This is a genomic window from Pseudoroseomonas sp. WGS1072 (assembly GCF_049340465.1).
Classification (GTDB): domain Bacteria; phylum Pseudomonadota; class Alphaproteobacteria; order Acetobacterales; family Acetobacteraceae; genus Pseudoroseomonas.
The window spans coordinates 1,821,296-1,876,204 of record NZ_JBMPSU010000001.1 but is presented as its reverse complement, the minus strand read 5'-3'; the positions used below and the strand labels follow the sequence as shown (position 1 = coordinate 1,876,204).

At 74.0% G+C, this 54,909-nt stretch carries 55 protein-coding genes (2 of these 55 only partly in view); 34 read left to right on the top strand and 21 right to left on the bottom strand.

What is annotated here, in order from left to right; translation table 11 throughout:
- Positions 1-259 carry the 3' portion of a DNA mismatch repair endonuclease MutL gene (mutL, locus tag ACF3NH_RS09020; protein ID WP_422922576.1) on the top strand. The gene continues 1,568 nt to the left of window position 1, outside the view, so 259 of the gene's 1,827 nt are visible here — the last part of the coding sequence; its start codon lies beyond the left edge, outside the window; its stop codon occupies positions 257-259.
- 30 nt (positions 260-289) lie between these two features.
- Here mutL and pheT read toward each other — a convergent pair whose 3' ends face one another.
- The 4 genes from pheT to rpmI form a co-directional block, all read right to left on the bottom strand.
- Complete coding sequence (gene pheT / locus ACF3NH_RS09015) at positions 290-2,767, bottom strand: phenylalanine--tRNA ligase subunit beta (protein WP_422922575.1); 2,478 nt, start codon at positions 2,765-2,767, stop codon at positions 290-292.
- A gap of 4 nt (positions 2,768-2,771) precedes the next feature.
- Positions 2,772-3,866 carry a phenylalanine--tRNA ligase subunit alpha gene (pheS, locus tag ACF3NH_RS09010; protein ID WP_198365305.1) on the bottom strand — a complete coding sequence of 365 codons (1,095 nt, stop codon included), beginning with the start codon at positions 3,864-3,866 and terminating at the stop codon, positions 2,772-2,774.
- Between the two features lie 125 nt (positions 3,867-3,991).
- On the bottom strand, positions 3,992-4,363 hold the full coding sequence (gene rplT / locus ACF3NH_RS09005; protein WP_198365304.1) for a 50S ribosomal protein L20: 372 nt from the start codon (positions 4,361-4,363) through the stop codon (positions 3,992-3,994).
- A gap of 16 nt (positions 4,364-4,379) precedes the next feature.
- Positions 4,380-4,586, bottom strand: coding sequence for a 50S ribosomal protein L35 (gene rpmI, locus ACF3NH_RS09000; protein WP_198365303.1), 207 nt, complete (start codon positions 4,584-4,586; stop codon positions 4,380-4,382).
- A 338-nt stretch (positions 4,587-4,924) separates the two neighbouring features.
- Between rpmI and ACF3NH_RS08995 the strand changes: the two genes are divergently transcribed.
- The 7 genes from ACF3NH_RS08995 (at position 4,925) to ACF3NH_RS08965 (ending at position 13,595) form a co-directional block, all read left to right on the top strand.
- Positions 4,925-6,265 (top strand): serine hydrolase domain-containing protein, encoded by a 1,341-nt coding sequence (locus ACF3NH_RS08995; RefSeq protein ID WP_422922574.1) that lies wholly within the window; start codon positions 4,925-4,927, stop codon positions 6,263-6,265.
- 59 nt (positions 6,266-6,324) lie between these two features.
- Entirely contained in the window at positions 6,325-7,155 is an 831-nt protein-coding gene (gene dapF / locus ACF3NH_RS08990) for a diaminopimelate epimerase (RefSeq protein WP_198365301.1), read from the top strand.
- A gap of 10 nt (positions 7,156-7,165) precedes the next feature.
- Entirely contained in the window at positions 7,166-8,440 is a 1,275-nt protein-coding gene (gene mtaB / locus ACF3NH_RS08985) for a tRNA (N(6)-L-threonylcarbamoyladenosine(37)-C(2))-methylthiotransferase MtaB (protein WP_422922573.1), read from the top strand.
- 839 nt (positions 8,441-9,279) lie between these two features.
- Positions 9,280-10,179 (top strand): signal recognition particle-docking protein FtsY, encoded by a 900-nt coding sequence (gene ftsY, locus ACF3NH_RS08980; protein ID WP_422924751.1) that lies wholly within the window; start codon positions 9,280-9,282, stop codon positions 10,177-10,179.
- Between the two features lie 130 nt (positions 10,180-10,309).
- The gene (locus tag ACF3NH_RS08975) at positions 10,310-11,212 is read left to right on the top strand and encodes an endonuclease/exonuclease/phosphatase family protein (RefSeq protein WP_198365299.1); all 903 of its coding nucleotides are present in this window, start codon (positions 10,310-10,312) and stop codon (positions 11,210-11,212) included.
- A 6-nt stretch (positions 11,213-11,218) separates the two neighbouring features.
- A complete protein-coding gene (locus ACF3NH_RS08970) occupies positions 11,219-12,718 on the top strand; it encodes a phospholipase D family protein (RefSeq protein ID WP_198365298.1) in 1,500 nt (499 codons plus the stop codon).
- A 64-nt stretch (positions 12,719-12,782) separates the two neighbouring features.
- Positions 12,783-13,595 carry a creatininase family protein gene (locus tag ACF3NH_RS08965; RefSeq protein ID WP_422922572.1) on the top strand — a complete coding sequence of 271 codons (813 nt, stop codon included), beginning with the start codon at positions 12,783-12,785 and terminating at the stop codon, positions 13,593-13,595.
- A gap of 4 nt (positions 13,596-13,599) precedes the next feature.
- On the opposite strand, the gene ACF3NH_RS08960 is transcribed toward ACF3NH_RS08965, so the two are convergent.
- From ACF3NH_RS08960 to ACF3NH_RS08950, 3 genes are all read right to left on the bottom strand, one after another.
- Complete coding sequence (locus ACF3NH_RS08960) at positions 13,600-14,046, bottom strand: DNA polymerase III subunit chi (RefSeq protein ID WP_198365296.1); 447 nt, start codon at positions 14,044-14,046, stop codon at positions 13,600-13,602.
- A gap of 224 nt (positions 14,047-14,270) precedes the next feature.
- A complete protein-coding gene (locus tag ACF3NH_RS08955) occupies positions 14,271-15,752 on the bottom strand; it encodes a leucyl aminopeptidase family protein (protein WP_422922571.1) in 1,482 nt (493 codons plus the stop codon).
- A gap of 2 nt (positions 15,753-15,754) precedes the next feature.
- The gene (locus tag ACF3NH_RS08950; RefSeq protein ID WP_422922570.1) at positions 15,755-17,242 is read right to left on the bottom strand and encodes a leucyl aminopeptidase; all 1,488 of its coding nucleotides are present in this window, start codon (positions 17,240-17,242) and stop codon (positions 15,755-15,757) included.
- A 249-nt stretch (positions 17,243-17,491) separates the two neighbouring features.
- On the opposite strand from ACF3NH_RS08950, the gene alaE reads away from it, so the two are divergent.
- The 5 genes from alaE (at position 17,492) to ACF3NH_RS08925 (ending at position 22,197) form a co-directional block, all read left to right on the top strand.
- Positions 17,492-17,953, top strand: coding sequence for an L-alanine exporter AlaE (gene alaE / locus ACF3NH_RS08945; RefSeq protein ID WP_422922569.1), 462 nt, complete (start codon positions 17,492-17,494; stop codon positions 17,951-17,953).
- Positions 17,954-18,020: 67 nt separating this feature from the next.
- Positions 18,021-18,782: a 3'(2'),5'-bisphosphate nucleotidase CysQ gene (gene cysQ, locus ACF3NH_RS08940; RefSeq protein ID WP_422922568.1), complete on the top strand. Its 762-nt coding sequence runs from the start codon at positions 18,021-18,023 to the stop codon at positions 18,780-18,782.
- On the top strand, positions 18,779-19,762 hold the full coding sequence (locus tag ACF3NH_RS08935; RefSeq protein WP_422922567.1) for an L-threonylcarbamoyladenylate synthase: 984 nt from the start codon (positions 18,779-18,781) through the stop codon (positions 19,760-19,762). Before cysQ ends, ACF3NH_RS08935 begins: the two co-directional genes overlap by 4 nt.
- A 74-nt stretch (positions 19,763-19,836) precedes the next feature.
- On the top strand, positions 19,837-20,976 hold the full coding sequence (locus tag ACF3NH_RS08930) for a hypothetical protein (protein ID WP_422922566.1): 1,140 nt from the start codon (positions 19,837-19,839) through the stop codon (positions 20,974-20,976).
- Between the two features lie 102 nt (positions 20,977-21,078).
- Positions 21,079-22,197: a glycosyltransferase family 2 protein gene (locus ACF3NH_RS08925; protein WP_422922565.1), complete on the top strand. Its 1,119-nt coding sequence runs from the start codon at positions 21,079-21,081 to the stop codon at positions 22,195-22,197.
- Positions 22,198-22,225: 28 nt separating this feature from the next.
- Here ACF3NH_RS08925 and hemW read toward each other — a convergent pair whose 3' ends face one another.
- A complete protein-coding gene (gene hemW, locus ACF3NH_RS08920) occupies positions 22,226-23,380 on the bottom strand; it encodes a radical SAM family heme chaperone HemW (RefSeq protein WP_422924749.1) in 1,155 nt (384 codons plus the stop codon).
- A 170-nt stretch (positions 23,381-23,550) separates the two neighbouring features.
- On the opposite strand from hemW, the gene ACF3NH_RS08915 reads away from it, so the two are divergent.
- On the top strand, positions 23,551-24,027 hold the full coding sequence (locus ACF3NH_RS08915; RefSeq protein WP_422922564.1) for a GNAT family N-acetyltransferase: 477 nt from the start codon (positions 23,551-23,553) through the stop codon (positions 24,025-24,027).
- A 34-nt stretch (positions 24,028-24,061) separates the two neighbouring features.
- Here ACF3NH_RS08915 and ACF3NH_RS08910 read toward each other — a convergent pair whose 3' ends face one another.
- Positions 24,062-24,682: a LysE family translocator gene (locus tag ACF3NH_RS08910; RefSeq protein ID WP_422922563.1), complete on the bottom strand. Its 621-nt coding sequence runs from the start codon at positions 24,680-24,682 to the stop codon at positions 24,062-24,064.
- Positions 24,683-25,066: 384 nt separating this feature from the next.
- Here ACF3NH_RS08910 and miaB point away from each other — a divergent pair, with 384 nt between their 5' ends.
- The 6 genes from miaB to ACF3NH_RS08880 all read left to right on the top strand — a co-directional run bounded on the left by miaB (position 25,067) and on the right by ACF3NH_RS08880 (position 31,260).
- Positions 25,067-26,443 (top strand): tRNA (N6-isopentenyl adenosine(37)-C2)-methylthiotransferase MiaB, encoded by a 1,377-nt coding sequence (miaB, locus tag ACF3NH_RS08905; protein WP_422922562.1) that lies wholly within the window; start codon positions 25,067-25,069, stop codon positions 26,441-26,443.
- Between the two features lie 56 nt (positions 26,444-26,499).
- Complete coding sequence (locus tag ACF3NH_RS08900) at positions 26,500-27,579, top strand: PhoH family protein (RefSeq protein WP_422924747.1); 1,080 nt, start codon at positions 26,500-26,502, stop codon at positions 27,577-27,579.
- 19 nt (positions 27,580-27,598) lie between these two features.
- The gene (gene ybeY, locus ACF3NH_RS08895; protein WP_422922561.1) at positions 27,599-28,102 is read left to right on the top strand and encodes an rRNA maturation RNase YbeY; all 504 of its coding nucleotides are present in this window, start codon (positions 27,599-27,601) and stop codon (positions 28,100-28,102) included.
- Positions 28,099-29,007, top strand: coding sequence for a hemolysin family protein (locus ACF3NH_RS08890; protein WP_198365285.1), 909 nt, complete (start codon positions 28,099-28,101; stop codon positions 29,005-29,007). The genes ybeY and ACF3NH_RS08890 overlap by 4 nt, the downstream gene beginning before the upstream one ends.
- A 126-nt stretch (positions 29,008-29,133) precedes the next feature.
- Complete coding sequence (gene lnt / locus ACF3NH_RS08885; protein WP_422922560.1) at positions 29,134-30,678, top strand: apolipoprotein N-acyltransferase; 1,545 nt, start codon at positions 29,134-29,136, stop codon at positions 30,676-30,678.
- Between the two features lie 129 nt (positions 30,679-30,807).
- Positions 30,808-31,260, top strand: a complete 453-nt coding sequence (locus ACF3NH_RS08880) for a helix-turn-helix domain-containing protein (protein WP_198365283.1) — start codon at positions 30,808-30,810, stop codon at positions 31,258-31,260.
- 42 nt (positions 31,261-31,302) lie between these two features.
- Here the strand turns inward: ACF3NH_RS08880 and ACF3NH_RS08875 are convergent, their stop codons facing one another.
- The 4 genes from ACF3NH_RS08875 to ACF3NH_RS08860 form a co-directional block, all read right to left on the bottom strand.
- Positions 31,303-32,199, bottom strand: coding sequence for a lysophospholipid acyltransferase family protein (locus ACF3NH_RS08875; protein WP_422922559.1), 897 nt, complete (start codon positions 32,197-32,199; stop codon positions 31,303-31,305).
- Positions 32,200-32,233: 34 nt separating this feature from the next.
- Entirely contained in the window at positions 32,234-33,040 is an 807-nt protein-coding gene (locus ACF3NH_RS08870) for a GNAT family N-acetyltransferase (RefSeq protein ID WP_422922558.1), read from the bottom strand.
- Positions 33,037-33,561, bottom strand: coding sequence for a Fur family transcriptional regulator (locus ACF3NH_RS08865; protein ID WP_198365280.1), 525 nt, complete (start codon positions 33,559-33,561; stop codon positions 33,037-33,039). Before ACF3NH_RS08865 ends, ACF3NH_RS08870 begins: the two co-directional genes overlap by 4 nt.
- Positions 33,562-33,824: 263 nt before the next feature.
- Positions 33,825-34,268 carry a Ros/MucR family transcriptional regulator gene (locus ACF3NH_RS08860; protein WP_198365279.1) on the bottom strand — a complete coding sequence of 148 codons (444 nt, stop codon included), beginning with the start codon at positions 34,266-34,268 and terminating at the stop codon, positions 33,825-33,827.
- Between the two features lie 128 nt (positions 34,269-34,396).
- Here ACF3NH_RS08860 and ACF3NH_RS08855 point away from each other — a divergent pair, with 128 nt between their 5' ends.
- A complete protein-coding gene (locus tag ACF3NH_RS08855) occupies positions 34,397-34,660 on the top strand; it encodes a sulfurtransferase TusA family protein (RefSeq protein ID WP_198365278.1) in 264 nt (87 codons plus the stop codon).
- Here the strand turns inward: ACF3NH_RS08855 and ACF3NH_RS08850 are convergent.
- On the bottom strand, positions 34,635-35,090 hold the full coding sequence (locus tag ACF3NH_RS08850) for a GNAT family N-acetyltransferase (protein ID WP_422922557.1): 456 nt from the start codon (positions 35,088-35,090) through the stop codon (positions 34,635-34,637). The two genes, ACF3NH_RS08855 and ACF3NH_RS08850, sit on opposite strands and share 26 nt — an antisense overlap.
- A complete protein-coding gene (tsaB, locus tag ACF3NH_RS08845; protein WP_422922556.1) occupies positions 35,083-35,748 on the bottom strand; it encodes a tRNA (adenosine(37)-N6)-threonylcarbamoyltransferase complex dimerization subunit type 1 TsaB in 666 nt (221 codons plus the stop codon). The genes ACF3NH_RS08850 and tsaB overlap by 8 nt, the downstream gene beginning before the upstream one ends.
- 61 nt (positions 35,749-35,809) lie before the next feature.
- On the opposite strand from tsaB, the gene ddpX reads away from it, so the two are divergent.
- From ddpX to ACF3NH_RS08780, 13 genes are all read left to right on the top strand, one after another.
- On the top strand, positions 35,810-36,358 hold the full coding sequence (gene ddpX / locus ACF3NH_RS08840; RefSeq protein ID WP_198365275.1) for a D-alanyl-D-alanine dipeptidase: 549 nt from the start codon (positions 35,810-35,812) through the stop codon (positions 36,356-36,358).
- Between the two features lie 40 nt (positions 36,359-36,398).
- Complete coding sequence (locus ACF3NH_RS08835; RefSeq protein WP_422922555.1) at positions 36,399-37,040, top strand: LolA family protein; 642 nt, start codon at positions 36,399-36,401, stop codon at positions 37,038-37,040.
- A gap of 72 nt (positions 37,041-37,112) precedes the next feature.
- Entirely contained in the window at positions 37,113-37,913 is an 801-nt protein-coding gene (locus ACF3NH_RS08830) for a gamma-glutamyl-gamma-aminobutyrate hydrolase family protein (RefSeq protein ID WP_422922554.1), read from the top strand.
- Positions 37,914-38,163: 250 nt separating this feature from the next.
- Positions 38,164-38,847, top strand: coding sequence for a fumarylacetoacetate hydrolase family protein (locus ACF3NH_RS08825; protein ID WP_422922553.1), 684 nt, complete (start codon positions 38,164-38,166; stop codon positions 38,845-38,847).
- Between the two features lie 92 nt (positions 38,848-38,939).
- Positions 38,940-39,761, top strand: a complete 822-nt coding sequence (locus tag ACF3NH_RS08820; protein ID WP_422922552.1) for an exodeoxyribonuclease III — start codon at positions 38,940-38,942, stop codon at positions 39,759-39,761.
- Positions 39,762-39,911: 150 nt separating this feature from the next.
- The gene (gene galE / locus ACF3NH_RS08815; protein ID WP_422922551.1) at positions 39,912-40,919 is read left to right on the top strand and encodes a UDP-glucose 4-epimerase GalE; all 1,008 of its coding nucleotides are present in this window, start codon (positions 39,912-39,914) and stop codon (positions 40,917-40,919) included.
- Positions 40,920-41,038: 119 nt separating this feature from the next.
- The gene (gene crtI, locus ACF3NH_RS08810; RefSeq protein ID WP_422922550.1) at positions 41,039-42,628 is read left to right on the top strand and encodes a phytoene desaturase family protein; all 1,590 of its coding nucleotides are present in this window, start codon (positions 41,039-41,041) and stop codon (positions 42,626-42,628) included.
- Entirely contained in the window at positions 42,625-43,212 is a 588-nt protein-coding gene (locus ACF3NH_RS08805) for a phytoene desaturase family protein (RefSeq protein ID WP_422922549.1), read from the top strand. Before crtI ends, ACF3NH_RS08805 begins: the two co-directional genes overlap by 4 nt.
- Positions 43,209-44,297, top strand: coding sequence for a phytoene desaturase family protein (locus ACF3NH_RS08800; RefSeq protein WP_422922548.1), 1,089 nt, complete (start codon positions 43,209-43,211; stop codon positions 44,295-44,297). The genes ACF3NH_RS08805 and ACF3NH_RS08800 overlap by 4 nt, the downstream gene beginning before the upstream one ends.
- Positions 44,294-45,151, top strand: coding sequence for a lysophospholipid acyltransferase family protein (locus tag ACF3NH_RS08795; RefSeq protein WP_422922547.1), 858 nt, complete (start codon positions 44,294-44,296; stop codon positions 45,149-45,151). The genes ACF3NH_RS08800 and ACF3NH_RS08795 overlap by 4 nt, the downstream gene beginning before the upstream one ends.
- Positions 45,148-46,293 carry a glycosyltransferase family A protein gene (locus ACF3NH_RS08790; protein WP_232476907.1) on the top strand — a complete coding sequence of 382 codons (1,146 nt, stop codon included), beginning with the start codon at positions 45,148-45,150 and terminating at the stop codon, positions 46,291-46,293. Before ACF3NH_RS08795 ends, ACF3NH_RS08790 begins: the two co-directional genes overlap by 4 nt.
- Positions 46,290-47,525, top strand: a complete 1,236-nt coding sequence (locus tag ACF3NH_RS08785) for an FAD-dependent oxidoreductase (RefSeq protein WP_422922546.1) — start codon at positions 46,290-46,292, stop codon at positions 47,523-47,525. The genes ACF3NH_RS08790 and ACF3NH_RS08785 overlap by 4 nt, the downstream gene beginning before the upstream one ends.
- A gap of 40 nt (positions 47,526-47,565) precedes the next feature.
- Positions 47,566-48,858, top strand: a complete 1,293-nt coding sequence (locus tag ACF3NH_RS08780) for an aldehyde dehydrogenase family protein (RefSeq protein ID WP_422922545.1) — start codon at positions 47,566-47,568, stop codon at positions 48,856-48,858.
- 1,023 nt (positions 48,859-49,881) lie between these two features.
- Here ACF3NH_RS08780 and ACF3NH_RS08775 read toward each other — a convergent pair.
- From ACF3NH_RS08775 to ACF3NH_RS08750, 6 genes are all read right to left on the bottom strand, one after another.
- Positions 49,882-51,045, bottom strand: a complete 1,164-nt coding sequence (locus tag ACF3NH_RS08775; protein ID WP_422922544.1) for a GNAT family N-acetyltransferase — start codon at positions 51,043-51,045, stop codon at positions 49,882-49,884.
- Positions 51,046-51,111: 66 nt separating this feature from the next.
- Positions 51,112-52,152: a DUF697 domain-containing protein gene (locus tag ACF3NH_RS08770; RefSeq protein WP_422922543.1), complete on the bottom strand. Its 1,041-nt coding sequence runs from the start codon at positions 52,150-52,152 to the stop codon at positions 51,112-51,114.
- Complete coding sequence (locus ACF3NH_RS08765; RefSeq protein ID WP_422922542.1) at positions 52,149-53,588, bottom strand: YcjX family protein; 1,440 nt, start codon at positions 53,586-53,588, stop codon at positions 52,149-52,151. Before ACF3NH_RS08765 ends, ACF3NH_RS08770 begins: the two co-directional genes overlap by 4 nt.
- A 35-nt stretch (positions 53,589-53,623) precedes the next feature.
- Positions 53,624-54,058 (bottom strand): GNAT family N-acetyltransferase, encoded by a 435-nt coding sequence (locus ACF3NH_RS08760; protein WP_422922541.1) that lies wholly within the window; start codon positions 54,056-54,058, stop codon positions 53,624-53,626.
- Positions 54,055-54,528, bottom strand: a complete 474-nt coding sequence (locus tag ACF3NH_RS08755) for a RidA family protein (protein WP_198365262.1) — start codon at positions 54,526-54,528, stop codon at positions 54,055-54,057. Before ACF3NH_RS08755 ends, ACF3NH_RS08760 begins: the two co-directional genes overlap by 4 nt.
- A gap of 54 nt (positions 54,529-54,582) precedes the next feature.
- Positions 54,583-54,909, bottom strand: partial view of a hypothetical protein gene (locus tag ACF3NH_RS08750; protein ID WP_422922540.1) — the end only. Its footprint extends 1,284 nt past the window's final position; the window shows 327 of its 1,611 coding nt (coding positions 1,285-1,611); the start codon falls outside the window, past its right edge; the stop codon is at positions 54,583-54,585.

Sequence of the window (54,909 nt, the reverse complement as noted above, 5' to 3'; positions counted from 1 at the left end):
GCCGCTGCTGCGCGACCTCTGCGCCGAGCTGGCGGAATGGGAGGACAGCACGGCGCTGGAACGGCGGCTCGACATGGCCGTGGCGCGGCTGGCCTGTCATGGCTCGATCCGCGCCGGGCGGCGCCTCAAGCCGGAGGAGATGGACGCGCTGCTGCGCCAGATGGAGGCGACGCCGCGCGCCGGCACCTGCAGCCATGGCCGGCCGACCTGGCTGCGCCTCGGCCGCGCCGAATTCGAGAGGATGTTCGGCCGCCGCTGACGGCGGGGAGCGCGCGGCCCCCCGCCGGCCTCAGCCGCGCAGCGTCGCGCCGGTCGCCTTGCCCACGGCGGCGACGATCCTCGCCCCCACCGCCTCGATCTCGGCATCGGTCAGGCTGGCGGCGCGCGGCTGCAGCACCACCTCCAGCGCCAGCGAGACCTTGCCCTCGGGCAGCTTCTCCCCGGCATAGCGGTCGAACAGCGACACCTCGGCGATCAGCTCGCGCTCGGCGCCGCGCGCGGCGCGCAGCAGCGACTCGGCCGGCACGGCGGCATCGACCAGGAAGGCGAAGTCGCGCCGCAGCGGCTGGAAGGCGGGCAGGTCGGGCAGGCCCTTCTTCCGGCGCTTCGGCTCCGGGATGGCGTCGAGGAAGACCTCGAAGCCGACCACCGCGCCCGCGAGGCCGAGCGCGGCGCAGAGCCTGGGATGCAGCGCGCCGAAGCGGGCCAGCACCATCCTCGGCCCCTGCCGCACCACGCCGGAACGGCCGGGATGATAATGCGCCGGCGCATCGGCGGTGACGCTGAGCGCCGCCATCGGCACGCCGAGCGCCGTCAGCACCGCCAGCGCATCGCCCTTGGCGTCCATCGCGTCCACCGGCCGCGAGGGCTCGGCCCAGTGACGCGGCGTGGCGCCGGCGCGCAGACCGGCGGCGAGCAGCGCCTGGCCCTCGGGCGCGGCATCGGCATAGGCGCCGCCCAGCTCGCAGAGCGCGAGGTCCGGCCAGCCGCGCGCCTGGTTGCGCGCGGCGGCCAGGGCCAGGCTGGCCAGGGGGGTGGGGCGCATCTGGTCGAGATCGGCGGCGATCGGGTTCTCCAGCCGCAACCGCTCCGGCACGTCGCCGAAGCGCGCCGCCGTGGCGCGGTCGAGGAAGCCGAAGGAGACGCAGTCCAGCATCCCGCGCGCCGCCAGCACCCGCCGCGCCAGCCCGGCCCGCGCCTGGCGTGGCGTCAGGGAGGGCAGCGGCACCGGCGAGGCGACCGGCAGCGAGGCGGGCGGGATGCGGTCCAGCCCGTGGATGCGCAGCACCTCCTCCAGCAGGTCGCATTCCGGCTCGATGGCGGCGCGGCCCTCGGCGGCGGCGCGCGCCTTGGCCTCCGGCAGGCCTGGCGCCTGGACCAGGGCCTCCGCGCCCATCGCCGCGATGTCGTTGCGCCAGGGGGGGACGGAGACCGTCACCCGCTCCGCGTCGCGCGACAGCACGCCGAAGCCCAGCCGCTCCAGCGTCGCCACCGCCGCCTCGGGCGCGATCTCGGCGCCGCCCAGGCCGGCGATGCGCTCGAAGCGCAGGCTGGCCTCGCGCCGCCAGGACGGCTCGGCCCCCGCCTCGGCGATCTCCGAGGCCTCGCCGCCGCAGAGCGCGATGACCATCGCCGTCGCCGCCTCCAGCGCGTCGGGCAGCAGCGCGGGGTCGATGCCGCGCTCGAAGCGCTGCCGCGCGTCGGAGCGCAGCCCGTGCCGCCGGCCGGAGAGGGCGATGCGCACCGGATCGAAGAGGGCGCATTCGATGAAGACCTCGGTGGTGCCCTCGTCCGAGCCGGAATGCTCGCCGCCCATGATGCCGGCCAGGGATTCCACCGCCGCGGCATCGGCGATGACGCAGTCCTCCGGCGTGACCGAGACCTCCTTGCCGTTCAGCGCCAGGAAGCTCTCGCCCTCCCGGCCGCGCCGCAGGACCAGGGTGTCGCCCTTCACCTTGGCGACATCGAAGACATGCAGCGGCCGGCCGAGGTCGAAGGTGAAGAAGTTGGTGATGTCGACCAGGGCGTTGATCGGACGCAGGCCGATGGCGGTCAGCCGGTCGCGCAGCCATTGCGGCGAGGCGCCGTTGCGCAGGCCCCGCACGGCGCGGCCCAGCACCCAGGGGCAGGCCTCGCGGTCCTCGATCACCCAGCGCAACGGCGCGGGATAGACGCCCGGCACCGTCTCCGGCGCGAAGGGCAGCAGCCGGCCGAGCCCGGCGGCGGCGAGGTCGCGGGCGATGCCGCGCACCGAGAGCGCATCGCCCCGGTTCGGCGTGACCGAGATCTCCACCACCGGATCGTCGAGCCCGGCCCAGGCGGCGTAGGCGGCGCCCACCGGCGCGTCGGCCGGCAGGTCGAGGATGCCGTCGTGATCCTCGCCGAGGCCGAGCTCGCGGGCGGAGCACATCATGCCCTCGCTCTTCACCCCGCGGATCTCGCCCACCTTCAGCGTGATGCCGGAGCCGGGGATGACGGCGCCGGGCAGGCCCAGCACGCCCTTCATGCCGGCGCGGGCATTGGGCGCGCCGCAGACCACGGAGAGCAGCGTGCCGGAGCCGTCATCGACCTTCAGCGCGCGCAGGCGGTCGGCATTCGGGTGCTGCGTGGCCTCGACGACATGGGCGATGCGGAAGGGCGCCAGCAACGCGCCCCGGTCCTCGACGCCCTCCACCTCCAGGCCGATGCTGTTGAGGGTGGCGGTGATCCGCTCCAGCGTCGCCTCGGTCTCGAGGTGCCGCTTCAGCCAGGACAGGGAGAACTTCATCGTCTCACACCCCTTCCGCCAGGGAGGCCGGGGAGAGCGGGCTGTGCCCGTAGTGCCGGAGCCAGCGGATGTCGCTTTCGTAGAACGGCCGGAGGTCGGGGATGCCGTGCTTGAGCATGGTGATGCGCTCGATCCCCATGCCGAAGGCGAAGCCCTGCCACTCGCGCGGGTCGATGCCGCAATTGGCCAGGACGCGGGGATGCACCATGCCGGAGCCCAGGATCTCCAGCCAGTCGTTGCCTCCCCCCTGGGCCTTGCCCAGCTCGCCGGTCCTGCGGTTCCAGCCGATATCCACCTCCATCGAGGGCTCGGTGAAGGGAAAGTAGGAGGAGCGGAAACGCACCGGCAGGTCGCGGATGCCGAAGAAGGCGCGCAGGAAGTCGATCAGGCAGCCCTTCAGATGCGCCAGGGTGATGCCGCGGTCGATCACCAGCCCCTCGACCTGATGGAACATCGGGGAATGGGTCGCGTCGTGATCGGCGCGCCAGGTGCGGCCGGGGACGATGACGCGGATCGGCGGCTCCTGGGAGAGCATGGTGCGGATCTGCACCGGCGAGGTGTGGGTGCGCAGCACCGGCCGCGAGCCGCCGGCCGTGGCCGGCAGGTAGAAGGTGTCGTGGTCCTGCCGGGCGGGATGGTGGTCGGGGATGTTCAGCGCCCCGAAGTTGAACCAGTCGCCCTCGATGTCCGGCCCCTCCGCCACGCCGAAGCCCATGGCGCCGAAGATCGCCGTCAGCTCCTCCACCGTGCGGGCGATGGGATGGATGGCCCCGGCCTCGGCGCCCGCCGGCGGGTGGGGGCGGGGCGGCAGGGTCACGTCCATCCGCTCGGCGGCGAGGCGGGCCTCCAGCGCGGCCTCCTCCAGCACCAGGCGGCGGGCCTCGAAGGCCTGCTCCAGCTCGCCCTTGAGGCGGTTCACGGCGCCGCCGCGCTCCTTGCGCGCCTCGGGCGCCACCGCGCCCAGCCCCTTCAGCAGCGCGGTCAGGCTGCCGCTCTTGCCCAGGGTCGCGACACGCACGGCATCGAGCGCGCGCAGGTCGCCCGCCGCCGCCAGCGCCGCCTCGGTCTCCGCCCGCAGGGCGGCCAGGTCATCGGTCATGTCACTCGGTCCCATCCGTCGCCGGGTCTCGGAAGCCCGATACGAAAAAAGCCGCCGGACGCCCGGGCTCTCACCCGGGCGGCGGCGGCTCTGTCCTCACTCCCCCGCCCAGGCGGGGGCGGAGATCACGCTTCGGCGGAAGCCGGCAGCGCCGCCTTGGCCTTCTCGACCAGGGCGCCGAAGGAGGCGGCGTCATCGAAGGCGATGGCGGCCAGCACCTTGCGGTCCAGCTCGATGTTCGCCGCCTTCAGGCCGGCGATGAACTTCGAGTAGGTCAGGCCATGCTCGCGCACGGCCGCGTTGATGCGCTGGATCCACAGGCCACGGAACTCGCGCTTCTTCACCCGGCGGTCGCGATAGGCGTACTGCAGCGCCTTCTCGACCCGCTCGAGCGCGGGGCGGTAGCCGGTGGAGGACCGGCCCACATAGCCCTTGGCGAGCTTCAGGACCTTCTTGTGACGGGCATGGGCGGTGACGCCGCGCTTGACACGAGCCATGGTTCAGATCCTTACCTTACCGGGCCGAGCCGTAGGGCATCCACTGCTTCACCGTGTCGCCGTCCTGCTTGTTCAGCACGAAGGTCCCACGGTTCTGCCGCTTCATCTTGTTGGTCTTGGCGGTGAGCATGTGGCGCTTGTTGCCGACGCCGGCCTTCACCAGGCCCGTGGCGGTCAGCTTGAAGCGCTTCTTCACGCTCGACTTGGTCTTCATCTTGGGCATTTCGGTCTCCTTGAGATCGGAGTCCCAATTGCAACCGTTAAGTCACAATCAGGACACGAAGCCGCGGCCGGGCATGCCCTACAGGCCCGGACGCGCGGATAGCGGAGGCGGGCCTATACAGTCACCCGCCCCGCGAGACAAGCCTCCGGAGCGGGCCTTCCCGGCCGGCGGGGGCTGCCCCGCGCGCCCGGCATGGGCGCTCCCCCGTACCCGTCCCCTCCCGCCGGCGTGGCGCGGGCCTTGCCGTAATCCCGACCTTGCGCCAGCCTGCACGATGGCGAAACGAAACGCGCCCCGAGAAGGCCGCGCCCCGATAAAGATCTCGCCTGGAGGACACGATGTCACCGCCATTCCCCATCCGCCGCCGCCTCGTCACGGCGCTGCTGCCGCTGGCCGCCCTCGCGCTCTCCTCCTGCGCCAGCCCGACCGCCCCCCCTGCCTCCCGCCAGGCCGTGCTCGACGCGGCGCTGCGCGAGCAGGTGCAATCCGGCAAGGTCGGGGCCATCGCGGCGCTGGTGCTGCGCGAGGACGGCACGGTGCTCTACAGCGGCAGCGCCGGCGAGACCGCGCCCGGCAACGGCACGCCGCCGGCGCCGGACAGCCTGTTCCGTCTGGCCAGCATGACCAAGCCCTTCACCTCGGTCGCGGTGATGCAGCTGGTCGAGCAGGGCCGGATCGGGCTGGACGATCCGGTCGGCCGCTGGCTGCCGGAGTTCCGCAACCTCCGCGTCCGCGCGCCCCAGGCAGGCGGCCAGACGGGCGGCCGGGCCGGGGCCGCCGCGCGGGACCGCACCGTGCCCGCCGCGCGCCAGCCCACCGTGCGCGACCTGCTGCGCCACACCTCGGGCCTGTCCTACACCTTCCTCAACGTGCCCGGCGTGGTCGAGGCCTATCGCCGCCTCGGCGTGGATGACGGGCTGGCGGCCCCCGGGCGCGCGCTCGACGACAACATGCGCCGCCTCGCGCGGGCGCCGCTCGCCATGCAGCCCGGCAGCGGCTGGCACTATTCTCTGGCCACCGACGTGCTCGGCGCCATCGTCACCCGCGCCAGCGGCGAGCCGCTCGACGCCTATGTCGCCCGGCACATCGCCACGCCGCTCGGCCTCGGGAGCTTCGCCTTCCACGTGCCGGAGAGCGCCCGGCCGCGCATGGTCACGGCGCTCTATCCGGATGCGGCGGGGACGCTGCGGCCGATGGCCAGCCCGCAGGTGGTGCCCTACCCGCTCTCGGGCGGCACCTGGACGGCCGATCCGAACCGCGCCTTCAGCGCCGCCGCCTATCCTTCCGGCGGCGCCGGCGCCACCGCGACCATCGGCGACTACGGCCGCTTCGCGCGCATGCTGCTGCGCGGCGGCGAGCTGGACGGCGCGCGCATCCTGAAGCCGGAGACGGTGGCGGAGATGACCCGGCCGCAGACCGGCGCCTATCCGATCGACCTGCGCGGCCCGGGCTATGCCTTCGGCTACGGCTTCTCCGTGCTGACCGATCCGGTGGCGGGGAAGACCAGGCAGGGCCCGGGCACCTATGGCTGGGGCGGCATCTACGGCACCGGCTTCTTCGTCGATCCGGCCCACCGCATCGTCACGGTGGTGATGACGCAGACCGGGGTGAATGGCGGCCCGGCGGCCAATGCGGTGCGCGAGGCGGTGTACGGCACGCTGGAGGCGGCTGGCGAGTGAGGCGGGCGCGGCGGGCGCGGGGTTTCCCCCGCCGCCGCGCCGCGCCTATATAGGCAGCCGTGTCCACACCGTTCCGCAAGATGCACGGGCTGGGGAACGACTTCGTCGTGCTCGACGCCCGTCCCGCCGCCCTGCCCCTCACCCCGGCCCGCGTCGCCGCCCTGGCCGACCGGCACCGGGGCATCGGCTGCGACCAGCTCATCGTCATGGAGCCGCCCGGCACGGGCGCCGACGTCTTCATGCGCATCTGGAACCCCGACGGCTCCGAGGCCGGCGCCTGCGGCAATGCCACGCGCTGCATCGCCAGCCTGCTGATGGCCGAGACCGGGCGGGACCAGGTGGTGGTACGCACCGTGCGCGGCGACCTGCCGGCGGAGCGCGCGCCGGATGGCGGCATCCGCGTCGACATGGGCGCGCCGCTGCTCGGCTGGCAGGACGTGCCGCTGGCCGAGGCGATGGACACGGCGCATCTGCCCCTCGAATCCGCCGGCCTGGCCGATCCCGCCGCCTGCTCGATGGGCAATCCGCACGTCACCTTCTTCGTCGAGGATCTGGACGCGCTGGACTGGCGCGCGCTGGGCCCGGCGCTGGAGCACCACCCGCTCTTCCCCGAGCGCGCCAATATCGGCTTCGCGCAGATCCTCTCGCCCGAGCATATCCGCCTCGGGATCTGGGAACGCGGCGCCGGCGCGACGCTGGCCTGCGGCTCGGGCGCCTGCGCCACGCTGGTCAACGCGCATCGCCGCGGCCTGGCCGGGCGGCGCGCCCGGATCGACCTGCCAGGGGGCAGCCTGATGCTCGAATGGCGGCTGGAGGGCGGGGTGCTGATGGGCGGCCCGGTCGCCACCGCCTTCCTCGGCACCCTCGACCTCGACGCCTGGCCGGCATGAGCGGGGCCCCTTGAGCGCGGCGCCGGCGCGCCCGGCGGGCGACGAGCCGGTCCAGCTGCTCAGCTTCGGCTGCCGGCTCAACACCTATGAGAGCGTCGCCATGCGCGAGCTGGCGCTGCGGGCCGGGCACAGCGGCGTCATCCTGGTCAACACCTGCGCCGTGACGGCGGAGGCCGAGCGGCAGGCCGCCAAGGCCATCCGCCGCGCCGCCCGGGAGCATCCGGACCGCCGCATCCTCGTCACCGGCTGCGCCGCGGAGATCGCCCCGGCGCGCTGGGCCGCCCTGCCCGGTGTCGCCCGCGTCATCGGCAATGGCGGGAAGCTCGCGCCCGCCACCTGGGCGCTGGAGGCCACGCCCGGCGCGGCGGCGGAGGCCCCCGCGCCTCGGCCGGTGACCGATTTCGCCGGCCGTGCCCGCGCCTTCGTGCAGGTGCAGCAGGGGTGCGACCACCGTTGCACCTTCTGCGTCATTCCCCAGGGGCGGGGCGCCTCGCGCTCCGTGCCGCTCGGCGCCATCGTCGGCGAGGTGCGCGGCCTGGCCCGCGCCGGCTGCGGCGAGGTGGTGCTGACCGGAGTGGACATGGCCAGCTATGGCAGCGACCTGCCGGGCCGGCCGCGCCTGGGCCAGATGGTGCGCCGCCTGCTGGCCCTGGTGCCGGAACTGCCCCGGCTGCGCCTCTCCTCGCTCGATCCGGCCGCGATCGACGACGATCTCTGGCGGCTGCTCGCCGACGAGCCGCGCCTGATGCCGCACCTGCACCTTTCGCTGCAGCATGGCGACGGGCTGATCCTGAAGCGGATGAAGCGCCGCCACACGCCGGAACAGGCGCTCGCCCTCGCCGCCCGGGCGCGGGCGCTGCGGCCCGGCCTCGCGCTGGGGGCCGACCTGATCGCCGGCTTCCCGACCGAGACCGAGGCGCAGTTCGCCGCCAGCCTCGCGCTGGTGGAGAGGATGGGGCTGCACTTCCTGCACGTCTTCCCGTATTCCGAACGGCCCGGCACGCCGGCCGCCCGCATGCCGCAACTGCCGACCGCCCTGCGCCGCGAGCGGGCCGCGCGGCTGCGCCAGGCCGGCCAGGCGGCCGCGCTCCGCTTCTACCAAGCCCGATTGGGACAGGAGGAAACCGTGCTGATGGAAGGTCCCGATCGCGGCCACACCGAACACTTCGCCCCGCTGCGCCTGTGCGGCGGGCCGGCGGTGCGGCATGGCCAGCTGCTGCGCCTGCGCGTGACGGGCGCCGATGCCGAGGGGCTGCTCGCCGCCGCCCCCGCCGGAGAGGGCTGAGCCATGGCCCTGCGCGATCTCTGGGCCCGGCTGACCGGGCGCGAGAAGGACAAGGAGGCGGAGAGCGCGCCGCCGCCCGAGGCCGAGGGGCAGTCTCCGCCGGCGGCCGAGGCGCACCCCGCCACCACCGCCCCGGCCCCCGCCGAGACCCGCAGCGCGCCCGAGCCGGACGACCAGCGTCCGGCGGCGGCGCCGCGCCCGAGCCCGGTGGCGCCGGCCGAGACGCGGTCCGGCTTCCCGGACCTGGCCACATCTCCGGGCCCGGCCCGACCGGTGCCGCCGGGCGACCTGCCGGCCTCCCCCCCCGAGGTCCCGCCTCTGGCGCCCGACCGGACGGCACCCGCCGCCCCGCCCGCCGAGGTGCCGCCACCCGCCCCCGCCGATCTGCCGCCACCGGCCCCGCCGGAGCATCCGGCGCCGCCGCCGGCGCCGCGCCCGGCCGGCGTGCCGCCGGGCTGGGACCGCCCGCCGCAGGAGATTCCGCCCCCGACCGCCCGGTGGGACCGAGGCCGGCCCCGCCGGAGGTGCCGCCCGCCGCCCCGCCGGCCGCGCCAGCGGCGCCGCCGGAAGTGCCCGCGCCGGAGCCGGCGCCCGCCGCGCCTGCCCCCGCCCCTGCCCCTGGGCCCGTCCCTGGACCGGGGAGACCGGCCCCGCCGCCGGCGCCGCCCACGCCCGAGCCGCCCACGCCCGAGCCGCCCACGCCCGAGCCCGCGCGCCCCGAACCCTCGCCGCCCGCGACGCCGCCCGGCTCCGCCACCGCCTATCGGGCGCCGGAGCCGCCGCCCGGGACCACCCCGGCCGAGACCGGGGAGCCGCAGCGGGGCGGCTGGTTCTCACGCCTGAAGGCCGGGCTCTCACGCTCCACCAGCAAGCTGACCGACGGGCTGACCGGCCTCTTCACCAAGCGCAAGCTGGACGAGGCGGCGCTGGAGGAGCTGGAGGAGGCGCTGATCACCGCCGATCTCGGCGTCGCCGCCTCGGCGCGCATCGTCGAGGGCTTCCGCCGCACCCGCTTCGGCAAGGAGGTGACGGATGAGGAGGTGCGCGAGGCGCTCGCCGCCGAGATCGCCACCATCCTGGAGCCGGTCACGAAGCCGCTGGTGCTGGACCCGCAGAAGCGGCCGCATGTCGTGCTGGTGGTCGGCGTCAACGGCACCGGCAAGACCACCACCATCGCCAAGCTCGGCCAGCAGTTCCGCGAGCAGGGTCGCAGTGTCACCTTCGTCGCCGGCGACACCTTCCGCGCCGCCGCCGTCGAGCAGCTGCAGATCTGGGGCGGCCGCACCGGCTGCGACGTGGTGGCGCCCGCCCGGGAAGGCGCGGATGCCGCCGGCCTCGCCTTCGATGCGCTGCGGCAGGCACAGGAGAGGGGCACCGAGGTGCTGCTGGTCGACACCGCCGGCCGGCTGCACAACAAGACGGCGCTGATGGAGGAGCTGCGCAAGGTGGTGCGCGTCCTGCAGCGCCTCGATCCCACCGCGCCGCATTCCGTCCTGCTGGTGCTGGATGCCACCACCGGGCAGAACGCCACCCAGCAGTGCAAGGTCTTCTCCGAGATGGTGAACGTCACCGGGCTGGTGGTGACCAAGCTGGACGGCTCGGCCAAGGGCGGCGTGGTGGTGGCCCTGGCGCAGGAATTCGCCCTGCCGGTGCATGCGGTGGGCGTCGGCGAGAAGGCCGCCGACCTGCGGCCCTTCTCGGCGCGGGACTTCGCCCGTTCCCTGCTCGGCCTGAACTGACGCGCCGGGGCCGTCGCGCCGGCCAAGCTTGGAATTTCCGCGCCGCTTTCCTAGCTTTATCCGGGCAAGGCGGCCCGTCCTGCCGCCCTCCATCCCTGGCGGAGACCCGCGTGCAGTTCCGGAGCCCAGAATGACCCCGCCCCCGGGCGAACCGGCGGAGGGCCGCCCCCTCGTCGGCGCCCCCTTGGCCGATGCCCCCCTGGCCGGTGGCAAGCGGCCACCCGCACTCCGCAGGGCGCATGGCATCCCGGACCTCCCCTCCCAGCCGGTGCCGCCCGCGCCCGAGCAGGCGGCGGCCGAGATCCGCGTCGCCTCCTACAACGTGCACAAATGCGTCGGCCTCGACCGGCGCTTCGATCCGGCGCGGATCGCCGGCGTCATCGCCGAGCTCGAAGCCGACATCGTCGCGGTGCAGGAGGCGGACCGCCGCTTCGGGCGCCGGACCGGCCTGCTGGACACCGCGGCGCTGCGCGATTGCGGCCTCTCCCTGCTGCCGGTGTCCCGCCTGCCGGACGGGCATGGCTGGCACGGCAATGCCCTGCTGGTGCGGCGGGGCACGCCGGTGCGGCTGCAGCGCCTGGCCCTGCCCGGAGCCGAGCCGCGCGGCGCGGTGATCGCCGAGCTGGAGCTTGCCGCAGGACCGCTGCGCGTCGTCGCGGCGCATTTCGGCCTGCTCAAGCGCTGCCGGATGCGGCAGGCGGCCGCCATCCTGGAGAGCATCGGCCAGGGCGAGAGCATGCCGACGGTGATGATGGGCGACCTCAATGAATGGCGCCCGGGGCGGCGCTCCTCGCTGCGGCCACTGGAGTCGCTGTTCGGCAGCCTGGGCTTCGGGCCGGCCAGCTTTCCCTCCCGCCTGCCGGTCTTCGCGCTGGACCGCATCCTGGGCTGGCCGCGCGGCGTTGTGCGGGACGTGCAGGTCCATGACACTCCGCTGGCGCGCGTCGCCTCCGACCATCTGCCGCTGAAGGCCCGGCTGATCCTCACGCCGGACCAGGCGGCGCTGGCCGGCGATGTGGCCGCCGCAGCCTGATTAACCATGCTCCACGCCCCCCTCCGCGGCACGGTGCCCGCCATGGCCCCCATCGTGGCCGGTGAGCCGCCGCGCCCGAGCGAGGCGGTGCGCGCGGTCGGGCGGATGACGCGCAGCCTCGGCACGGCCAGCGGCGCGGCGCTGGTCCCCGGCGGGCTGGAGGCCTTCATGCTGCGGGCCGTCATGGCGCGCGCCGCCGGCCATGGCCTGGATCTGCAGTACTACCGGTGGTCGGACGACGTGACCGGCGGCCTGCTGGCGCGCGAGGTGCTGCGCGCGGCGGATCGTGGCGTCCGGGTCCGCATCCTTCTCGATGACAGCTACGTCCTCGGGCCGGAGCGCCGCATCGCCCTGCTCGACGTGCATCCGCGCATCGAGCTGCGGCTGTTCAACACCGCGCGCTTCCGTTTCCTCGGCCAGTTCGGCCTGGGGCTCGAATTCGCCCTCGGCGGCTGGCATCTCAACCACCGCATGCACAACAAGAACTGGGTGGTGGATGGCGCCATGGCCCTGGTCGGCGGGCGCAATATCGCGGATGCCTATTTCGACGGCGCGGGCGACTTCAACTTCCGCGACCTCGACATGCTGATCGCGGGTCAGGCCGCCCAGCAGGCGCAGCGGGTCTTCGACAGCTACTGGGCCAGCAGCCTGGCCCGGCCGGTCGAGCGCTTCCGCCGCGTCGCCCGCCGCGCCAGCCAGGAGGCGCTGGCCGCCTTCCGGGCGGAGCTGGACGCCATCCCCGAGACCGCCAAGGTACACCCCTACCTGCAGGCGCTCCGCGCCGAGCACGGCCGCTGGCTGGAGCGCGACCATGCCCTGCTGCCGGTGCCCGAGGACGGGCCGGAAGGCCTGCGCGTGCTCTCCGACCCGCCGGCCAAGGCCCAGGGGCGTGGCGTGCCGGGCGGCGTGGCGCCGGCGGTGGAGGCGATGCTGCTCGGCGCCCGGCGGGAGGCCCTGCTGATCTCGCCCTATTTCGTGCCCGGCGAAGCCGGCATGGCGGTGATCGAGGCCCTGGCCCGGCGCGGCGTGGCCATCACCGTCATCACCAATTCCCTGGCCGCGACCGATGTGGTGGCGGTGCACAGCGGCTATGCCCGCTACCGGCCGCGCCTGGTGGAACTCGGCGTCGCGCTCCACGAGCTGAAGCGCAGCGGGCGGCATGACAGCGGCGTCTTCGGCTCCAAGGGCGCGAGCCTGCACACCAAGGCACTGATGGTGGATGGCGACCAGGTCTTCGTCGGTTCCTTCAACCTCGACCCGCGCTCGGCCAACCTCAACACCGAGATGGGCGCCTTCGCCCGCCATCCCGGCCTGGCGGAGAAGCTGGCGGTGGAGCGCGACCGGCTCTGCGGCCCGGAGCGCAGCTACCGCGTCACCCGCGACCCGCGCGGGCACCTTCTCTGGACCGATGACGAGGGCAGCACGGCGCACGAGCCCGAGGCGCCGCTCGCCCGCCGGGCCCTGGCCCGCCTGGTGCGCTGGCTGCCGATCGAGGCGCAGCTCTAGCGGGCTTCACGCCGCACCCGCGCCGTGGTTCCGTCGCCGCATCCCGCAGCGAAGGACACCGCCCATGACCGAAACGCCCGAGGATCTCTGCCGCTGGGAGCGCCGCACGGCGCCGGAGCTGCGCGAACTGGCGGCACGGGAGGCGCTGGTGGTGCTGCCCGTCGCCTCGCTGGAGCAGCACGGGCCGCATCTGCCGGTCTGGACCGACAGCATGATCGGCCATGCCTGCTGCCTGCGCGCCGCCGCCAAGGCCGCCGGCGCGGGCGCCCCCGTGGTGGTGCTGCCGCCACTCTGGACCGGCATGTCCGAGCACCATCTCCCCTTCGGCGGTACCATCACCCTGGATTACGCCGCCTTCCGCGCCGTGCTCGCCTGCGTCTGCCGCTCGCTGAAGGCGCAGGGCTTCCGGCGGCTGTTCATGGTGAACAGCCATGGCGGCAATATCGATCCGCTGGCGGTCGCGGCGCGCGAGCTCTGCCTGGAATTCGCCATGCCCGTGGTGGCGACCACCGTCTTCCATGTCGCCGGCCCCGCGCTCGGCGCGCTGCTCGACACCCAGCCCGGCGTGCAGCACGCCTGCGAGGCGGAGACCAGCTTCTGGCTGGCGATCGACCCTAGCCAGGTGCGGCGGGAGCGCATCGCCGAGGCGCTGGCCGATGACAGCACGGCGCATCCCGGCCCCTTCCAGCGCTTCTGGTCCTTCGCCGAGCGGGCGCCCCGCACCGGCGTGCGCGGCGATCCGCGGGCCGCCACGGCGGAGAAGGGCGAGAAGCTGCTGGACCTCGTCTCGGACGCGCTGGCGGCGGCGATGCGCGACCCCCTGCTCTGGCGCGCGCCGGACATGGTCTGGGAACCGGCCCGGGGTCAGGCCGGGTAGGCCTTCAGGCCTTCTTCTCCCAGCCGCGCGCCCCCTGCTGCCAGTAGGTCAGCGCATGGCCGGCGCCGCGGGCGGCCGCCCAGCGGCCGCGCGCGGCGGCGACCGCGGCCTCGTCCTGCCCGTCGAACAGGTCGAAGACGCGGTCGTACTCGCCCAGCCGGGCGCTGGCGGCGCCATCGACCAGGAAGAGGAAGCGGGCGCCGTTCGGGGCCTCGTCCGCCTCGGTCAGCCAGATGGGCTGCAGCTCCGCATGTCCCGTCTGCGGCGTGCCATGCGGCAGCCAGTCGGGATCGGCGCTGAGCCAGAGGGAGGTGTCGAGGCTCGCCAGCCGCAGCGGATCGCCCACCCGCACCACGGCGCGCCCGCCGCCGGCCAGCACCCGGCCGAGCAGCTTCGGCAGCGCCGCCTCCAGCGGCGTGCGGGTCAGGTGGTAGAAGCCGATCTCGCTCATGCCCCGGCTTGTACCATGCCCGCCGCCGGCCATCACGCGGGGCGCGGCGGGTCGGCCCGTACCGTGCGCCTCGATGGTGAGGACGCAGAGCGAATGCGGAGCTGGCCCCGCAGAGCCGGTTGTTCTCCTGCCCGGCCCGCTGCCGGCGGACGGGCGGAGCCCGTGCCACACCGGCGGCCCCGCGGAGCGCGACGGCGCCTTCCCGGTCGCTTCTCGGGACCCCCTCAGATCCGGTGCGGGTCCTCGAAGCGCGCCGCGACGAGCCCGGCCAGCAGCCGCACGCCGAAGCCGCCGGGAAGCGAGAGCGGGGCATCCTCGCCGCGCGCCGCCTCGCCCACCATGCCGGCCATGTCGAGATGCGCCCAGGCCGGCGGGTCGTCGCCCAGGAATTCGTGGAGGAAGGCGGCGGCGTGGCCGGCATCGGGCTGCGCCCGCCCGGAGGGATCCCGCGGCGCGCATTGCCGCAGATCGGCGATGTCGCTGTCCAGCGCCGCGTCTCCGGTCTGCGGCAGCGGCATCGGCCAGAGCCGCTCGCCCACGGCCTCCCCCGCCGCGCAGAGCGCCGCGGCCAGCACCGGGTCGTTGCCGTAGAGGGCGGCGCGGTGGTGGCCCAGCGCCGTGATGGCAGCGCCGGTCAGGGTGGCGAGGTCGATCACCGCCTCGGGCCGGAAGGCGCGCACGGCATAGTTCAGCGCATCGGCCAGGATCAGCCGGCCCTCGGCATCGGTGTCCACCACCTCCACCGTCCGGCCGGAGAGGGTGGCGACGACATCGCCCGGCCGGTAGGCGGCGGCGCCGATGGCATTCTCGGCCATCGGCAGCACGGCGGCGGCGGGGGCGGGGCTGTCGCGCAGCGCCAGGGCCAGCATCGCCCCGGCGCAGGCGGCGGCGCCGGCCATGTCCTCCCGCATCACCTCCATCCCCGCGCCGCGCTTGAGGCCGAGCCCGCCGGTGTCGAAGGTGATGCCCTTGCCGACGAAGACCACCGGCGGCACCGCCAGCCGCCCGGCCCAGCGCAGGACGACCAGGCGGGGCGGATGGGCCGAGCCGCCGCCCACCGCCAGCAGCCCGCCGAAGCCGGCCCGCTCCAGCGCCCGGCGGCCCAGCACCTGCACCGCGATGCCGTGCCGCTCCAGCCGCTTCAGCGCGCGGGCGAAGCGGGCGGGGGTCAAGCGGTTGGCCGGCGTGGCGACCCAGCGGCGGGCCCGCGCCACCGCCTTCAGCATCGCCCGCTCCGCCTGCCAGAGCGGCGCCAGCGCCTCCGGCCGGTCATGCCACAGGTCGAGCCGGAAGCCGCCGGGCGCCGCCAGGGCGAGGCCACGGGCCAGCGCCAGCGCCTGCGCCGGCGACAGGTGGCGGGCATCGAGCACGGCGCGGCGCGTCCCCTCCGGCAGGGCCGGCAGGGCGGCGGCGGCGGCCCGTTCCCAGGCGGGAGGATCCCAGGCGGGAGGATCCCAGGCGGAAGAATCCCAGGCGGAAGAATCCCAGCCGGGAGGATCGGCCTGGTCCGCCGGCACCGGCAGCAGCAGCCCGCCCTCCCGCCAGCAGGGCGCCGCGGGCCGTTCGGCGAGGTCGGGCAGCGGGGCGGGCGCGCCGGGCGGCCAGGGCAGCAGGCGCGGGCGCGCCGCCGCCTTGCGCCCCAGCCGCCCGCGCAGCCGCAGCCGCATCGGCCGGAAGCGCGCCGCCTCGGCCGGCTCCGACGCCACGCTCAGCCCTCGTAGTGCCCGGCCACCAGACGGTCGAGCAGCCGCACGCCGAAGGCGGTCGCGCCCTTGGGCGTGGTCGCGCCGTCCTTGGTGGCCCAGGCGGTGCCGGCGATGTCGAGATGCGCCCATGCGACATGGCCCTCGCGCGTGTCGATGAAGCGCTGGATGAACTGCGCCGCGCTGATCGAGCCGCCCGGCCGGCCGCCGACGTTCTTCATGTCGGCGATGTCGGACCGGATCAGCTTGTCGTAGGCCTCGCCCAGCGGCATGCGCCAGAGCTTCTCCTCGACCTCCGCGCCGGCCGCCAGCAGCTTCTGCGCCAGGTCGTCGTCGTTGCTGAACAGGCCGGCATGCTCGTGGCCGAGGGCGACGATGATGGCGCCGGTCAGGGTCGCGAGGTCGATCATGCAGCGCGGCCGGAAGCGCTCCCGCGCGTACCAGAGCAGATCGGCCAGGACGAGCCGCCCCTCGGCGTCGGTGTTGATCACCTCGATGGTCTGGCCGGAATAGGAGGTCACGACATCGCCCGGCCGCTGCGCCGTGCCGGAGGGCATGTTCTCCACCAGCCCGACCAGCCCGACGACATCGGCCTGCGCCTTGCGCCCGGCGATCGCCGCCATGGCGCCGATGACGGCCCCGGCGCCGGCCATGTCGTACTTCATGTCCTCCATGCCGCCGGCGGATTTGAGCGAGATGCCGCCGGTGTCGAAGGTGACGCCCTTGCCGATCAGCGCGACCGGCGGCGCGTCGCTGGCGGGCCCGGCGCCCTTCCATTGCATGACCACGACGCGCGGCTCGCGCGCGCTGCCCTGCGCCACGCCGAGCATCGCGCCGAAGCCCAGCTTGCTCAGCTCCTTCGGCCCCAGCACCTCGACCTCGACGCCGAGCTTCTCCAGCCCGCGGCAGCGCTCGGCCATCTCCTCGGGGAAGAGCACGTTGGGCGGCTCGCTGACCAGGTCGCGCGCCAGGAAGACGCCGTCGGCGATGGCCGAGAGCGTGGCGAAGGCGGCCTTGGCCTCGGAGGGCGTGGCGCTGGCGAGGGAGAGGCGCACCAGCTTCGGCCTGTCCTCGGCCTTCTCCCGGGTGCGGTACTTGTCGAAGCGGTAGCTCCGCAGCCGGGCGCCGGAGGCGAAGGCGGCGGTCAGCGCGGCGTTCAGCCCGTCGGTCGCGATGAAGGCCTCGGGATCGCCCGCGATCAGCGGCCAGGCCGCCCCACCCGCCGCCTCGGCCGTCCGCGCGTCGGGCGTGGCGCCCAGGCCGATGGCCACGATGCGGGAGAGATGCCCGCCCTTCCCGCCCGGCGCCCAGAGGGTGCAGCTCTGCCCCTTCCGCCCCTTGAAGCCCGCCGCCTCCAGCGCGCGCGTGACGGCACCCTCCGTCGCCGCATCCGCCTCCCGCGCCAGCCCCGCCAGGGTGAAGCCCTCGGCCAGCGGCAGCACCAGGGCGCCGGAGCGGGGAAGGGCGGGCTTGACGAAGAGGATATCGGTCATCGCGGAGTCCTGGCTGGTGCGCGTCGGCGGTGTTGCCCGAACGATAACACCGGGTCGACGGGATGCCAGGGGGAGGAACGCCAAGGGGAGGGACGCCAGGGGGCAGCGCCGCCGCCCCGCGCGGCCATGGCGGGGGCCGGATGCCCTCCTGGCCGCGGGCCGCCCCGGCGGTCGACAGGGCCGTCACGCGAGGGTCCACTGTCGGGCTCGGAGCCTATCGCCACCCGATGCCCCAGCCAAGGCCAGGACATGACCCTCCCCTCGCAGCCTCCTCCGCGGCGCCACGCCTTCGTCGCCGATACCACCGCCCTCCTCCTGTTCTTCACCACCACGGGGGTCGTCAACGAGCGCTTCATCGCCGGCATGAGCTGGGAGCAGGTGGGCCAGGCCCGGCTGCTGGGCGCGGCCCTGATGATCCCCATCGGCCGCCCCTATGGCCTCTGGCGGGACTGGCTGATGCGGCGCGCCCGGCCGGGCCGCCTGTCGCGGCTGCTGTGGGACAGCCTGGCGCTGGTCAGCTTCCAGGTCCCGATCTACGCGGCGATCATCGCGGTCAGCGGTGCCTCGGGGCGAGGCCTGCTGCTCGGGATCCTCGGCGCCACGGCGATGATGCTGGCCCTGGGGCGCCCCTATGGCGCCTTCCTGAACTGGGTCCGGGCACGGTTCGGCCTCCCCCCGGGCGGCATGCGGCCGATGAGCCTGAACGGCTGAGGCCGGCGCGGCGGTCCCCGCAAGACTCGCGCGGCGCGGCTCCCGTGGTGCTACACCCTCCCGCACCATGACCGAGCAAGACCTCCTCGCCCTCGCCGCGCGCCTCGCCGAGCGCGCCGCCGCCGCCATCCTCACCGTGCGCGATGCCGGCTTCGCCGTGGAGCGGAAGGAGGATATGAGCCCCGTCACCGCCGCCGACCGCCTGGCCGAGGCGCTGATCACCGAGGGGCTGCGCGAGGCCACGCCGGAGATCCCCGTGGTGGCGGAGGAGGAATGCTCGGCCGGGATCATCACCGCCGCCGCGCCGCGCTACTGGCTGGTCGATCCGCTCGACGGCACGCGGGAATTCGCCGCCGGGCGGGAGGAGTTCACGGTCAATATCGGCCTCGTCGAGAAGGGCCGGCCGCTGCTCGGCGCCGTCGCCATCCCGGCCACCGGCGAGCTGTTCACCGGCCTCGTCGGCCGGGGCGCGTGGAAGCGCGACGCGGCGGGCGAGCGCCCGATCCAGGCCCGCCGCCCGCCGCCGGAGGGCCTCACCGTCATGGCCAGCCGTCACTACAGGGACGATCCGCGCCTGCCGGAATTCCTCGCCGGGCGGCGGGTGGCGCGCATCGTGCAGATCGGCTCGGCGGTGAAGTTCTGCCGCCTGGCCGAGGGCGTGGCCGATCTCTATCCGCGCTTCGGCCGCACCATGGAATGGGATACCGCGGCGCCCGAGGCGGTGCTGGTGGCGGCCGGCGGCCGGGTGACGAATTTCGACGGCACGCCGCTGGCCTACGGCAAGCCCGGCTGGGAGAACCAGCCCTTCCTCTGCCACGGCGCCGCGTGAGCACCGTGCTGCTGGACCCGGCGGAGGGCGGCGTCGCGCGCGCGGCGGCGCTGCTGCGCCAGGGCGGGCTGGTCGCCTTCCCGACCGAGACGGTCTATGGCCTCGGCGCCGATGCGCGAAACCCGGAGGCCGTGGCGCGCATCTTCGCCGCCAAGGGCCGGCCGCGCTTCAACCCGCTGATCAGCCACTTCCCCGAGGCGGAGGCCGCCTTCGCCGAGGTGGTCGCCGACGACCGCGCCCGGCGCCTCGCCGCGCGCTTCTGGCCCGGGCCGCTGACCCTGGTGCTGCCGCGCGCGCCGGGCAGCCGCATCGACCTGCTGACCGGCGCCGGCCTGCCGACGCTCGCCGTGCGCGTGCCGGCGCATCCCCTGGCCCGGGCCCTGCTGCGCGCCGCCGCGGTGCCGGTGGCCGCGCCCTCGGCCAATCCCTCCGGCCGTGTCTCGCCGACCACCGCCCCGCATGTGCTGGACGGGCTGTCCGGGCGCATCGACGCGGTGCTGGAGGGGGGGGCCTGCGCGGTCGGGCTGGAGAGCACGGTGCTCGACCTCAGCGGCCCGCGCCCGGTCCTGCTGCGCCCCGGCGGCGTGGCGGCGGAGGCGATCGCCGCCCTACTCGGCCCGCTGGACCGCCCGGCGGCGGGCGGCGGGGCGGAGGAGGCCCGCCCCTCCCCCGGCCTGCTGGCCTCGCATTACGCCCCGGTGCTGCCGCTGCGGCTGGAGGCGCGGACCCTTCGCCCCGGCGAGGCGCTGCTGGCCTTCGGCCCTCCCCTGCCGGGCGCCGCGCTGTGCTGGCAGCTCAGCGCGGCGGGCGACACGGTGGAGGCCGCCGCCCGGCTGTTCTCCGGCCTGCGCTGGCTGGACGACGAAGGCCGCCGGCGCGGCCTGACCGGCATCGCCGCCATGCCCATTCCCGCGGGAGGGCTCGGGGAGGCCATCAACGATCGGTTGTCCCGCGCCGCCGCACCACGACCGGAGGCTTGACGCCACGGCGGCAGGGCGGCGATATGGCGGTGGCCACCGGAGCCGCTGGCCGCCGCGCAAGGATGCCTTTCGGGATGCAGCAGCCGATGCAACGGGCACCCCGCCTCACCGTCCCGATTGTCATCTATTCCTTCGCGCGCCCCGACTATCTTGATCGCCTCTGCGCCTCGCTCCGGGCGCAGCAGGGCGTCAGCCTCGACGAGAGCCGCATCCACCTGCTGCAGGACGGCGCCGTCTCGCCGCGTTCCCAGCTCCGCCTCGCCGCCGATGCGGCGATCGAGGAGGCCATCGCCACCTTCCGCCGGCACTTCCCCGGCGGGCAGGTGCATGCCGCGCCGGCCAATCTCGGCATCGCCATGAACCTGCAGCGCGGCGAGGCCCTGGTCTTCGAAGAGCTGGACGCCGAGATCGGCTATTTCTTCGAGGAGGATCTGGAGCTCGGCCCCTTCTACCTGGCCATGCTGGAGCATCTGGCGGCGCAGGCGGCGGCGCTGCCCCGGCTCGGCTACTTCGCGGCCTATGGCCGGCACCGCCAGGCCAGCGATGCCGATCATCCGCGCCTCGTCCAGATGGAGCACCACTGGGGCTTCGGCCTGACGCGCCGCTGCTGGCGCGCCATGCAGCCCTGGCTCGCCCCCTTCCTCGAGGTCTGGCGGCGGATCGACTATCAGGGCCGGCCGCATCTCCATCTGGCCGGCCTGTACCGCGACAAGCCGGTCGCCAGCGCCCTCTCCTCGCAGGACGTGGCCAAGACCCTGGCCTGCTCCGATCTCGGCTTCGCCCGCGTCAACACCGATGTCTGCTACGCCCGCTACATCGGCGAGCGGGGCGAATCCTTCCGCGCCGACAGCTACCGGCGCAACGGCTTCGACCGGATGGACTTCGTCACGCGCTGGCCGGAGACGCCGCCGCACCTGGAGGCGGCGGCGCTCGACCGGCTCGCCGCCGCCCGCCGCGCGCGCGACGTCGCCTATCGCGAGACGCGCTACGAGGCGCAGCTGGCCGAGATGGGGCAGCGGCTCTTCGACCCCGACCGGCCGGCGACGCGGCAGGACATCGAGGAGGTCTGGCGCGTCCTGCTCGACCGCCTGCCGGAGGACGAGGCGTATTTCGCGCGCAATGTCGGGCACCGCACGGTGCGGCAGATCCGCACCACCCTGCTGCGCAGCCGCGAGGGCCGCAGCAAGACCTTCTACCTGCCGCCGGCCGACTGAGCCCTGCTTCCGGTTGCGCCTTGCCGAGGCGCGCCACCAGGACTAGCAACCCCTGTGGGGACGGCACGCGGCAGGCCCCGGATCTCAGGAGACCCTTCCGGCATGGCCGAGACCCCGCGCCCGATCACGGTGCCGATCGTCATCTTCGCCTTCGATCGCGGCCACTACCTCCGACGCTTCTGCGAGTCGCTGAAGGCGCAGCAGGGCGTCACGCTGGATGAGTCGCGCATCGTGCTGATGCAGGACGGCCCGGTCTCCCGCCGCTCCGGCGTCCGCTACGCGGAGGACGCGGCCATGGCCGAGAGCGTCGCCGCCTTCCGCGCCATCTTCCCCGGCGGGCAGGTCGTGGCCAGCACAGAGAATCTCGGCATCGCCTTCAACCTGCGCCGGGGCGAGCGCCACGCCTTCGAGACGATGCAGGCCGAGACGGCCTACTTCTTCGAGGACGATCTGGAGCTGGGCCCCTTCTACCTGCTGATGATGGAGCGGCTGCGCGAGGCCCTCGCCGGCTTCCCCGAGGTCGGCTACTTCGCGGCCTACGGCGATCACCGCGCCAGCCCCGACCCGGGGCGGGTCCAGATCGTGCCGCTGGACCATCACTGGGGCTTCGCCCTGCGGCGCGACGCCTGGCGCCGGGTGGATGCCTGGCTCAAGCCCTATTTCGACATCCTGGGCAGGACCGACTACCCCAACCGCAACCATCTCGGCGTCTTCCGCTGGCTGGAAGGCCAGCCGATGGCGATCGACAAGTCCTCGCAGGATGCCCTGAAGGCCGTGGCCTGCGCGCAGCTCGGCATCGCCCGGGTGATGACCGACATGTGCTTCGCCCGCTACATCGGCGAGAAGGGCGCCTCCTTCAGCGAGAAGCGCTTCCGCGAGCTGGGCTACGACCGGATGGAGGCGGCCACGCGCGGCGACATCCCGCTCGAGGCGCCCGGCGCGGCGCGCATCGCCGAGATCCTGGCGCGGCAGCAGGCGCATTTCCGCCAGTTCCGCGAGCGCGAGTTCGACGGTTTCCTGGCGCGCTATTCCGGCCGCCACTGGGACCCCGAGCGGCCGCTGACGCGGCAGGATGTCGAGGATCTCTACCGCCTGCTGCTCGACCGCCTGCCGGAGGGCGAGCATATCTTCGAGCAGTATGTCGGCCGCCGCTCGGTGCGCAGCCTGCGCGGCATCATGTTCAACAGCCGCGAGTTCCGGGGACGCAACACGGGCGGCTGAGGCGCCGCGGCTTAGCGCAGCAGGGCCGTCAGCGCAGCAGAACGGGCAGCATCAGGTCCAGCCGGAGCCGCCCCTCCCGCGTCGCCGCCAGCCGGCCTTCCGGCGTCCAGCGCAGGTAGTCCTCCTCCAGGCAGGCGGCGAGCATCGCCGGGTCCACCGCCTCCTCCAGCGGGACGCCGGTGCGCGCCGCCAGCCGCGCCGGGTCCACCCCCTCGGAGAGGCGCAGCCCCATCAGCAGCGCCTCGCGCGCGCGGTCGGCGGGCGCCAGGATCTCGGTCCCGGTGATGCCGTGGCCGGTGGCCTCGACACGGGCCAGCCATTCCTCCGGCGCCCGGTGCCGCCGCGCCGCCACCAGCCCTTCGCCCAGGTCCAGCCGCTGGTGCGCCCCGGCGCCGATGCCGATCGTGTCGCCATAGCGCCAGTAGGCGAGGTTGTGCCGGCTCTCCGCGCCCGGCCGCGCGTAGTTCGAGACCTCGTAGGGCAGCAGGCCGTAGCGCGCCGCCTCCTCGGCCGTGGCGGAGTAGAGCGCGGCGGCCTCGTCGCCTTCCGGCAGGACGAAGGCGCCGCGCGCATGCTCCGTCGCGAAGCGGGTGCCGGGCTCGATGGTGAGCTGGTAGAGCGAGAGATGGTCGGCGGCGAGATCGAGCGCCCGGCGCAGCTCGGCCCGCCAGTCCGCCTCCCGCTGCCCCGGCCGGGCATAGATCAGGTCGAAGGAGAGGCGCGGGAAGAGGCCACGCGCCGCCTCCAGCGCGGCGATGGCCTGGACCGCGTCGTGCCTGCGGCCGAGGAAGCGCAGCGCCGCCTCCTCCAGCGACTGCACGCCGAGGCTGGCGCGGTTCACCCCGGCGGCGCGGATCTCGGCCAGGCGCGAGATCTCGACGCTGGTCGGGTTGGCCTCCAGCGTGATCTCGATGTCGGGCAGCGGGTCGAAGAGGCGAAGCGCATCCTCGATGACGGCCGCGACGACGCCGGGCGGCATCAGGCTGGGCGTGCCACCACCGAAGAAGATCGAGGCCAGCTTCCGCCGCCCCACCCGCCCCGCCTCATAGGCCAGCTCCCGCCGCAGCGCGGCGCCGAAGCGCGCGGCGTCGACACGCTCGCGGACATGGCTGTTGAAGTCGCAATAGGGGCACTTGGCGGCGCAGAAGGGCCAGTGGACATAGAGCGCGAGGGGTTCGGACATGCTGGCGGCGATATGGCGCCGACGATGGCCGGAGGGAAGCGCGGCCGCGCGCCGGCCTGCCATCCGCGGGCGGAAGGACATCCGGCCCCTTCCTCTCGCCGCGCTTCCGGTGCGACTGTCGGGGTGTCCGGCCTTCCGTGACCCGGAACCGGACCCGCAGGAGAGAGCCGATGCCCGACCCGATCTCCGCGCCGCCCGCCGGACTGCGCCGCGCGACCCCTGCCGAGGCCGGCGCCGTCCGTGACCTGACCCGGGCCGCCTATGCGCGCTGGGTGCCGGTCATCGGCCGCGAGCCGCGGCCGATGACGGCCGATTACGACCGGGCGGTGCGGGAGCACCGCATCGACGTCGTGGAGCGCGACGGCCGGATGGTGGCGCTGATCGAGCTACGGCCCGAGGCCGACCACCTGTTGATCGTCAATGTCGCCGTCGCGCCGGACTGCCAGGGCCGGGGCCTCGGCCGCGCCCTGCTCGCCCATGCGGAGGCGGTGGCGCGCGGGCTCGGCCTGGCGGAGCTGCGGCTCTACACCAACAGCCGCTTCCTCGAGAACCTGCGGCTCTACGCGTGGCTGGGCTATGCGGTGACGCATGAGGAGAGCCTGCCGCCCCTCGGCGTCGTCATCCATATGCGCCGGCGCCTGGACTGAGGCGGCGGGCCCGAGGGGCGGACCCGGCGGCGCGTCAGCGCCGGCCCAGGGCCAGATGGACGCCGAAGCCGATGAAGACGCCCCCGGTCAGCCGGTCCATCCAGCGCAGCACGGCGGGACGGCGCAGCAGGCGCCCGAGGGGCTGGCTGGCCAGGATCAGGGCGGCGCACCAGGCGATGCCCATCGCCACGTGCAGGACGGCGAGCAGGAAGGTCCAGGGCGCGGCGGGCAGGCCGGCGGGGACGAACTGCGGCAGGAAGGAGATGTAGAAGACGCCGATCTTGGGGTTCAGCAGATTGCTCAGCAGCCCCCTGGCGAACCAGCCGAGGCGGAGCCCGGTGGCCGCCGGCTCCACCGCGAAGCGCTCGCGCGGCCGCCAGAGCAGGCGCAGGCCGAGCCAGCAGAGATAGGCGGCGCCGGCCCATCGCAGCGCCTCGAAGGCGAGCTGCGAGGCGGCCAGCAGCGCCCCCAGGCCGAGCGCCACCGCCGCGCCCCAGAGCAGGCAGCCGAGGTTGATGCCGAAGGCCGCCCGGGCCGCCTGCCGCGCGCCCTCGGCGGTCGCGGTCCGCAGCACCAGCGCGGTGTCGAGCCCCGGCGTCACCGTCAGCAGCCCGGCGGCGAGCAGGAAGGCGAGCAGGGATTGCGTGATGGTCATGCGTGGCTCCGCCCGGCACAGGGCACCCAACCCGGCCGGGGCGGAGCCTAGCGCGGCGCCGCCCGCGGCGGAATCGCCGGGAAGCGATGCCTGATGCGGCCTGACGGCAGGCCGGTCTGGTCCGGGGGCGGCGGAATTCTCCGCAACGTCATGTCGCCGCGACCGGATTGGCTTGACCCGGCGAGGCCGCATCCGCAACTCTGCCTGCAGCATGACGCGCCCTGGATCGCCGCTCGAATCCGCGGTCTCGGGGGGTGAAGCCGCTTGACCCGCGGCCACGCGCCCCGCACATCCGCCCAGTTCGCCGCCCCGGACCGGGGTGGCCCTGGCCGGCCTGTGCCGCCGGGCACCGCCCTCCCCCCGATGTCCAGGGTGCTTCACGTCATGACCACCTCGCCCACCGCCCCGCGCAAGCGGCTCTTCATCCGCACCTGGGGCTGCCAGATGAACGTCTATGACAGCGCCCGCATGGCGGATGTCCTGGCGCCGCTGGGCTATGGCCCGGCCGAGACGCCGGAGGAGGCCGACATGGTCATCCTCAACACCTGCCATATCCGCGAGAAGGCGGCGGAGAAGGTGTTCTCGGACCTCGGCCGGCTGCGCCTGCTGAAGGCCGGGAAGGAAGCGGCGGGGCAGAAGATGGTGCTGGCGGTCGCCGGCTGCGTGGCCCAGGCCGAGGGCGCCGAGATCACCGCCCGCGCCCCCTGGGTCGATATCGTGCTGGGGCCGCAGACCTATCACCGCCTGCCGGAGATGGTGGCCCGCGCCAGCCGCGCGGCGGGCGCGCAGATCGACACCGATTTCCCGGTGGAACAGAAATTCGACCTGCTGCCCGAGGTGAACGCCAGCCAGGGCCCGATCGCCTTCCTGACCATCCAGGAGGGCTGCGACAAGTTCTGTTCCTTCTGCGTGGTGCCCTACACGCGCGGTGCCGAGTTCTCCCGCCCCGTCGCCGCCATCCTGGCCGAGGCGCGGCGGCTGGTCGCCGGCGGCGCGCGGGAGATCGCGCTGCTCGGGCAGAACGTGAACGCCTGGCATGGCGAGGCGCCGGACGGCTCGGCCTGGACGCTGTCGCGCCTGCTGTACGCGCTGGCGGAGATCGATGGGCTGGCGCGGCTGCGCTACACCACCAGCCACCCGCGCGACATGGACGATGCGCTGATCGCGGCGCATGGCCGCATCCCGCAGCTGATGCCCTTCCTGCACCTGCCGGTGCAGAGCGGCTCGGACAGGGTGCTCCAGGCCATGAACCGCCAGCACAAGGCCGAGCTGTTCCTCCGCATCGCCGACCAGCTGCGCGAGGCGCGGCCCGACATGGCGCTCTCCTCCGACTTCATCGTCGGCCATCCGGGCGAGACGGATGCCGACCACGCGGCGACCATGGCGCTGGTGGAGAAGGTCGGCTTCGCCCTGGCCTATTCCTTCAAGTATTCGCCGCGTCCCGGCACCCCCGCCGCCGGCCAGCCCCTCCAGGTGGCCGAGACGGTGAAGGATGCGCGGCTGCAGGAATTGCAGGCGCTGCTGCGGCGCCAGCAGGATGATTTCAACCGCGCCTGCGTCGGGCGGGAGTGCGAGATCCTGTTCACCGGGCCGGGGCGGCATCCCGGCCAGATGGTGGGCCGCACCCCCTGGCTGCAGCCGGTGCATGTGACCGGCCCGGCCCGCCTGGCCGGCAGCCTGGCCCGGGCGCGCATCGCCGCCGCGCACCCGAATTCCCTCTCCGCCCTGCTTCTCGAAGAGAAGGAGCTTGCCTGCGCTTGAGCAACACCGCCCCCATCGCGCTCCGCGCCAATCCCCGCGCCCTGGACCGGCCCCTGATGGCTGACACCGTCTCCGCCGCCCGCTCCGTCACCCTGCAGTTCGACGACAACGCGCTGCTGCCGCTGCTCTATGGCGAGCATGACCGGCACCTGGCGCGGATCGAGCAGCGGCTGGGCGTGCGGCTGGCCAGCCGGGGCAACCGCCTGTCCATCATCGGCGCGCCCGAGGGCAGCCATGTGGCGGAGCTGGCGCTGCGCAGCCTGTGGCGGCAGCTGGAGCGGGGCGAGACGGTGGGCATGGCCGAGCTGGAGGCGGCGCTGCGGCTGGCGGAAGGCCAGCCCGCCGCGCCCGAGGGCGGCGCCGAGCCGCGCCTGCCGCTGGCCGACCTGCCGGCGATCCGCACCCGCAAGGGCGCCATCGCGCCGCGCAGCCACGCCCAGGCGGCCTATATCGAGCAGCTGGCGCGGCGCGACATGGTCTTCGGCATCGGCCCGGCCGGCACCGGCAAGACCTATCTCGCCGTGGCCCAGGGCGTGGCCCTGCTGCAGGCCGGGCGGGTCGACCGCATCGTGCTCTCGCGCCCGGCGGTGGAGGCCGGCGAGCGGCTCGGCTTCCTGCCCGGCGACATGAAGGAGAAGGTCGATCCCTATCTCCGCCCGCTCTACGACGCGCTGCACGACATGATGCCGGCCGACCAGGTGCAGCGGCGCATCGTCTCCGGCGAGATCGAGATCGCGCCGCTCGCCTTCATGCGCGGCCGCACGCTGGCGCATTGCTACGCCATCCTGGACGAGGCGCAGAACACCACCCCGGCGCAGATCAAGATGTTCCTCACCCGCATGGGCGAAGGCACCCGGATGGTCGTCACCGGCGATCCCTCCCAGGTGGACCTGCCGCCGGGGCAGCGGTCGGGGCTGGTGGAGGCGCTCTCCATCCTCGACGGGGTGGAGGGCATCGGCGTCAGCCGCTTCGGCGAGCAGGACGTGGTGCGACATCCGCTGGTGGCGCGCATCGTCGCCGCGTATAACCGTGCCGATCAATCGGCCGGTGGCCTCGCCAGACAGGGCGGGCCGGACGGCGCCGGGGCGGGACTGGCCCGCCGCGGCAGGAAGGAGAGTGATGGAACCGGGAAGTAGTGCGCCCGGCCACCGAGGGGTGGCTGGGCTTTCGGAGCCGGAGGTCGTCGTTGTCATCGATGCCCCGGCATGGCGCGCGGCGGTGCCGCGGGCCGAGGAACTGGCGCGCCGTGCCGCTGAAGCCGCCTGGGCCGAGATGGCCGGCGACGGCTTCGACCTGCGGGAGGCCCCGCCGGGCGCTCCGGCCGGGGCGATGACCGTGCTGCTGACCGACGATCGCTCGGTGAAGCGGCTGAACGGGCGGCATCGCGGCAAGGTCAAGCCGACCAACGTGCTCTCCTTCCCGGGAGAAGGCTTCGGCCATCTGGGCGACATCGCCCTCGCCCTCGGCGTGGTGCGGCGCGAGGCGCGTGGCGCCCGGCGCCGCGTGGCCGCGCATCTGGCGCACCTGGTGGCGCATGGCACGCTGCATCTGGGCGGCCATGACCACATCGCCGCCGGCGAGGCCCGCCGCATGGAGCGCGCCGAGGCCCGCATCATGCGCCGCCTCAACATGCCCAACCCCTGGCGGGGCGTGACATGAGCGAGACGCGCGAGACCCGCGAGGGCATCCTCTGGAGGCTGCAGGGCCTGCTGCGCCGCCGCGCCGCCGAGAGCGTGCGCGATCAGGTGGAGGCCCTTGTCGAGGGCCGGGACCACAACGAGCACCACGAGCATGACGGCCCGCCACGCCCCGAGCTGGACGCGCAGGAGCGCGCCATGCTGGCCAATGTGCTCAAGCTGCGCGGCAAGACGGCGGCCGATGTCATGGTGCCGCGCGCCGATATCGTCGCCATGTCCGAGGACCTGACGCTGGAGCAGGCCATCCGGCTGATCCAGCGCGAGGGCCACAGCCGCTTCCCGGTCTACCGCGAGCAGCTCGACGAGATCGTCGGCATGGTCCACATCAAGGACGTCTTCGCCAGCGTCGGGCGCGAGGCGCCCTTCAGCATGGCCGCGGTGATCCGCAAGCCGCTCTTCGTCGTGCCCTCCATTCCGGTGCTGGACCTGCTGCTGCAGATGCGCCAGGCGCGCATGCATCTGGCGCTGGTGGTGGACGAGTATGGCGGCATCGACGGGCTGGTGACCATCGAGGACCTGGTCGAGACCATCACCGGCGACATCTCGGACGAGCACGACGAGGACGCGCCGCCGCAGATCGTCGAGCGCCCCGACGGGTTGATCGACCTCGACGCCCGGACCCCGATCGAGACCTTCGAGGGCCGGATCGGCCCGGTGCTGACCGAGGACGAGCGGGAGCAGGACATCGACACGGTGGGCGGCCTGGTCTTCACCCTGGCCGGGCGCGTGCCGGCCCGGGGCGAGCTGGTCTCGCATTCCTCCGGGCTCGAGTTCCGCGTGCTGGACGCCGATCCGCGCCGCATTCGCCGCCTGCGGGTGCGACGCCCGGGGGTGAACGCGGCCACCCAGAAGGCCGCCGCGGAATAGCTGCGCGGCCGGGGGGGGCCGCCCCGCCCCCCCACCTGGCCCCGGCCGTGGGCCTCCGGCAATTCCGCCCGCGCGCCATCCGCGCTAAGCCGGCGCCTCCCGCGATGTCGAGGGATAGCCGTCGCCTTGTCCTCCCTGCTCCTGCGCCGCCCCTTGCTCGCCGCCTTCGGGCTCGGCCTCCTCTCGGCCCTGGCCCTGCCGCCGCTGTACCTCGTGCCGGTGCTGCTGCTGGCCATTCCCGGCCTGCTGCGCCTGCTGGACGCGGCACCGGACTGGAAGCGCGCCGCCCTGACCGGCCTGGCCTGGGGCTGGGGGCATCACCTCCTTGGCCTCTACTGGATCAGCCACGCCCTGCTGACCGATCCCTGGCGCTGGGGCTGGCTGGTGCCGATCGCCGTGCCGGGGCTGGCCCTGCCGCTGGCCGCCTATGTCGCGGTGGCCTGCCTGCTGGCCTGGTGGGCCCGGCCGGGCTGGCGGCGCTGGCTGGCCCTGGCCGGCGCCTGGGTGGCGATGGAGATCCTGCGCGGCTACCTCCTCACCGGCTTTCCCTGGAACCTCCTCGGCACGGTCTGGGCCTTCCATGCCCTGCCGCTGCAATCCGCCGCCTGGATCGGCGTGCACGGCCTGTCCCTGCTGACGCTGCTGCTGGCGGGCCTGCCGCGATTCGGCCGGCGCGGCTGGGCGGCGGGCGCCCTGACCCTGGCGGCGCTCGGCCTGTTCGGCGGGCTGCGCCTGACCCAGCCGGAGCCGGCGCCGCCGGGGGTCAATCTTCTGCTGGTCCAGGGCAATGTCGCGCAGGAAGCGAAGTGGCGCGAGGATCAGAGGTGGCCGATCTTTCGTCGCTACCTGGAGTTGAGTCAATCAGGAGCCGCTCATGCCCCGGCGGAGGTGCCGCTGGTGGTCATCTGGCCCGAGACCGCCAGCCCCTTCCTGCTGCCGAACGATCCCGCCGCCCGCGACTACGCCAGCCGCGTGCTGCCCCCCGGCGCGGTGCTGCTGGCCGGATCGGTGCGCGCCGAATGGGGGGCGGACCAGCGGGCGGAGCGCGTGTTCAACAGCCTCTCCGCCATCGCGCCGGACGGGCGGCTGCTTGCCGTCTACGACAAGGCGCATCTCGTGCCCTTCGGCGAGTACATGCCGCTACGCGGGCTGATCCCGATTCGCGTGGTGCAGGGCGGGCTGGATTTCTCCGCCGGCCCCGGCCCGGTGGCGCTGGCCCCGGCCGGCCTGCCGCCATTCAGCCCGTTGATCTGCTACGAGGTGATCTTCCCCGGCGCGGTGGCGCCCGCGTCGCGCCCGGCCTGGCTGCTCAACATCACCAATGATGCCTGGTTCGGCGTCTCCGCCGGCCCCTACCAGCATCTGGCGGCGGCGCGGCTCCGCGCGGTGGAGGAAGGGCTGCCGCTGGTGCGGGTGGCGCAGACCGGCGTTTCCGCGGTCTTCGACGCCTCGGGCCGGGTGACGGCACGGATCGGGCTGGGCGAGGAGGGCAGCGTCCTGGCGTCCCTGCCGGGCGCCCGGCCTGCCACCCCATTTGCACGTTTCGGTGATATTTTTGCAATCCTTTTCGCGGCACTGGCGTTTGGAGTTGCGAAACTGCCATCCGGCACACCGAAACAAGGGTTTGGTGACCGGATTCGTATCATAATTGAGAATTCTCGAAAGAGTTGACAAAAAGCTACCCGATCCTTAGATCCTACAACAGAGCAAGGCGATGGTCATGCAGGGAGCTGGCGGGTGGAACCCCGCCCGGATCCGCAGCAGACCTAGCGGTCTGTGGCAACTGGCGGAGGTTTCAGCATGGCGAGCGGCGAAGTTCAGGAGCGCACTGAGCGGGAACACCGGCCGAGCCCGATCGACGTGCATGTCGGAACCCGTGTCCGGCTGCGCCGTACCCTGATGGGGATGAGCCAGGAGAAGCTGGGCGAGGCGCTCGGCCTGACCTTCCAGCAGGTCCAGAAGTACGAGCGCGGCGTCAACCGGATCGGCGCCAGCCGCCTGTTCGACCTGGCGCGGGTGCTCGATGTGCCGATCGGTTTCTTCTTCGACGACATGCCCGACGCCATGGGCGGCAACGGCGCCCTGCGCTCGCGCATGGGCGGCTTCGCCGAGAGCCAGGAAGGCTTCGAGGATGACACCCTCCACAAGAGGGAGACGCTGGAGCTGGTCCGCGCCTATTACCGGATCACCGAGCCGGCCGTCCGCAAGCGCGTCTTCGACCTGATCAAGAGCCTCGCGCCCACCGACGTCTGACGGCGCGGGGCATGCCGGGGTAAGGCAGGCGGGAAGCCGGCCCTACCTCATCGGGATCGCCAGCGGAGTGGCCGGGCGATTCTGCCGCAACTGTGCCGCTCCCTCGCCCACAACACGTTCGACCGCCGCGCTCAACACCTTGCGGTTGGGGAACTCCTTCGGATCGACCGGCGGGTGCAGCAGCACCGTGACCTGCGCCGGCGGGCGATGCACCAGCCGCCAGAAGTGGCTGCCGATCTCCATGTCGCCATACCAGGCGTAATCCGGCCGGTCGCGCCGGCCCGCGGGCAGGCCGCCGACCCGGTCATAGACCACCGAGACCGGCTGCACGCGCGTCGCCGCATCCGCCACCGCCAGGAAGGAGGACCGGAACGGCAGCACGCGGGTGCCGTCGTTGCTGGTGCCCTCGGGGAAGAGGATCAGGCTGCCGCCTTCCCGCAGGCGGTCGCGCATTGCCCGGGCCTCGTCGCCCGTGCGGCCACGGCTGCGACTGACGAAGACCGTCCGGCCCAGCCGGGCCACGGTCCGGACCACCGGCCATTCGCCGACCTCCGCCTTGGAGACGAAGGCCGCCTCCAGCGTGGCGCCCAGCACCGGGATGTCCAGCCACGAGGAATGGTTCGACAGGAAGAGCGTCGGATGATCCGGCGCCGGCGCGCCGACCACGCGCAGCCGCAGGCCGATCAGCCGGCAGGCGACCCGATGGTAGAACCGGGCGAAGCGCCGCTTGCCACCCCCCGGCAGCCGCACCAGCACGCTCTGCACCGGGATGCAGGCCAGGGTCCAGAGCACGACCGAGACGGTGCGCCGGATGGCGCGCAGCCGCCGCCCGGATTCCGCCGGCTGCTCCCAGAGCGAGGGGGTCCCCTCCGGCAGGGCGGCCTTGCGCGGCATGTCCCCGCGGCGCGGCGCGGCGCGGCTGTCCTGGCGATCGGCCATCGGCGGCATCCTTCCTTCCGGCCTGATGCCAGCCTCAGTCCTTGCCGCCCAGCTGCAGCTCGTAGTGGCGGGAATACTTCCGGGTCACCAGATCGGTCTTGACCACGACGCAGACATCGGTGGTGTTGAACTGATCGTCGATCACCGCCCCGTCGCCGACGAAGCCGCCCAACCGCAGATAGCCCTTCACCAGCGGCGGCAGATCGGCCAGCGCGGCACGCGGATCGACGCGCGCGGCCTCCATCAGATCCATGGCCACATAGCGCTCGGCGAGGGCGCGCGGCCGTATCTCCGGCGGCGCCAGGTGGTTGCGGTAGAGGTAGGTGAGCTGCATCGCCAGGGCGTTGAGGTCGGTGCCGCGCAAACTGGCGCAACCGAACATCAGCTCCACCCGGTGCTTGGCGACATAGGCGGCGATGCCGGACCAGAGCAGCTGCATCGCGGCCTTGCTGCGATAGGCGGTGTCGACGCAGGAGCGGCCCAGCTCCAGCACCCGCTCGCAGGTGTCCAGCAGCGGGCCCAGATCGTATTCCGAGGCCGAGTAGAAGCCGCCCGCGCGCTCCGCGGCCTGCCGGCGGATCAGGCGATAGGTGCCCACCACCGCCGCGGCGTCCTCGCCCAGGTTGTGGTCCAGCACCAGCAGATGGTCGGCCACGGCATCGAAGGCATCGCTGTCCCGCCGGGCGGCAGCGGCGGCGGCATCGGGCTGGGCGCCCATCTCCTCGTAGAAGACGCGGTAGCGGAGCGCCTGGGCTGCGTCGATCTCGGCCGCCGTGGTCGCGATCCGGACGCCGAGATTGCCGCTGCGCAGTTCCCCGAAGCCGGCCTCCGCAGCGATCATGCATCCTCTCCGGCGCGGCGGCGCCCGGAGCGGCGCGCCGTCGTGGCCCCGGCCGCGCCCTTCGCCTCGGGCGCGCGGCGGCCGAAGAGTTCCAGCCGGTGGCCGATCAGGCTGAAGCCGAGGCGCGCGGCGATGGCCTCGGCCAGGGCCTCGTGCTGCGCGTCGGAGAACTCGATGACCTTGCCGGAATCGATGTCGATCAGGTGGTAGTGGTGGCCATGATCGGTCGGCTCGTAGCGGGCGCGGCCGCCGCCGAAGTCATGCCGCTCCAGGATGCCCTTCTCCTCCAGCAGCCGCACGGTGCGATAGACCGTGGCGATGGAGACGCGCGAATCGAGGGCCAGGGCGCGGCGGTAGAGTTCCTCGACATCCGGATGGTCGAGCGATTCCGAGAGCACGCGCGCGATCAGCCGGCGCTGCCCCGTCATCTTCAGGCCGCGCTCGACACACAGCCGCTCGATGCGCAGAGGATCGGGCTTGGTGGCCGCGGCGGTCTGGGGCGTATCGGTGCGCGTGTCCATGGGGATGGTCGGAAGCTCTCCTGTGCCGGGCGGCGAAGGTCTGCCTCTCCGTCCTCCGGCTTGTATGACACGATGGCGGGGGCCGCCAAGCCGGGCCCGTCCCGGCGCCACCGGTGGCCCTGTGGACCATCACCATGCCCGCGCCACGAGTCACCGCGACCGCCGACGCGGCTGCCATGCCACTATCGCCCCGGCAAGGCAAGGCGCCAGCGAAAACCTGCCCTGCGCGCCCCTCCGCCGCTGGCGCCGAAGGGTGGGAAACCTCAGCCCGCCGCGCCGCGCCGCGGGCGGGTGGTGCGCGGCTTGGTGCCGAGGCCGATCTTCTTGGCCAGGGAGGAGCGGTGGCGGGCATAGTTCGGCGCCACCATCGGATAGTCCGGCGGCAGGCCCCAGCGTTCGCGATACTGCTCCGGCGTCATGTCATAGGCGGTCTTGAGATGACGCTTCAGCATCTTGAGCTTCTTGCCGTCCTCGAGACAGACAAGATACTCGTCCGTGACGGACTTCTTCACCGGCACGGCGGGCTGTGGCCGCTCGACCGGGGCCGGCGCGACGATCGGCGCGGCGCCAAGTCCGTGCAACGTGCGATGGACCTGCTCGATCAGTAAAGGCACCTCGGCCAGTGGCACGGGATTGTTGGAAACATGCGCAGCGACGATCTGGGCCGTTAGTCCGAGCAATTCCCGGGCGCCCTGTTCTTCAGACATCCCTCAGCCTTTATGCAGAAATGTGAACACAGCCTAGACGCCGCCAACGTCATGACTTGAGTCAAGATATCGGCAGGTTAAGGTGTTTCGCAACGCCCAATCGGCAAAAATCGAAGACGATGAAGAGCATGTCCCAGGACCGCGCGTCACAAGAATTACACCATGACAAGTCCATCGATATCACAACCGAGACTTGCCCGATGACCTTCGTTCGCACGCGGTTGGCACTGGACCGGCTGGCGCCCGGCGGAATTCTGCTGGTCAAGCTCCGGGGCGAGGAGCCGCGCGCCAATATCCCGCGCACCGCCGTCGAGCAGGGCCATGCCGTGCTCGACGCCACCGAGCAACCGGATGGCAGCCTCTGGCTCAGGCTCCGCAAAGGCGGCGGCTGAGCACCAGCGCGTCCCCGCCATCGGCGTAGTACCGGGGCCGCAGCCCGGCCACGGTGAAGCCGGCGCCTTCATAGAGGCCCCGTGCCGCGGCATTGCCGACCGCGACCTCCAGGAAGAGGCGCGCGGCACCGCGCCCGGCCGCCTGGCGCGACGCCGCCTGCAGCAGCCGCCGCGCCACCCCCCGGCGGCGCGCCTCCGGCGCCACCGCCAGCGTCAGGATCTCCGCCTCGTCCGCCGCCACCCGGGCGATGATGAAGCCCTCCTCCGGGCAGAGCAGGGCGAAGGCGCCCGGCATCTCCAGCATCAGGCACAGCGCCTCGGCGCCCCACCGCTCCGCCGGCGGGAAGGCGGCGGCGTGCAGCGGGGCCAGCGCCGCCGCCGCCTCGGCCCCCACCGACTCGGGCGCGGACGCGGGCGCCGCCTCAGTCATGCGGCCCCCGCACCGCCGGCGGCTCGACATAGAGCGGCAGGGCCGGCCGGAGCGGCAGGCCCGAGGCCAGCCGCCGCGCCACCAGCGCGGCGACCGCGCCGGCCTCGGGCAGCAGGCTGTCGCTGAGCCAGGGCGCCGCGCCGCGCTCCCGCAGCGCCGCCGCGACCAGGGGCGCCATGTCGCCGACCAGCACCAGCCCCTCGGGCGGCGGCGGCAGCGCCGCCAGATCGAAGGGGCGCGGCGGCCCCTCCGGCGTCTCGGCATCCGGGGCGAAGCTCTCCAGCAACAGGTGGCCGCGCCGGGTGTCGGTGACCGACCAGGCCGGCCGGCCGGCCCGCGACGCCGGCGGCAGGGCGGCCAGCAGCGCCTCGCCGGTGGTGACGCCGAAGGCGGGGCAGCCGGCGCCCAGGGCCAGGCCCTGCGCCAGCGCCAGCGCGGCGCGCAGGCCGGTGAAGCCGCCGGGCCCCACCACCGCCGCCACCGCGTCCAGCTCGGGCGCCGCCAGCCCCGCCTCGCGCAGCACGCGCGCGGCCATCGGCGGCAGCGCCACCGCCTGGCCCCGCGCGCCATCGGCCTGGGCGGCGGCGGCGACCCGCCCCTCCGTCCAAACCGCCGCCGAGGCCCGCGCCAGGGCGCCATCCAGTGCCAGGATCCGCATCGCCGCTGCATAGGCCGAAACGGGCCTCAACGAAACCGGGCCGGAGTGCCAGGATGCGGCCATGCTCCAGCCGATCACGGAGGAGGACGGCCTCCTCCTCGACCTCCGCTACGCCACGCCCGACAACCTGGCCGGCGTGCCGATCTACCGCCGCCCGGTGGCGCTGCTGCTGCCGCTCGCCCGCCGGCGCCTGCTGGCCGCGCGCGACCAGGCCCGCGCCTGGGGCCTGCGGCTCAAGGTCTTCGACGCCTTCCGCCCGATCGAGGCGCAATGGGCGCTGTGGCACGCGGTGGAGGACAAGCGCTTCGTCTCCGACCCGCGGCGCGGCGGCGTCCATCCGCGCGGCGCCGCGGTGGACCTGACGCTCTGTGACGCGGCGACGGGGGCGGAGCTGCCGATGGGCACCGGCTTCGACGCCGTCGCGCCGGAATCGGCGCATGGCCATCCGGGCGTGCCGGCGGAGGATCAGCGCAACCGCGCCCTGCTGCTCGGGCTGATGACCGCCGCCGGGTGGGACCACTACCGGCTGGAATGGTGGCACTACCAGCTCCCCGAATTCCGCGACTTCCCGCCGCTGGCGGCGGCCGCCGTGCCGGCGGGCCCGATGTGACGGCCTTCCTTTCGCCCCGATGCGACGCCAGATAGGCGCCATGCTCCGCCGCACCGCCCTGCTCTCCGCCCTGGCTCTGGCTCTCCCCTTGGCCTTCCCCTCGGCCGCCCGTGCCCAGCAGCGGCTGACGCCGCAGCAGCAACAGGCCCTGCTGGCCCGGGCGGAGGCCTATCTCAACGGCATCACCACGCTGCGGGCGCGCTTCCTGCAGGTGGCGCAGAACGGCGGCTCGGCCGAGGGCACCGCCTTCATCGCCCGGCCCGGCCGGATGCGCTTCGAGTACGACCCGCCGGAGCCGCTGCTGCTCGTCGCCTCGGACAGCCAGTTCCTCTATTATGACCGCGAGCTGAAGCAGCCCTCCATCGTTCCCGTCTCCTCGACCCCGCTTGGCCTGCTGCTGCGGCCGCAGATCCGCTTCGGCGGCGATGTCGAGGTGATGGGTGTCGAGCGCCAGGGCGGCTTCCTCGGCATCACCCTGCGGCGGCGGGAGAACCCGGCCGAGGGGCGCCTCACCCTCGTGCTGCAGGAGGAGCCGATGGAGCTGCGGCAATGGGTCGTCGTGGACGGCCAGGGCCGCCAGACGCGGGTGACGCTGACGCAGATCCAGACCGGGATGCCGCTGGACCGCCGCCTCTTCACCTTCAACGATCCCCGCTTCTTCGAGGACGAGGGCCGCCGCTGACGCAGCCCTGACCGCCCGGACACGGCGAAATCATGCCTTGATTGCGCCACCGCGCGGCGCGACCTTTGGCGCATGCGCCCGCTGATCGGTATTCCCTGCTGCATGAAGGCCTTCGGGGCCTTCGCCATGCCCAACCACGCGGTGTCGGACCACTATATCAAGGTGGTGCTGGGGCCGGTCGGCGGCGTGCCGCTGCTGATCCCCGCGGCCGGCGAGGGCGTGGCGGAGGAGATCCTGCCGCGGCTCGACGGGCTGCTGCTCACCGGCAGCCGCTCCAACGTGCAGCCGGGCCTCTATGCCGGGCCGCCGCATCTCGAGGGCACGCCGGAGGACCCGGACCGGGACGCCACCACGCTGCCGCTGATCCGCGCCGCGCTGGCCACCGGCATGCCGCTGCTGGCCATCTGCCGGGGCTTCCAGGAGCTGAACGTGGCCCTCGGCGGCACGCTGGACCAGCGCATCCAGGATCTGCCCGGCCGGCTGGACCATTCGACGCCGGTCGATCAGGCGTTGCCGCGCGTCCGCACCGGCAAGGCGCATGCCATCCGCGTCTCCCCCGAGGGCCGGCTGGCACGGCTCTGGGCCGGTCTGGCCTGGTCTCCCGACTCGGTGCCGGTGAACTCGCTGCACAACCAGGGCGTGGCCCGGCCGGCGCCGCGCCTGGTGCCCGAGGCCTGGGCGCCGGACGGCACCATCGAGGCGGCGCATGTCGAGGACGCCAAGGGATTCGCCGTTGGCGTGCAGTGGCATCCGGAATACGACTGGGCGGAGGACGCGCTCTCGCGCCGGCTCTTCGAAAGCTTCGGCGCCGAGGCCTGCCGCTGGGCGGGCCAGCGGCGCGGCACGGCCACGCCGGCGATTGCGGCGGAATAGCCACAGCCAAGCCTCAAGAGGGGCGATCAAACGTTTTTGAACTGCTGTGGAAAACCCTTATTTTTCCCTGCAAACCTGCCATCTTGATATCGGATCGGTACCCCAGCCGACCCGACCATTCCCCCAAGGAATGATCCCCCCAAGGCGCCCGGCCACCCCCCTGGCCGGGCGCCGTCCTTTCCGCGCCCCTCCCCCCATTTCGCGCCTCCGCCACCGGGTCTAAGCTCCGGCTCCCGAGACGGAGGAATCCATGTCCGACTACGTCATTGCCGCCCCCCCCGCCGCCAGTGTCCCCGTGCAGGGCGGCGGCAGCTTTCCCGTTCGCCGGATTTTCTGCGTCGGCCGCAATTATGCCGAGCATACCCGCGAGATGGGCGGCGATCCGACGCGAGAGCAGCCCTTCTATTTCACCAAGCCCTTCGATGCCGTGGTGACCGGCGGGGCCGACACGGCCTATCCGCCCGCCACCTCCGACCTGCATCACGAGATGGAGTTGGTCATCGCCATCGGCACCGGCGGCAAGGACATCGCGGAATCGGCGGCGCTGAAGCATGTCTGGGGCTACGCCGCCGGCCTCGACATGACCCGCCGCGACCTCCAGGCCCAGGCCAAGAAGACCGGCAAGCCCTGGGACATGGCCAAGGGCTTCGACCAGTCCTGCCCGATCGGCCCGATCGTCCGGGCCGAGGGCGTCGATCCCTCCAGGGGCCGGATCGAGCTCAAGGTGAACGGGCAGGTGCGGCAGAGCAGCGATCTGTCGAAGATGATCTGGTCGGTGCCGGAGATCATCGCCAACCTCTCGCGTCTCGTCACCCTGGCGCCCGGCGACCTGATCATGACCGGCACGCCGGAGGGCGTCGCCGCCGTGGTGCGGGGCGACGTGCTGGAAGGCGAGGTCGAGGGCGTCGGCACGGTCCGCACCCGGCTGGTCTGATCCGGCCGCGGGCCGGCGGTGGGGCGCCGCCGGCCCTCTTTTGTTGAGGCGGCGCCTTTTTCCCGCCCTCGCCCGCGCCTATTGCTGCGCCCATGTCCAAGCTCCGCATCGTCACCTGGAACATCAACTCGGTCCGGCTGCGCCTGCCGCTGCTGACCGATCTCGTGCGCGCGCTGGAGCCGGACGTGCTCTGCCTGCAGGAGACCAAGTGCCCGGACGAGCTGTTCCCGCACGAGGGCGTGGCGGCCCTGGGCTTCGGCCACCGGGCGGTGCGCGGCATGAAGGGCTACAACGGCACCGCCATCCTCTCGCGCATTCCCTTCACCCCGCGCGGCGACGACCCGGACTGGTGCGCCAAGGGCGATTGCCGGCACCTGGGCGTCGACCTCGACGTGCCGGGGGGGCTGGAGCTGCATGACTTCTATGTCCCCGCCGGCGGCGACATCCCCGACCCGGCGCTGAACCCGAAATTCGCCCACAAGCTCGACTTCGTCGCCGAGGCGGCGGCCTGGAACCGGGCGCGTGGCCCGTCGCGGCGCAGCGTGCTGGTGGGCGACCTGAACATCGCCCCGCTGGAGCACGACGTCTGGAGCCACCGGCAGCTCCTGAAGATCGTCTCCCACACGCCCGTCGAGGTCGAGGCGCTCACCGCCTGGCAGCAGGCCGGCCACTGGTACGATGCGCTGCGCCATTTCGTGCCGCCGAGCGAGAAGCTCTACACCTGGTGGTCCTACCGGGCGCGGGACTGGGAGGCGGCGGATCGCGGCCGGCGGCTCGACCATGTCTGGGTCAGCCGCGACCTGGCCCCCGCCCTGACCGGCTGGACGGTGCTCAAGGCCGCGCGCGGATGGCCGCAGGCCAGCGACCACGTGCCGGTCATGGTCGAGCTGGATCTGAGCAAAACGGCAGCCTGACGCAACTCAAGGTTGCAATCCGTTATCAACTCCTGGCAACCTCCCGCTCGGCTCGGGCGAACACGGAAAATTCGCTGCGCTGCATCGCAGCATGTCGCTAAAGTTTCCGCGCCGAGCCTGGCAGCTGACCCAGTAAGGAAGGGATCCCGAATGGCGCGTTACCTGGTCACCGGAGGCGCCGGCTATGTCGGCAGCCATGTCGTGCTCGCCCTGGTCGAGCGCGGCGACACGGTGGTCGTCATCGACGATCTGCGGCAGGGCCATCGCGCCGCCCTGCCGCCGGGTGTGGAGCTGCTGGAGTTCGACCTGGCCGATCAGCGCCGGGTGGCGGAGGTCTTCGCCGGCTGGAACTTCGACGGCGTGCTGCATTTCGCCGCCCTCTCCCTCGTCGGCGAGAGCATGCGCGAGCCGATGCGCTACCTCCGGGAGAATCTCTCCAACACCGCGACGCTCGCCGAGCAGGCGGCGCGCTCGGGCTGCCTGCGCTTCGTGCTGTCCTCCACCGCCGCGCTCTTCGGCTATCCCGAGACCGTGCCGATCGACGAGACGGCGCGGCTGCTGCCCGCCTCGGCCTATGGCCAGTCCAAGCTGATGGCCGAGACGGCGCTCGACTGGGCCGATCAGGCGCATGGGCTGAAATCCGCCGCCCTGCGCTACTTCAACGCCGCCGGCGCCGATCCGCAGGGCCGCCTCGGCGAGGACCACGCCCCCGAGACGCACCTGATCCCGCTGGCGATCGACGCCGCCCTCGGCCGTGGCCCGGAGCTCACCGTCTTCGGCACCGACTACGACACGCCGGATGGCACCTGCCTGCGCGACTATGTGCACGTCACCGACCTCGCCGACGCGCATCTGCGGGTGCTGGACGTGCTGAAGGAGGGCCGCAGCCTGCGCTACAATGTCGGCAATGGCAGCGGCTACTCGGTGAAGCAGGTGATCGAGGCGGTGGAGCGCGTCGGCGGCCGCCCGGTGCCGCACCGCTTTGGCCCGCGCCGCGCGGGCGACCCGGCGGTGCTTGTCGCCTCCAACGCCCGGCTGCGCGAGGAGACCGGCTGGACGCCGCGCTACGCGGCGCTGGACGACATCGTCCGCACCGCCTGGGCCTGGCGGGTGGCGCGCCCCGAGGGCTACGGCGACCGGGTGGCCCGCGCCGCCTGACCGCCCCGGCCGGGGGCGGCCAAGGCTCATCACGGAAGCGTGAGTCGCGCGCCACCCTTGGCAAATCCCCGCCCGTCCGCACCTCCCCCTGGTTCAGGCAGAGAGGTGGACGCGGCCGGATGAAGCTTTTCCCCAGATCGGGCCGGCCTCCGGCCTCCCGGCCCCATGTCGTCGTCATCGGCGCCGGGCCGGGGGGCCTGGCCGCCGCCATGCTGCTCGCGGCGCGCGGCGCCCGCGTCACCGTGCTGGAGAAGGACGCCGTCGTCGGCGGCCGCAGCCGCAGCCTGGAGACGGCGGAAGGCTATCGCTTCGATCTCGGCCCGACCTTCTTCCTGTATCCGCGCATCCTGGCGGAGATCTTCGCCGCCTGCGGCGCCGATCTCGCCACCGAGGCGCCGATGCAGCGGCTTGATCCACAATACCGGCTGGTCTTCGAGGACGGCCCGACCATCGACGCGACGCCCGACCTGGCGCGGATGGCGGCCGAGATCGGCAAGCTCGACCCGCGCGACGGCGCCGCCCTGGCCGGCTTCATGGCCGCCAACCGCGAGAAGCTCGCCGCCTTCCGCCCCGTGCTGGAACGCGGCTTCGCCTCAGCCTCCGACCTGCTGGGGCGCGACATGCTGCGCGCCCTGCCGCATCTGCGGCCGCATCTCTCGGTCGATGCCGAGCTGAAGCGCCATTTCCGCGATCCGCGCACCCGGCTGATCTTCTCCTTCCAGACCAAGTATCTGGGGATGAGCCCGTTCCGCTGCCCTAGCCTCTTCACCATCCTCTCCTTCCTGGAATACGAGCACGGGGTGTTTCACCCGCGCGGTGGCTGCGGCGCGGTGGCGGCGGCGATGGCGCGCGTCGCGGGCCGGCTGGGCGCCGAGATCCGGCTGGGCTGCCCGGTCGAATCGATCGTCTTCGAAGGCCGCCGCGCCACCGGCGTGCGGACCGGCGGCGCGGTGCTGGCGGCGGACGCCGTGGTGATGAACGCCGATTTCGCCCATGCCGCGCCAAGGCTGATCCCCGACGCGCTGCGCCGCCGCTGGTCCGACCGGCGCATCCGCGAGGCGCGCTATTCCTGCTCCACCTTCATGCTCTATCTCGGCGTGGAGGGCCGCTTCCCCGACCTCGCCCACCATACCGTGCTGCTCTCGGGCGACTACCGCGGCAACCTGCGCGAGATCGAGGGCGGCAGCCTGCCGCTTCAGCCTTCGCTCTATCTGCACAATCCCGTCGCCACCGATCCGGGCATGGCGCCCGCCGGGCACAGCAGCCTCTACCTGCTGGTGCCGGTCTCCAACCTGCGCGCCGGCATCGACTGGTCGCGGGCCGCTCCCGCCTTCCGCGCGCTCGCCCTGCGGCGGCTGGCCGCGCTCGGCCTGCCGGACATCGAGTCGCGCATCCGGCACGAGCGCATGGTGACGCCGGAGGAGTGGGAATCGCGCTATGCCGTGGGCTTCGGCGCCACCTTCAACCTGGCGCACGATCTCGGCCAGATGCTGCACCGCCGCCCCGGCAACCGCTTCGCCGACACCGAGCGGCTCTACATGGTGGGCGGCGGCACGCATCCCGGCAGCGGCCTGCCGGTGATCTACGAAGGCGCGCGCATCAGCGCCGACCTGCTGGCGCGCGACCTCGGCCTGGGCGGCATCCCCACCGCCCTGCCGCCGGATCTGGAGGGGAGACAGGCGGAGGCCTCACGGGAGTTGACGGCATGAGCGCGCGGGTGGTGGTGATTGGGGGCGGGCTGGGCGGGCTGGCCGCGGCGGTGGTGGCGGCGGCGCGCGGCCACCGCGTCACCCTGCTGGACAAGAACCCCTGGCTCGGCGGCAAGGCGGCGGTGCTGAACCTGCCGGCCCCAGGGGGAGCCCGAGGGGAAGCCTCCGGCGCGGAGGGGGGCAACACGCGCGGCTTCCGCTTCGACATGGGCCCGACCATCCTGACCATGCCGCGCGTGCTCCGCCGCATCCTGGCCGAGGCCGGACGCGATCCGGCGGCGGAGGTGCCGCTGCTCCGGCTCGACCCGCAGTGGCGCTGCTTCTTCGAGGACGGCTCGCGCATCGACCTGATGCAGGATGTCGGCGCCATGGCCCGCGCCATGGAGGGCTTCGCGCCCGGCAATGGCGCGGGCTATCGCCGCTTCCAGGACGTCGCCCGCGAGCTGCACGGCATCTCGGAGAAGTTCTTCTTCTGGAAGCCGGTGGAGGGCATCGCCGACACGCTCGACTTCCGCGCCAATCTCCGCCCCGACACGCTGCGCGAGGTGCTGGCGCTGCGCTGGGCCAGACGGTGGCCCGGGTGATCCGCGGCCATGTGCCGGACGCCCGGCTGGCGCAGATGCTGGATCATTACTGCCAGTATGTCGGCTCCTCGCCCTATCTGGCGCCGGCCGTGCTCTGCGGCATCGGCGACATGCAGGCGGCCGAGGGCATCTGGTATCCACGCGGCGGCACCCGCGCGGTGGCCGAGGGGCTGGCGCGCGTCGCCGGCGAGCTCGGCGTCGATCTCCGCCCGGGCTGCGAGGTCACGGGGCTGGAGATCGAGAACGCCGCCGGGGGCCGCACGGTGCGCGCCGTGATCGCCGGGGCCGAGCGCATCCCGGCCGATGCGGTGATCTCCAACATGGACGCCATCCGCACCTATGCCGAGCTGGTCGGCGGCGCCCCGGCCCGCCGCTACCACCGCCGCAAGCACGAGCCGGCCTGCTCGGGCGTGGTGCTCTATCTCGGCCTCGACCGCCGCTACGAGCATCTGGCGCATCACGACTTCGTCTTCTCGCGCGATGCCGAGGAGGAGTTCGACGCCATCTACCGGAAGGGCATCCCCGCCCCCGACCCCACCGCCTACCTCGCCGCCCCCGCCGCCACCGACCCCACCGTCGCGCCCGAGGGCGGCGAGGCGCTCTACGTGCTGGTGCACACGCCCTATCTGCGTCCCGGCCAGGACTGGTCCCGGATGCTGCCGGCCTACCGGCAGGTGATCCTCGACAAGCTGAAGCGCACCGCCGGGCTCGAGGATATCGAGCGCCGCATCGTGGTGGAGCGGCACCTGACGCCGCAGGACATCCACGAGCGCTACAAGGTCCTGGACGGCGCCATCTACGGCCTGGCCAGCCACGGCCGCTGGACCGGCGCCTTCAAGCCGGGCAACCGGGCGCGCGGGGTGAAGGGCCTCTACCTCGCCGGCGGCGCCGCGCATCCGGGGCCGGGCATGCCGATGGTGATGATGTCCGGCTGGATCGCCGCCGACGCGCTGGACCGGGATCTCGGCGGGCGCGGCATGAGCCCGGCGGCGGAGCGGGCCGGCCAGCGGGATGCCAGCGAGCGGGATGCCAGCGAGCGTGACGCCGGCGAGCAGGGCCGGGAGGCGGCGCTGGCGGCGGAATGAAACCCGGCGGCCCCGACGGCGAGGACCCCCTGGCGCTCCATTCCCGGCGCCGGATCGCCTTCTTCGACCTTGTCTTCACCCGCTTCGCCCGGCGCCACATGCGGGCCCTGCGGCTGGCCCGCGATGCCCGGCCGGCGCCCCCGCCAGGCGTGCCGCTGGTGGTCTATGCCAGCCACGCCTCCTGGTGGGACGGGGTGGCCTTCATGCTGCTCTCGCGCCGGCTCTTCCCCGGCCGGCCGATGGTCATCCCGATGGAGGCGGCGGCGCTGGCCCGCTACGGCTTCATGCGCCGCATCGGCGTCTTCGGCGTCGAGCGCGATTCGCCGCGCGGCGCCGTCGCCTTCCTGCGCACCGCCGGGGGCGTGCTGGCGCGGCCCGAGGCCATGCTCTGGATGAACGCCCCCGGCCGCTTCGCCGATGTCCGCGAGCGCCCGGTGCCGATCGCGCCCGGCCTGGTGCGGCTGGCCGAGCTGGCCCCCGACGCCGCCTTCCTGCCGCTCGCCCTGGAATACCCCTTCTGGACCGAGCGCCGCGCCGAGATGCTGGCCGGCTTCGGTCCGCCCTTGTCAGGCGCCGCGCTGCGCGCCATGCCTCGGCCTGAGCGGGCCGCGGCCCTCGCCGGGGCCCTGGCGGCGGCGATGGACCGGCTGGCGGAGCACGCCGTCAGCCGCGACCCGGCCCGCTTCGTACTGGTGCAGCAGGGGGGGGAAGGCATGGGCGGGATCTACGACCTCTGGCGGCGCGCGCGGGCCTGGACGGCCGGCCGCCGCTTCGATCCGCGACATGAGTCCCGCCCCCACGAGCCTCCTCACCACCAGCCTGGCGGCGGACCCGGCGCCGGGTCCGGCCCTTGAGCGCCCTGGCCGGCTGGCTGTCGCTCGGCCTCGCCGCCCTGCCGGCCGTCATGGCGGCGGGGAACCTGCGCGGCCTGCCGCGCGCCCGCGGCACGCCGCCGCCCGGCACCCTGGTCTCCATCCTGATCCCGGCGCGGGACGAGGCGCCGCGCATCGCCCGCTGCGTCACCGCCGCCCTGGCCAGCACCGGCACGGCGATCGAGGTGGTGGTGCTAGACGATGGCAGCCGCGACGGCACCGCCGCCATCGTGCGCGGGATGCTGGCGGGCGAGCCGCGCCTGCGCCTGCTGGCGGCGCCACCGCTTCCCGCCGGCTGGACGGGCAAGGTGCATGCCTGCGCCCGGCTGGCCGAGGCGGCGCGCGGCACGCACCTGCTCTTCATCGACGCCGACGTGCGCCTCGGCCCCACCGCCGCCGCCGCCCTGGCGTCCCGGGCGGAGGAGCGGGACCTCGCCTTGGTCAGCGGCGTGCCGCGCCAGGAGATGGGAAGCCTGGGCGAGGGCCTGACCGTGCCGGCCATCAACCTGCTGATGCTGGGCTACCTGCCCGGCGGCGGCCGCGCCTTCACCGCGAGCCCGGCCCTGGCCGCCGCCTGCGGCCAGCTGGTGCTGGTCGAGGCGCGCGCCTATCGCGCCGCCGGCGGCCATGCGGCGGCGCCCGGCATCCTGCACGACGCCCTGGCCCTCGCCCGCCGGCTGCGCACCGCCGGGCTGCGCACCGAGGTGGTGGATGGCAGCCGCCTGGCGCGATGCCGCATGTATCACGGGCTGCGCGACGCCTGGGGCGGCTTCGCCAAGAACGCGCGGGAGGGCATGGCGACGCCGATGGGCCTGCCGGTCTGGACCCTGGTGCTCGGCGGCGCGCACCTGCTGCCCTGGGCGCTGCTGCCGGACCCCCGCGCCCTGCTGGCCGTGCTGCTCTCCCTCGGCCTGCGCGCCGCCATCACCTGGCGCATGCGCGAGCCCTGGTGGACGGTGCCGCTGCACCCCGCCACCGTCGCCACGGCGCTGGCGATCCAGTGGTACGCCCTGTCCGCCCCGCTGCTGGGGCGCGCGCCGACCTGGAAGGGCCGGCGCTACGGCGCCTCCCCGGGCGGCACCTCGGGCGATCCTCCCGGCGGCGCGCCGGCGGGCATGGCATGACGCGCGCCCGCGGGCTGCCGGTGCATGTCGTGGGGGCCGGGCTGGCCGGCCTCGCCGCCGCGCTGACGCTGAGCCGGGCCGGCCGCGCCGTGGTGCTGCACGAGGCCAGCCCCGGCGCCGGGGGCCGCGCCCGCGCCCTGCCGGATGGCGGCGACAACGGCACCCATGCGCTGATCGGCGCCAATCCCGCCGCGCTCGCCCTGCTGGACGAGATCGGCGCCCGCGCCGACTGGATCGAGCCCGAGCCGGAGGCGCTGCCGGTCTATGACCTCGTCGCCGCGCGGCTGCATCACGTGGCGCTGGCGCCACGGCTCTGGCGCCGCCCGGACCGGCGGCCCCCGGGCCTCGGCGCGGCCGCCTTCCTCGCCCTGCTGCGGGCCGCCCTGCCCGGCCGCCACATCACCGTGGCCCAGGCCTTCGACCGTCATCCCGAACTGCTGCGCGGCTTCGTCGAGCCGCTGACCCTGGCCGCCCTCAACACCCCGGTCGAGGAGGCCGGGCTGCGGCGCCTCGGCGCGGTGCTGCGGCGCCTGTGGCGGCCCGAGGCCTGCCGCCTCTACGTGGCGCGCCGCGGGCTGGGGCCGGACCTGGTGGAGCCCGCCCTGGCCCTGCTGCGCCGGCGCGGCGTCGAGATCCGCCCGGGGCACCGCCTGCGCGGGCTGGAGCGCGAGGGTCACCGCCTCACCCATCTGCGCTTCGGCGCGGCGCGGATGCCGATCGCGCCGGAGCAGCGCGTGGTGCTGGCGGTGCCGCCCTGGGAGGCGGTGCGGCTGCTGCCCGGCCTGCGCGTGCCGGAGCGGCACGCCCCGATCCTGAACCTCCATTTCCAGCATGCCAGCGGCGCCGGGCCGCGCTTCCTCGGCCTGCTCGGCGGGCTCTCGCAATGGGTTCTGGTGCGGCCCGGCGGCGTGGCGGTGACGGTCAGCGCCGCCACCGCCGCCCTGCTGCGCGACGCCGAGGCTAAGGCGCCGGCGATCTGGTGGGAGCTGCGCGAGGCCGCGCTGGCCGCCGGCCTCCCCGGCCCCTGGCCGGAAGCGCCGCCGCCCTGGCGCATCGTGAAGGAACACCGCGCGACGCCGTTGCACGAGCCGGACCAGCCCCCGCCGCCGCCGCCGCATCCGGCGGAGAACCTCATGCTGGCCGGGGACTGGATGGAGCCGGTGCTGCCGGCCACCATCGAGGCCGCCGTCCGCTCCGGCCAGCGGGCCGGCCGCTGGGCGCTGGCCGCGTGACGGGGAGCCGCAGGATGGGGGGCCGCAGGATGGGGGCGGCGTGAGCGAGGCGGCGGGCGCCCTGGCGGCGCTGCGCGGCCGGCCGCGCCTGACCCTGGCGGAGCGCCGGGCGCATCTCGCCGCCCTGGCGCGCGAGACCATCCGCCGCGCCGAGGCCCTGGCCGCCGCCGCCGATGCCGATTTCGGCGGACGTGCCACGGTCGAGACCCTGATCGCCGATGTCCTGGTGGCGGCGCAGGCGGCACGGCGGGCGCGGCGCTGGCTGCGCTGGTGGGCGCGGCCACGCTGGGTGCCGGTGCCGCTGGCCTTCCAGCCCGCCCTGGCCTGGACGCGGCCGGTGCCGAAGGGCGTGGTCGGCGTCATGGCGCCGTGGAACTACCCGGTGCAGCTCAGCCTCTGGCCCCTGGCCGAGGCGCTCGCCGCCGGCAACCGCGTGGTGCTGAAGCCGAGCGAGCAGGCGCCGCGCACCGCCGCCCTGCTGGCCGAGCTGCTGGCCGCCGCGCCCGGCCCCGATGTCGTGCGGGTGGTGCAGGGCGATGCGGCGGTCTCGGCCGATTTCGCCGCCCAGCCCTGGGATCACCTGGTCTTCACCGGCGGCGGCGAGACCGGCCGGGCGGTGATGCGCGGCGCGGCGGAGCGGCTGACGCCCCTGACCCTCGAGCTGGGCGGCAAGTGTCCCGCCCTGGTGCTGCCGGGCGCCGACCTGCGCCGCGCCGCCGGGGCCATCCTGGCGGGCAAGGCGATCAATGCCGGGCAGACCTGCGTCGCGCCCGACACCGTCCTGCTGGTCGGCCATGCCGCCGCCGATTTCGCCGCCGCCTGCCGGGCCAGCCCGGTGCGGCTGGAAAGCGCCGTCCTGCCCGCCCAGCGGGCCCGGCAGGCGCGGCTCGCCAGCGGCGGCGAGGCGCTGCCGGGCGGCATCGTCCTGATCGGTGACGAGGGGGAGGCGGCGGCGGGCGAGATCTTCGGCCCCAGCCTGGCGGTGCGGGCGCTGCCCGACCTGCCCGCCGCCCTGGCCTGGGTGTCGGCCCGGCCGGCGCCGCTGGCGCTCTATCTCTTCGGGGCCGGCCGGGCGGAGGCGGCCGCGGTCGCCGCGGACTGCCGGGCCGGTGCGATCGTCGAGGAGCGCTGCGTCGAGTTCGCCGCCTTTCCTGGCCTGCCCTTCGGCGGCAGCGGCGGCTCCGGCTTCGGGCGCTATCATGGCCGCGCCGGCTTCGAGGCCTTCAGCGACTGGCAGGCGCGGGTGCGGCACGGGCCGCTGTCCCTCTCCCGCCTGCTCGATCCGCCCCGCGGGGAGCGCGCCCTGCGGCTGGCGCGCCGCCTGCTGCGCTAGAGCGAATCCCGATCAGGTGGAACCACCTGATCGGGTGAAGATGCTCGCAAAAACAAATGGCCAGAGCGTGTGCCGTGAGCCAGGGCGAACGGAAAACGCTCTAGGTCCGTCACGGCGCAGGTCAGGGTGCGCGGCTCTGGCGCGAGCCATTCTTGTATAAGATAGATGTCGGGCTGCCATGCATGAAAAGCATGACTGAGAAGCTATGCACCCGCGATTGCTGCACCCGCGAAATGCGCAAGGCTTTGGCAAGGAGTGGCTCCCTATATTCACCTTACCGGCGCAATCCAGCGGCGGGACCAAAGGATCAAGGGGCCTACCCATGTCCGCTATTCTCTTCGTGACTGTCGTTGCCGCCCTCGTTGGAGGCGGACTTTATGCCCGTTCGCTGATGGAGCGGGACTGGCCGCAGGGCCTGCCGCACCTGCGCGCGGCCGACTGACGCCGCCACGCCTGCCCCAGGCCTTGCTCCGGCAAGGCCAGGCATGCGTCCGACATTAGGCATGCGTCTCCGGACGTTCCGGCCGCATCGCGCGCCGCCTCGCGCGGAGCGGCCCCGACGGAGTTCGCCGTGCCTGTCCCGCGTCTTCCTCAGGCGCCTGCCGCGACCGGCCGGCGGCGGTGGCATGGTGCGGACGGCGGGGCTCGAACCCGCAATCCCCGAGGGGAGGCAGATTTTCGTACCACCACGGCTTTCGCCGCCGCCTCGCGGCGTTCGTGGTCTGGACTGTCCCTTCACCCTGGCCGCCGGGCCGGCACCGCGTGCCGCCGGGGCTTTAGGCGCCGCCCGTCCAGTCTCTACACCTTCCTCCGCCGTCTCCGCCGGAGGCTTGGCTCGGGATTGGCGTGGGGCCGGCGGGCCCGTTAGCTTTCCCCGACTTTGAGCGGTTCTGCACCGCGGGTTTCCCCGCGGGCACTCCAATGGAAGTCTGCTGCGTCTACCTGTTTCGCCACGTCCGCATCCGGCCCGTCCTTGCCACAGGGCGGGCGTCCGGGAAAGTGCTCCGGGGTTACATCCCGAGGCTATGCCTCGCCCGCCGCGCGGAAGGGCGAGGCGGCGGCGAGTTCCGCCATCTCGGCTTCCATGGCCGGGCGTTCGCGCTCCAGGAAGGCGGCCACGGCCCGGCGCAGCCCGCCATGCCGGATGAGATGCGCCGAATAGGTCGGCACCGGCAGGTAGCCGCGCTGGATCTTGTGCTGCCCCTGGGCGCCCGCCTCCACCCGCCGCAGCCCCTGGGCGATGGCGAAGTCGATGGCCTGGTAGTAGCAGAGCTCGAAATGCAGGAAGGGCGTCTCCTCGGCCGCGCCCCAGTTGCGGCCATAGAGCGTGTCCCGTCCCATCAGGTTCAGCGCGCCGGCCACCGGCTCGCCTGCGCGCTCGGCCACCATCAGCACCACGCGCTCGCCCAGCCGCTCGGCGAGCAGCGGCCAGAAGCGGGCGGTGAGATAGGCGCTGCCCCATTTGCGGTCCACGGTGCCGCGGTAGAAGCGGTGGAAGGCCTGCCAGTGGCGCGGCGTGATCTCGGCGCCGCGCAGCGTGCGGAAGGTGAGGCCGGCCGCCCGGGCCTCGCGCCGCTCGCGCCGCAGCTGCTTGCGCTTGCGGCTGGACAGGGCGCCGAGGAACTCCTCGAAATCGCCGTAGCCCGCGTTGCTCCAGTGGAACTGGGTGCCGAGGCGCCGCAGCCAGCCGGCCTCGCCCAGAACCCGCCATTCCGCATCCGTGCAGAAGGTGACATGGGCCGAGGAGAGGCCCAGCGCCTCCGTCACCTGGGCCAGCGCCTGCGCCACCGCCTCCGGCCCGACGCCGCTGCCGGGCCGGCACAGCAGGCGCGCGCCGGGGACCGGGCTGAAGGGCACCGCCACCTGGAGCTTGGGGTAGTACTGCCCCCCCGCCCGCTCCAGCGCCTCCGCCCAGGCATGGTCGAAGACATACTCGCCGTAGGAATGGCTCTTGGCATAGGCCGGCGCGACGGCGACCAGCCGGCCGGCGGCGTCGCGCAGGGCGAGATGCTGCGGCAGCCAGCCGCTCCGCGGCCCGGCCGAGCCGCTCTCCTCCAGCGCCGCCAGGAAGGCGTGGCTGACGAAGGGATTCTCATCCCCCGCGCAGGCATCCCATTCCGCCGCGGAGATTTCCGCGATGGCGGGGTGCAGGCGGAGGGTCAGCTCCTGCGGCGGGACATCAGGCATGATGGGCAGCATGTGCGGCCGGCGCGCCCGATCGCAAGGGCCGCGGGCGGCGGCGGGCGCTCCGGGTCAGCGCGGCACCGGCCGGCAGGCCTCCCCCGTCGCCGCCGCCAGGCGGAGCATCCGCCGCGCCGCCACCGCCGCCCCGGCCGCGCCGCCGGCCAGCTTCGCCGCGTGGCCCTCGACCAGCTGCTCCACCCCGGCCTCCACCACCATCTCGGTGCCCACCGTCAGCCCCGTCGAGAAGGCCAGCCGCCGCAGCAGGCGCCACAGCACGCCGATCCCCGGCCGCACCCCATGCAGCACCGCCACCTGCCGCATCAGCCGCAGGCCGATCCAGGCCATGGCCGCGGCATCCAGCGCCGGCGAGGGGATCACGGCGGTGGCCAGGAAGACCTGCCGCGCCGCCTGCCCGCCCAGCGCCCGCACCCGCGCGTCCAGCACCGGCATCAGCGCGGCGCGGAGCAGGCCGCGCGCCTCGCCCATGCTCCCCGCCTTGCGCAGCTCGGCCACCGCCGCCTCGGCCTCCGGCAGGCGCAGCGCCAGCGCATCGGCCCAGCGCAGCAGGGCGGGTGGCGGCCGGGCGGCGTCCGGCGTCTCCCGCAACGCGCGGGCCAGCCCGTCCAGCGCGTCGAGCCGGCGCAGCGCGCGCCACTCCCGCCCCAGCCCCCAGAGCGCCAGCCCCCCCGCGCCCAGGCCGAGCGCCGCGCCGAGCCAGCCCAGCACCGGGGAGGCGGCGAAGAGATCGTCCAGCATCAGCCCCAGGCCGAGGCCGAAGCTCCCCAGCACCAGCAGCGCCGCCGCGCCACCCAGCGTGCCGAGCGAGGCCAGCCAGCCGGCGCCGGGCGCGGCCTCCGGCAGGCTCAGCACCAGCGGCTCGCCATGGCGGATCGGCCCCTCCCCGCCCTTCCGGGGGCCGTTGCCGGGGTCCAGCCAGGCGGGGCCGAGGCCGGGCGGCGGCAGGGCGGCCTCCAGGGACGGAGCCAGGGACGGATCCAGGGGCTGCGGCGCGCGCGGCTCGTCGGCCCAGCCCGGGGCGGAGCCGGGCCGAGGGTGCGCTGGCGTGGGACCGGTGGACTCGGGACCGGCGGCCCGGGGCGGCAGGCTCACAGCGCATCCTCCAGCAGCCAGGTGATCAGCTCATCCATGCCGATATGCGGCAGACCCTCCCGGCCGTCCGGATCGATCAGCGGCGGGCGGAACACCGGCAGTTCGAAATAGGGCCGTTGCCAGAAGGCGTCCCCCGGCGGCGGCGGGGCGGCGGGGATATGACCGGGGCGGAAGGGGCGGCGCCGGTTCTCGCCCAGCGGCACGCCCTGCACCACCGGCGCCCCGCCGGGCGCGGCCGGCGGCGCCTCCTCCGTGCAGCGCAGCGCCGAGACGGCGCGATGCGTGACCATCCGCCCGTCCGGCACGGCGACCATGCCGCGGAACAGGCTCTCGAAGGCCGGCCGCTGCGCGGCGGGCACATGGTCCACCTTGCTGGCGACGAAGGCGACGCGCCGGAGCAGGGGCAGGCCGAGCCAGCGCGAGCGGGAGCGCGCGTCATAGGCGCGGGCGATCTGCGCCACCGCCTCGCGCGTGTCCTCGAAGGCGCCCTCCCCGGCGCAGAGCGCGCCCAGCGCGTCGACCAGCACCACCTGCCGGTCGAAGCGGGCGAACCAGGGGTCGAAGTAGCTCTGCCGCATGTCGTCGCGATAGGCCTCGAAGCGCCGGGCCAGCAGGTCGCGCAGGCTGCCCGGCGCCGGCGCGCTCTCGCCCGGACAGGGGAAGAACCACATGAGCGGGCTCTCGCCCTTGGGGCCTGGCACCAGGAAGCGGCCCGGCTGCAGCCAGCGCAGGCCGAGCCGATCGCGCGCCTCGCTCAGCAGGGCGCGGTAGAGGAGGTAGCCACGCCGGGCCACCGCCTCCTCCGCCGGCGCCTCCGGCGGCAGGCTGGCCAGGAAGGCCATGAATTCCCCCGCCACGGCGCTGCGCGGCGGGCGGCGCAGCAGCGCCAGGGTGGCGGCGGACCACTGGGAGAAGTCCTGGTCCAGCAGCGGCAGGTCGAGCAGCCACTCGCCGGGATAGTCGAGCAGTTCCAGCCGGATGCGGCGGGAGGGCAGCAGGCCGCGCCAGGTGCCGCCGCGCTCCACCGTCAGCGTCAGCGCGGTGCTGGCGAGGTCGCTGGTGCGGGGCGGCCAGTGCGGGCTGGCGCCGGCGAGATCGCGCAGCTTGTCGGCGGCATCGAACCAGTCGAGCGCCTGGGTGCCAGCCGGCTCCAGCCGCACGGCCTCGATGCGCCGGCCCTGCTCCGCCATGTGGCGGGTCAGCGCCGGCAGCGTGTCGCGGCCGCGGCCGAGGGCCAGGAGATTGGCGATCAGCGAGGTGATGAAGACCGTCTTGCCGGAGCGGCTGAGGCCGGTGATGGCCAGGCGCAGCGTGGTCTCGTTGAGGAGGCGCTCCGCCTCCGTGGTGATCCGGGTCAGCCCATGCCCGATCTGCTCGATCCCCGCCGCCATCTGCCTCCCGTCCCGCTCCTGGCCCTGCCCATGTGGGGAGCGCATGGCGCCGCGGCCAGACCCGCGCCGCGGCGCGGGCCTCAGCCGGGTGCGAAGACCTTGCGGAAGAAGTGCCGCGTATGGCCCGGCGGATTGTCCGGCACATGGCCGAACTCGGTATAGCCCTGCCTGCGGTAGAACGCCGGCGCCTGGAAGCTGTAGCTGTCGAGCCAGGCGCCGACGCAGCCGCGCGCCCTCGCCTCCGCCTCGGCCCGCGCCAGCAGTGCCGCGCCGAGGCCGCCGCCGCGCAGCGCCTCGGGCAGATGGAACAGCTCGATGAACAGCCAGCCCTTGTCGGTGCGCCCGGTCAGACCGCCCAGCACCGCGCCGGTCTCCGGGTCGCGCACCAGGACCGAGAGCGGGCGGCGGCCGGAGGGCCCCACCGCCGCCTCGTTGAAGGCGAGGATGCCGCGCAGCACCACGCCGCCATCGGCGCCCTCGGCATCGGTCACCTCGATGGCGGGAGGGCCGCTCATGGGGCGATCTCGAACATCCCCTCGACCTCGACGGCGGCGTCCATCGGCAGGCTGGGCACGCCGATGGTGCTGCGGGCATGCCGCCCGGCCTCGCCGAAGACCGCGACGGCGAGATCGGAGGCGCCGTTCATGACCTGCGCGTGCTGGGTGAACTCCGGCACGCAGGCGATGAAGCCGCCCAGCCGCGCCACGCGCGTGACGCGGTCGAGATCGCCCACCGCCGCCTGCAACTGCGCCAGCACGTTGATCAGGCAGAGCTGCGCCGCCTCCTGCCCGGTCTCCAGGCTGACCGTGGCGCCGAGCTTGCCGGTATGCGCCACCACGCCGTTGCGCGTCGGCACCTGGCCGGAGACGACGACCAGCCGCCCCTCCAGGGTCACGGTGAAGGGCACGTAGTTGGCGACCGGCGCCGCCGGGGTGGGCAGGGCGATGCCGAGTTCGGCGAGGCGCGCCGCGATACGTCCGGCCATGGGGACAGCTCCTTCTCTGGCTCAGCGGGAAGCGGGGGGAATCGGGAAGCGGGATCAGCCGACGAGGCGGAAGGTGCGCCGCCGCGCCGCCGGCGAGGGCTGCGCCGGCAGGTCGAGCGGCAGCAGCGGCCCGCGGTCGGAGGGCGGCAACCCGGCCTCCACGCCGTCCTCGGGCACTGGGTCCGGCCACAGGCGCAGCGCCTCGGCGGCGCCGAGCTGGGCGATGGCCAGCCGGCGAAAGGCCCAGTCCAGCACCGAGGTGGCGCTGAGGATCTCGGGGTCGCCCTCCACCGGCCCGGCCGGGCCGGAGCGGGTGACGCAGTCGCGGCTGTAGGCGAAGCTCGACACGTAGTCGGAGAGCGGCACGCCCCGCGCCAGGCC

Bases quoted from the DNA above. Each gene is read 5' to 3' on its own strand.
- pheT (WP_422922575.1), bottom strand. From the start codon at position 2,767: ATGAAGTTCTCCCTGTCCTGGCTGAAGCGGCACCTCGAGACCGAGGCG.
- pheS (WP_198365305.1), bottom strand. From the start codon at position 3,866: ATGACCGATGACCTGGCCGCCCTGCGGGCGGAGACCGAGGCGGCGCTG.
- rplT (WP_198365304.1), bottom strand. From the start codon at position 4,363: ATGGCTCGTGTCAAGCGCGGCGTCACCGCCCATGCCCGTCACAAGAAG.
- rpmI (WP_198365303.1), bottom strand. From the start codon at position 4,586: ATGCCCAAGATGAAGACCAAGTCGAGCGTGAAGAAGCGCTTCAAGCTG.
- ACF3NH_RS08995 (WP_422922574.1), top strand. From the start codon at position 4,925: ATGTCACCGCCATTCCCCATCCGCCGCCGCCTCGTCACGGCGCTGCTG.
- ACF3NH_RS08975 (WP_198365299.1), top strand. From the start codon at position 10,310: ATGACCCCGCCCCCGGGCGAACCGGCGGAGGGCCGCCCCCTCGTCGGC.
- ACF3NH_RS08970 (WP_198365298.1), top strand. From the start codon at position 11,219: ATGCTCCACGCCCCCCTCCGCGGCACGGTGCCCGCCATGGCCCCCATC.
- ACF3NH_RS08965 (WP_422922572.1), top strand. From the start codon at position 12,783: ATGACCGAAACGCCCGAGGATCTCTGCCGCTGGGAGCGCCGCACGGCG.
- ACF3NH_RS08960 (WP_198365296.1), bottom strand. From the start codon at position 14,046: ATGAGCGAGATCGGCTTCTACCACCTGACCCGCACGCCGCTGGAGGCG.
- ACF3NH_RS08950 (WP_422922570.1), bottom strand. From the start codon at position 17,242: ATGACCGATATCCTCTTCGTCAAGCCCGCCCTTCCCCGCTCCGGCGCC.
- alaE (WP_422922569.1), top strand. From the start codon at position 17,492: ATGACCCTCCCCTCGCAGCCTCCTCCGCGGCGCCACGCCTTCGTCGCC.
- cysQ (WP_422922568.1), top strand. From the start codon at position 18,021: ATGACCGAGCAAGACCTCCTCGCCCTCGCCGCGCGCCTCGCCGAGCGC.
- ACF3NH_RS08930 (WP_422922566.1), top strand. From the start codon at position 19,837: ATGCAGCAGCCGATGCAACGGGCACCCCGCCTCACCGTCCCGATTGTC.
- ACF3NH_RS08925 (WP_422922565.1), top strand. From the start codon at position 21,079: ATGGCCGAGACCCCGCGCCCGATCACGGTGCCGATCGTCATCTTCGCC.
- hemW (WP_422924749.1), bottom strand. From the start codon at position 23,380: ATGTCCGAACCCCTCGCGCTCTATGTCCACTGGCCCTTCTGCGCCGCC.
- ACF3NH_RS08915 (WP_422922564.1), top strand. From the start codon at position 23,551: ATGCCCGACCCGATCTCCGCGCCGCCCGCCGGACTGCGCCGCGCGACC.
- ACF3NH_RS08910 (WP_422922563.1), bottom strand. From the start codon at position 24,682: ATGACCATCACGCAATCCCTGCTCGCCTTCCTGCTCGCCGCCGGGCTG.
- miaB (WP_422922562.1), top strand. From the start codon at position 25,067: ATGACCACCTCGCCCACCGCCCCGCGCAAGCGGCTCTTCATCCGCACC.
- ACF3NH_RS08900 (WP_422924747.1), top strand. From the start codon at position 26,500: ATGGCTGACACCGTCTCCGCCGCCCGCTCCGTCACCCTGCAGTTCGAC.
- ACF3NH_RS08890 (WP_198365285.1), top strand. From the start codon at position 28,099: ATGAGCGAGACGCGCGAGACCCGCGAGGGCATCCTCTGGAGGCTGCAG.
- ACF3NH_RS08880 (WP_198365283.1), top strand. From the start codon at position 30,808: ATGGCGAGCGGCGAAGTTCAGGAGCGCACTGAGCGGGAACACCGGCCG.
- ACF3NH_RS08875 (WP_422922559.1), bottom strand. From the start codon at position 32,199: ATGGCCGATCGCCAGGACAGCCGCGCCGCGCCGCGCCGCGGGGACATG.
- ACF3NH_RS08870 (WP_422922558.1), bottom strand. From the start codon at position 33,040: ATGATCGCTGCGGAGGCCGGCTTCGGGGAACTGCGCAGCGGCAATCTC.
- ACF3NH_RS08865 (WP_198365280.1), bottom strand. From the start codon at position 33,561: ATGGACACGCGCACCGATACGCCCCAGACCGCCGCGGCCACCAAGCCC.
- ACF3NH_RS08860 (WP_198365279.1), bottom strand. From the start codon at position 34,268: ATGTCTGAAGAACAGGGCGCCCGGGAATTGCTCGGACTAACGGCCCAG.
- ACF3NH_RS08855 (WP_198365278.1), top strand. From the start codon at position 34,397: ATGTCCCAGGACCGCGCGTCACAAGAATTACACCATGACAAGTCCATC.
- ACF3NH_RS08850 (WP_422922557.1), bottom strand. From the start codon at position 35,090: ATGACTGAGGCGGCGCCCGCGTCCGCGCCCGAGTCGGTGGGGGCCGAG.
- tsaB (WP_422922556.1), bottom strand. From the start codon at position 35,748: ATGCGGATCCTGGCACTGGATGGCGCCCTGGCGCGGGCCTCGGCGGCG.
- ddpX (WP_198365275.1), top strand. From the start codon at position 35,810: ATGCTCCAGCCGATCACGGAGGAGGACGGCCTCCTCCTCGACCTCCGC.
- ACF3NH_RS08835 (WP_422922555.1), top strand. From the start codon at position 36,399: ATGCTCCGCCGCACCGCCCTGCTCTCCGCCCTGGCTCTGGCTCTCCCC.
- ACF3NH_RS08830 (WP_422922554.1), top strand. From the start codon at position 37,113: ATGCGCCCGCTGATCGGTATTCCCTGCTGCATGAAGGCCTTCGGGGCC.
- ACF3NH_RS08825 (WP_422922553.1), top strand. From the start codon at position 38,164: ATGTCCGACTACGTCATTGCCGCCCCCCCCGCCGCCAGTGTCCCCGTG.
- ACF3NH_RS08820 (WP_422922552.1), top strand. From the start codon at position 38,940: ATGTCCAAGCTCCGCATCGTCACCTGGAACATCAACTCGGTCCGGCTG.
- galE (WP_422922551.1), top strand. From the start codon at position 39,912: ATGGCGCGTTACCTGGTCACCGGAGGCGCCGGCTATGTCGGCAGCCAT.
- crtI (WP_422922550.1), top strand. From the start codon at position 41,039: ATGAAGCTTTTCCCCAGATCGGGCCGGCCTCCGGCCTCCCGGCCCCAT.
- ACF3NH_RS08805 (WP_422922549.1), top strand. From the start codon at position 42,625: ATGAGCGCGCGGGTGGTGGTGATTGGGGGCGGGCTGGGCGGGCTGGCC.
- ACF3NH_RS08795 (WP_422922547.1), top strand. From the start codon at position 44,294: ATGAAACCCGGCGGCCCCGACGGCGAGGACCCCCTGGCGCTCCATTCC.
- ACF3NH_RS08785 (WP_422922546.1), top strand. From the start codon at position 46,290: ATGACGCGCGCCCGCGGGCTGCCGGTGCATGTCGTGGGGGCCGGGCTG.
- ACF3NH_RS08775 (WP_422922544.1), bottom strand. From the start codon at position 51,045: ATGCCTGATGTCCCGCCGCAGGAGCTGACCCTCCGCCTGCACCCCGCC.
- ACF3NH_RS08765 (WP_422922542.1), bottom strand. From the start codon at position 53,588: ATGCGCTCCCCACATGGGCAGGGCCAGGAGCGGGACGGGAGGCAGATG.
- ACF3NH_RS08760 (WP_422922541.1), bottom strand. From the start codon at position 54,058: ATGAGCGGCCCTCCCGCCATCGAGGTGACCGATGCCGAGGGCGCCGAT.
- ACF3NH_RS08755 (WP_198365262.1), bottom strand. From the start codon at position 54,528: ATGGCCGGACGTATCGCGGCGCGCCTCGCCGAACTCGGCATCGCCCTG.